Source organism: Ruegeria sp. CF8 (assembly GCF_056537285.1).
The window spans coordinates 224,899-281,596 of record NZ_JBQFRG010000005.1; the positions used below are offsets into that span (position 1 = coordinate 224,899).

Sequence of the window (56,698 nt, forward strand, 5' to 3'; positions counted from 1 at the left end):
CGGATACGGAACCGAAGAAAAGCGCGCGCGCAAACGGTTCCCACTGGCCGCTGCTGCCCTATCACTGCCGGACGGCGTCTATCACATCGCGTCCGGCCTCCCTTCGGATCTGTTGGAGGTTGAGTGTTTTGGCTGGCTGATGTCTGGCTATGCCTTTGATCACTATGCGTCACAATCCGGCGGATCAGCGGCTTTGGTCGCACCGGATGGGGTGGATGCGGCGCGTATCGAAGCAATGGCGCAGGCCGAAGCTTTGACACGCGATCTGGTCAACACACCGGCGTCAGATATGGGACCCGAGCAGTTGCAACACGCGGCAGAGGCATTGGCCGGAGAATTTGGCGCTGCGTGCAACGTTACTCTGGGTGACGCGCTGCTGGATCAGAACTTCCCGATGATCCACACGGTCGGGCGCGCCGCGGAACAGGCCCCGCGACTGATCGAACTGAATTGGGGCAGCAGCGGCCCAAAACTGACGCTCGTGGGCAAGGGCGTGTGTTTTGACACAGGGGGGTTGAACCTGAAACCGGGTGCCTCGATGGGGCTGATGAAAAAAGACATGGGTGGGGCTGCTAATGTACTTGGTTTGGCGCGCATGATCATGGCGCTGAATCTGTCGGTGCAGCTACGTGTCCTGATCCCCGCTGTTGAAAACGCCGTTGCCGGCAACGCCTTCCGTCCCGGCGATATCCTGACCTCACGCAAGGGCCTGACGGTTGAGATCAACAACACCGACGCGGAGGGGCGTTTGGTTCTGGCCGACGCCCTGACACTTGCGGATGAGGGTGAGCCCGATCTGGTGATCTCGATGGCCACGCTGACCGGCGCGGCGCGCGTCGCCGTGGGCCCCGATCTAGCCCCGTTTTATACGGATGACGAGACCTGTGCGTCGGCTCTGTCGCAATCCGCGAAAGCGTCGGCTGATCCGGTTTGGCGTATGCCGTTTCACACACCTTACGAGTCGATGATTGAACCCGGCATCGCCGATCTAGACAATGCACCTTCGGGCGGGTTCGCAGGTTCAATCACCGCTGCGCTTTTTCTACGCAGGTTCGCGGGATCGCGCCGCTATGTCCATTTCGACATCTATGCATGGCAGCCCAGCAAAGAACCCGGGCGTAGCAAGGGTGGTCTGGGTCAAGGACCGCGCGCGATTCTGAACGCTTTGCCCGAGATGTTGGGCCTATGACGCGCCGCCGCATATCCAAGCCTGTGGTTGATCTTTTACGCGACCCTGAAGGGCCTCGCGACAGGCAAGTCCTTTTCGGTGATACGGTTCAGGTCACAGATGAAAAAGATGGCTGGAGCCAGGTCATCGCCGACAAAGACGGGTACACTGGCTGGCTGCAAACGGATCAACTGGGCCAGGACATCCCCGCCACCCATTGGATCAAAGCACCGGCGACGCATGCCTATGAAAGCGCAGACTTCAAAAGCCGCGATCTGGTATCGCTCAGCTTCGGAAGCAAGATCCATGTTTTGGCGGAAACAGATCGCTATCTGGAAACCGAGTTGGGCTTTGTTCCAAAGGTACACACCGCACCAATCTTTGAGACCCTGCAAGACCCTGTCTCAGTGGCCGAGTTATTCCTTGGGACGCCCTATTTGTGGGGCGGAAACAGCCGGTTTGGGATCGATTGTTCCGGGCTTGTCCAAGCTGCGCTCTTGGCCTGCGGCGTGCCTTGCCCCGGCGACAGCGGTGATCAGGAACGTGCTTTGGGCACGACACTCGTCGACGGGTCAGCCGCACAAACGGGCGATTTGATGTTCTGGAAAGGTCATGTGGCCTGGGTATCCGGAGACAACATGATTTTGCATGCCAATGCCAACCATATGGCGGTTGTGTTTGAACCGATGGATCAGGCCATTGAGCGTATTCAGGCGCAGGGTGATGGTCCGGTTACGGCCCGGAAAAGGCTCTAATCCGGCTTTACTGCGCGGATCAGCTTACGCTCCAACACCCGAAGAACCGCGCGCAGATCATGGCCGCGCTTCAGGATACGACCGTCCATGCCAACAACAGAATACATCCCCTGCCGAGACCTAAGCCGCGGATGTTTTTCGACACGATAGATCGGGTGTTCAGCAGTGCGCCGAAAGATCGAGAACACTGCCATGTCACGCAGGTTCGAGATACCGTAGTCCCGCCATTCTCCGGCGGCGACCATCCGGCCATAAACGGACAGGATTTGGGACATCTCATGCCGGTCAAAGGCGACGGGCATCTGCGCTGCACTTGCCGAGAACCGGCTGGGAGGCTGCATATTCATACCTCCAGCCTTGCCGGAAATCGCGTTTGAATCAAGCCTGATGCGTTACGACCCTAGAATTCAGGCAGAAGTGTTACCGCCGACCAACCTGACGGCAAATCAGGATCACCGGCAACAAACCAACGGCCAGAATGACCAATGATGGCACAGCCGCGCCCTCCAACCGCTCATCCGAGGCCAACCTGTAAGCTTGCACCGCCAAGGTATCGAAGTTGAACGGTCGCATGATCAGCGTGGCGGGCAATTCCTTCATCACGTCCACGAATACGATCAACAGCGCGGTCAACAGGGATGGCGTCAGAATAGGCAAATGAACTCGCCGCAAGGTCCCCAGCGGTGACTGACCCAGTGACCGCGCAGCAGCATCCATATTGGCGTGCACCGTGCTTTGACCCCCTTCATAAGCGCTGAGCGCGGCTGCCAGAAACCGCACCATATAGGCAGCGACAAGCAGCCAGATCGAACCTGTGACCAGCAATCCGGTGGACACATCGAAGGTCTTGCGCATCCAGGCATCCAGCGCGTTGTCGAATCCGGCGAAGGGTACGATCAAACCCACCGCAATCACGCCCCCAGGCACGGCATATCCCAAGCGCGCCAGATAGGCCGTTGCAGAGGACGCCCGCCCTGGCCTGAGACGTTGAAAGAACCCGATACTGATCGCTGCAAAGACGGTAATGACCGCTGCTGTCCCGGCCAGAGTCAGCGAGTTCTGGATGAACCCGATATAACGCCGCGACAACAGGTTTTGTTCCGATTCCAGTCCCATCTCAACCAGAATGATCACAGGCAGCAAGAACCCGAACAGAACCGGTATCGCACACAGCAGAAAGGCCCCAAAGGCGCGCAGGCCTGTAAGATCTGCCGCCGGTTGCGCCACATGTTGTTTTCCCGCTTGATAATACTTCGCCTTTCCACGTTGGGTACGTTCAGCCACGGCCATGACCAAGGCAAAGACCAGAAGGCACAGCGCCAATTGCGCCGCCGCCGCACGGTCCGCCATGGAAAACCAACTGGTGTAGATACCGGTCGCAAAGGTCTGCACGCCGAAATACGAAACGGTGCCAAAGTCCGCGATGGTCTCCATCACCGCCAGCAGAACGCCGCCCGCAATCGCCGGCCGCGCCATTGGTAACGAAACGCGCCGAAACGCCAGCCAAGGATTGTTCCCCAGCGCCCGGGCCGCCAGAAACGCCGTTGCGCTTTGCTGCAGAAAGGCCGCCCGTGCCAGCAGATAGACATACGGATACAGCACAAGGATCAGCATCACCGCCGCGCCTTCGGTCGAGCGTATTTCCGGGAACCAGTAGTCGCGCGGACCCCAGCCAGTTACGTCCCGCAATGTGCTTTGTACGATCCCCGGATGGTCCAGAATGAACGTGTAGGCATAAGCCAGAACATAAGCCGGGAATGCCAGTGGCAGAACCAATGCAATCTCAAGAAACCGCACACCGGGAAAACGGGTCATTGTCACCAGCCAGGCCGCCCCGGTGCCGATGCAGAAGGTGCCTGTTGCGACAAGTACCACAAGGATCAGGGTCGTCACCGTATAACTCGGCAGAACGGTTTGCATCAGGTGCGAGATCGTATCGGTCCCACCCGTCACCGCTGCCAGCACCACCGCAACCATGGGCAGCAGGCAAGCTGCCGCCACAAGGTAAGCGATCCCCGCCAACAACCGGGTTCCGCGTACGCCACGATTGCGCGATCCGTTTTGTGAGTATTCGATCTGGGCCATCATCCCGGCTTGTGACTGGCAAAGGCGAAAGGTCTGCCTTTAATCGACCAAAAAGCTCGGAAACACCAGTGCGCCCGGCAACAAATCTGCGGCATTTAACGCCGCAGACGTGTTTTTGGCTGCTATTCGTAGACCCTTTGATCCTCGATGACCAAACCGTCTTTGGGAAGTGATCCAGGGGCCACGACCTCGATCGCGCCTTTCAGCTTCAGCACTTCCGCCACCGACTTGGCATAGGCCGGGTTGTCCCCGCCCGCGCTTTCGATTTGGACGGTCATCGTGTCCATCTCGCCTTGACGCATCGCAATGACGCGGGCTTTGACAATCTCGTCATGCTTGTCGACCAGCGCCGCCACCTGTTCCGGGCGCACGAACATACCTTTGATCTTGGTGGTTTGGTCCGCACGGCCCATCCAGCCCTTGATCCTCGTATTGGTGCGGCCACAAGGTGATACACCCGGCATCACGGCAGACAGGTCGCCTGTCGCAAAACGGATGAGCGGATAATCAGGGTTCAAAGAGGTCACAACAACCTCGCCCACTTCACCCGGTGCGACCGGAATACCAGTACCGGGGGTGACAATCTCGACGATCACATGTTCATCGATGATCATTCCCTCCATCGCTGGGCTTTCATATGCAATGTTGCCCAGATCGGCTGTCGCATAACACTGCAGACACGAAATCCCGCGATCCGCGTATTCCTGACGCAATGACGGAAACAGCGCCCCGCCGCCAACAGCGGCCTTAGAGAAGTTTAGCGAAACGCCCATCTCATCAGCTTTGTCCAGAATAACCTTCAGATAATCCGGCGTACCTGCATAGGCCGTACAACCGACATCCCGCGCCGCTGTAACCTGCAATTCCGTCTGTCCGGTGCCTGCAGGCAAAACGGCTGCGCCAACCGCACGTGCACCGTTTTCAAAGATCATGCCCGCCGGTGTCAGGTGATAGCCAAAGCAGTTCTGCACAATATCACCGGCGCCTACGCCCGCCGCATTCAGGAACCGCCCCATGCGCCACCAGTCGTGATCCGTGCTGCCCGGTTCATAAATTGGGCCCGGCGACTGGAACACGTGGTGAAAATGCCGCGCCGGTTTCACCGTGAACCCTCCAAACGGGGGGCGTTCGGCTTGCGCGCGGGTCAGGTCCGACTTTCGCAACACCGGCAAAAGCGGCAAATCTTCCGTTGAAACCACTTTATTAGTGTCTGAATCCGACAGGTGCGCCGCGAATCCAGGCGCGGATGACACGCGCTTGATCTGTTCGACAAGCGCTGCCGCCTGATCGGAGGCGCGTTGGTCTACCGAACGGGTTTCGAGTGAATCGAAATAGGTCATCGCAATATCCTCCATCCGCTCACAGCCACCTCTTGCGACGGCGGTAAGACCGCACGTCACGGAAGCTTTTGCGGCCTTCATCTGACATGCCGAGGTAGAATTCTTTCACATCTGGGTTCTCGCGCAGCTCGGCAGCTGGGCCATCCATCACCACGCGCCCGGATTCCAAAATGTATCCGTAATGTGCAAACCGCAGGGCGACGTTTGTGTTCTGCTCAGCCAGCAGGAAGGACACGCCCTCTTTCTCATTGAGGTCCTTCACAATGCCGAAAATCTCTTCAACCAGCTGCGGCGCAAGACCCATCGAGGGTTCGTCCAGCAGGATAGTTTCAGGCCGCGACATCAAGGCCCGACCCATGGCAACCATCTGCTGTTCACCACCCGAGGTATAGCCCGCTTGTGACTTGCGACGCTCTTTCAGGCGCGGGAAATAGTTATAGACGAGTTCCAGATCCTGCTGGATCGCTGCGGACCCATCTTTGCGGGTATAGGCGCCCGTCAGCAGGTTTTCTTCAACCGTCAGGTGTTCAAAACAGTGGCGGCCTTCCATCACCTGGATGACGCCCTTCTCCACCAGGTCAGCCGGATCGCTTTCATGCACGCTTACGCCACGATACTTGATCGAGCCTTTGGTGACCTCACCCCGTTCTGAATGCAAAAGGTTCGACACAGCCTTGAGCGTGGTTGTCTTGCCCGCACCATTGCCGCCTAACAAAGCCGTGATACCGCCTTTGGGCACAGTCAGGCTGACGCCTTTCAGCACGAGGATCACGTGGTTGTAGATCACCTCGATATTGTTGACCTCAAGCAGGGTTTCCGCCTGCACGTCAGTGGTATTTGCCGCATCCAGCATCAGCGCGTATCCTCATGCCTTGTTCTGTGGGAGCGGCAGAAAAACCGCCGCTCCGAAAGGGTAACGAGGCCCAGACCTGGGCCTCGGTATTTGCTTACTCGCAGCGCTGCGAGATGTTGTTTTCAGCCGCATAGGCTGCCGAGTCTTCCTCGATCAGCGCGTTGATGACCTCGACGTCAGTTGGCTTGAAGTCCTGAACTGGGTTCCATGTTCCAGCGGCTGCGTCCCACTGGACAACACCAACAAGACCCGGACCACCGTGATTGTCACACGAGACCGCGAATTCAGGGCCAAACCCGGCCATGCCCAGCGCTTCCATCTTGGCGTTGGTGATCTCAAGCGCTTCCATACCATCGCGCATCATCGACGCGTCGATATCTGCGGTGCCGTGCATCTCTTGCGCGGTTTTCACCGCTTCAGCGGCAAGCATCGCAGCATAAAGACCACGGTTATATTGCACCGTGCCCAGCTGATCGCCCGCACCTGCGGCCTTGCCAGAATCGACAACGTATTTCTGCAGATCGTCATAAACCGGGTAATCGTCACCCAGCCCGGTGAAGGTCAGCGCCTTGTAACCGGTGGCCTTTTCACCTGCGGGTTGCACGTCGAATTCAGCGCCGGACCACCATACACCGATGAAGTTTTCCATCGGGAAGCGGATATTGGCAGCTTCCTGAACCGCAACTTGGTTCATCACGCCCCAGCCCCACATGATGACAAAATCTGGCTTTTCACGGCGAATTTGCAGCCACTGCGACTTCTGCTCCTGACCAGGATGGTCGACCGGCAGCAAAGTCAGGTCATAGCCATGCTTTTCGGCCAGCGTTTCCAAGGTGCGGATCGGCTCTTTGCCATAGGCCGAGTTGTGATAGACCAGTGCGATCTTCTTGCCGCTCAGATCTCCGCCATTTGTTTCCAGCAGATAGTTGATCGCTCCTGACGCGCCATTCCAGTAGTTGGCAGGATAGTTGAACACGTGGCTGAACACTTTACCGTTCGCCGCCGAGGTTCGGCCATACCCCATCGTGTGCAGCGGAATGCCATCAGCCGTCACTTTTGGGATCAACTGATAGGTAATGCCGGTCGACAGAGGCTGATAAACCAGCGCGCCTTCGCCCTTGGTGGATTCATAGCATTCCACACCTTTTTCGGTGTTGTACCCGGTTTCGCATTCCAGCACGCGGGCCGGAACGCCACCGATGCCGCCATCGCGTTCGTTCAGCAGGGTGAAATAGTCGGCGTAACCGTCAGCAAACGGGATACCGCCTGCCGCATAAGGGCCAGTCCGGTAGCTGAGCGACGGGAACACAAGGTCGGCCATGACCGGACCTGCGGCCATCACGGCGCCCAGCGCCAGGGTTGCCAGTTTCTTGTTCATCGGGTGTCTCCTCCCTTGATTGATCCGATGTTGTGTTTCAGGCTTTCCGCCTGTCTTTTCCTTGGGCCAGCCCCTTAGTGCGGGAATGGCCAGAGTCTGAGCTTTTCTTTCGCAACGCGCCACAATTGGGCCAGCCCGTGCGGTTCGAGGATCAGGAACATGATAATCAGCGCGCCTACGATCACCAGGTTCAGGTGCGCGACGATGTCCGTCGGCCAACCAAGCAGATCAACGCCGATCAGTTTCAGCACAACCGGCAGCAGCACCAGGAACGCAGCCCCTGCAAAGGATCCGAAAATCGAGCCTAAACCTCCGATAATCACCATGAACAGCACTAGGAATGATTTCTGGATACCGAACACTTCGCCCACTTCTACGGCACCCAGATAAACGGCAAAGAAAAGCGCCCCGGCGATGCCGACAAAGAACGAGCTTACGGCAAAAGCACTGATTTTTGCTTTCAGGGGATTCACGCCGATAATCTCGGCTGCGATGTCCATGTCACGGATCGCCATCCATGTTCGGCCTGTCGTACCGCGGGTCAGGTTTCGCGCAATAATGGCGCTGACTGTCAGGAAGATCAGACAAAACAGATAAGTCGCCCATGCCGGCGCGTTCGGGCCGGTGATGATGATGCCGAACACGTCCCGCTCGGGCGCGTTGATCTGACCCGAAGCCGAGTAGTTGTAGAACCACGGCACCCGGTTGAAGAGCCACACCAGAAAGAACTGAGCCGCCAGCGTGGCCACGGCCAGATAAAACCCTTTTATCCGTAGTGACGGCAGGCCAAACAAGACGCCCACAAAAGCTGTGATGCCCCCGGCGAGGATCACGTGGATGAACATGCTGACATCAGGAAACGCAGTCATCAGCTTGTAGCAGGCATAGGCCCCAACTGCCATGAACCCACCGGTCCCCAGGCTGACCTGCCCGCAGTAGCCCACCAGAATGTTCAGCCCGATCGCAGCGATCGCGTAGATCAGGAACGGCAGCAGCAAGGCGTTCGCCCAATAGTCGTTGATGATGAAGGGAATGATCCCAAAAGCCACCGCCAAGACGACGTAATACCGATACCGGTCGAACTTGATCGGGAAGGTTTGGCTGTCATCAATGTACGAGGTTTTGAAATCCCCGGCCTCACGATAGAACATGTCTTACTTTCCCCATTCTTCCTGCGCCCGGTTCCGGGTCGCGGCGTCCAGTTGGTTGGATCCTTTGGCGTATCCGCTCGCCTCTGAGGCGCGCACCAGCTTCAGATAGGCCAGAACCCCCATGATCAGACCCGCAAAGGCCAGAATCGCGGCGATGGTCAGCTGGCCTTCGGTCAGATCATCCGAGGTCAGGGCGATATAGCCAAAGGCCCAGAACCCTGCCCACGCGATCACGTTTATGATGGCGATCAGCTTGGTCATCATGAACCCCACCAGGTGAACCACATCACCAATACGAACATCGCGGCAGCTGAAATCCCCATGACCGCAATCGTGCCCACTGCATCCAATGCAGGTTCTACGCCGGGCCCGCGATACTTGCCGCCCGAATGAACAGCGAGACCTGACAACATGGCCGCAACACACGATACGGCCACGGCGAACATCAGACGGCTCCTAAACCCTCTCAATGATCTTCTCCCCAAACAGACCCTGCGGTCGGAACACCAGAAAGATCAGCGCCAACACATAGGCAAACCAGTTCTCGGTCGCGCCGCCCAAGGCGGGGCCAAGCGCGAATTCAAAGAGTTTCTCGCCCACACCGATGATCAGCCCGCCCACAATGGCGCCGGGGATCGAAGTGAACCCGCCCAGCATCAGCACCGGCAGTGCCTTGAGCGCGATCAGCGAAAGCGAAAACTGCACCCCAGATTTGGTGCCCCACATGATCCCCGCGACCAGCGCGACAAAGCCCGCGACCGACCAAACCATGATCCAGATAAAGTTCAGAGAAATGCCAACCGACAGCGCCGCCTGATGGTCATCTGCCACCGCGCGCATCGCACGGCCCTGTTTGGTGTATTGGCTGAAAGCGACCAGTGCTGCCACCAGAAGCGCCGCGATGACCGTCGCCACGATGTCCAGATTGTCGATGAAGAAGCCGTAATCGAAGATGTTATACGTCGTCTCGTCGATCCACAGGTTGATCCCCTGCGGCAGCCCCACATCCAGCGTCTTGATCTCGGACCCCCACATAAGGTCCGCCACACCCTCAAGGAAATAGGCCAGACCGATGGTCGCCATGAACAGGATGATCGGCTCTTGCCCGACCAGATGGCGCATCACGAAGCGCTGCACCGCCCAGGCCAACAGCACCATAACCGCCATCGTCAGAATGATCGCCACCAGCGCAGGCACGTTCCAGCCGAAGTAATGAATATGCGTCCCGAAAATCGCGTTGATCAGATGCGCAAACGGCACCTGTCCATTCATGATCCCAACCAGCGTCATCGCCGCAAACAGGGCCATAACCCCTTGCGCATAATTGAATATTCCGGACGCCTTGTAGATCAGCACAAAGCCCAGCGCGACCAGAGCATAGAGCACCCCGGCCATGAGACCGTTGAGGATGACCTCCATCGCAAATACGAGTTGTTCAGGCATCTGCGCCTCCCCAAAAATCTGTCCGGATATCAATCATGGCTGACCCCCAGATAGGCGTCGATGACCTCTTGGTTGTTGCGCACCTCATCGGGTGTGCCGTCCCCGATCTTCTTTCCGTAATCCATCACAACCACGCGGTCGCTCAGGTCCATCACAACACCCATATCGTGCTCGATAAGGGCAATCGTGGTGCCAAATTCATCATTCACGTCAAGGATAAAGCGGCTCATGTCCTCTTTCTCTTCCACGTTCATGCCTGCCATGGGTTCATCCAGCAGCAGCAGTTTGGGTTCCGCCGCCAGCGCTCGCGCCAGTTCGACACGTTTTTTCAAACCATAAGGCAGGCGGGACACCGGCGTTTTGCGGATGTGCTGGATTTCCAGAAAGTCGATAATCTTCTCCACTGCCTCACGGTTCTCCGTCTCTTCCGCCTCGGCCTTGCCTTTCCACCACGCCTGCTGAAACATGTTGGTTTTCATAAAGCTCAGCCGCCCGGTCATGACGTTGTCCAGAACGCTCATGCCTTCAAACAGAGCAATGTTCTGGAACGTCCGCGCGATGCCCTGCTGCGCCACCTCAAAGGGCCGCATTGGCGGGCGCTTTGATCCGTGGAACCAAACCTCACCCTCTTGCGGCACATAAAAGCCCGAGATCACGTTCAGCATCGAGGACTTACCCGCCCCGTTCGGGCCGATGATCGCCCGGATCTCGCCCTCGCGAATGTCGAACGAGATATCCTTGATCGCCACCACACCGCCAAAGCGCAGTGTGATGTTCTTCATCTCCATCACCACGCCGCCGATCTTGCGGCCGTCTTCGGTGATGTATCCTTCGGAATTATCCAGCATCAGTCGCCCACTTCACAACATGGTTTAAGAAAAGACAGCTCAACACACCTGCGCCGAGAAACCCGTAGATCGCACCACCGTCGAAAGCCTTCTCAGGGTAGGCAACGGCACACATGAAACCGACCAATCCACCTATGATCGCGGTGAGAACATATGAAGAAACGCCTGAAACACGCTCAGAAACATAAACGACGGCTCCGACACCGACGCCCATCGATAATGCAACGATCAATACCGGGACCAAAAACATCATTCCGCCGCAACCTTGTGCTGCGCGACCGGCACAACCGGTGCATCGACGATCTCCAGCGTTGCGGAAATCGAGCCTTTGCGGCCATCCTCATAGGTCACTTCGGTGGTGGTCGAAACACTCTCGGACCCGTCATAAAGCGCGGCAATGATGTCGTGGAACTTGTCCTCGACAAAGCCGCGACGCACTTTGCGGGTCCGGGTCATCTCGCCATCATCGGCATCCAGTTCCTTGTGCAGAACCACAAAGCGATGCACCTGGCAGCCCGACAGCATTTCATCCGCTGCGACCGACTTGTTCACCGCTTCCACGTGGCTTCGAATCGTCTCTAACACACGCGGATGCCCCGCCAGTTCCTGATAGGACGCGTAGGCCACGTTGTTACGCTCCGCCCAGTTTCCGACCGCCGTCAGATCGATATTAATGAAGGCCACGCAGCGATCTTTGCCGTTTCCGAACAGAACGACCTCGAGGATATCGGGATAGAACTTCAGCTTGTTCTCGACATATTTCGGCGCAAACATCGACCCATCGGCCATTTTGCCTACATCCTTGGCCCGGTCGATGATCCGCAAGTGGCCCGAGGTCTCTTCAATGAACCCCGCATCTCCGGTGGCCACCCACCCGTCGGCATCTTTGGTCGAGGCTGTGGAGTCTGGGTTGTTGTAGTACTCAACAAAAACACCGGGCGAGCGATAGTGAATCTCACCTTTATCATCGATCTTAAGCTCTACATCCGGTGCGGGCACACCCACCGTGTCGGCGCGTACTTCGCCATCGGGCTGCACGGTGATGAACACGGTCGCTTCGGTCTGGCCGTAAAGCTGTTTCAGGTTGATGCCCAAAGAGCGATAGAAATCAAATATTTCCGGCCCAATCGCCTCACCCGCCGTATAACCCACACGGAAGCGGCCATAACCCAACGTATCCTTGAGCGGGCCGTAAACCAGCATATTGCCCAGCGCGTATTTCAGCTTATCGCCAAAGCCCACCGGCTTGCCGTCCAGCAGTAGACCGCCGACCTTCTTGGCGTGTGCCATGAAGTGATGGAACATGCGCTGCTTCAGCTTGCCCGCATCCTCCATCCGGATCATCACATTGGTCAGCTGAGTCTCAAAAACGCGCGGCGGTGCGAAGAAATAGGTCGGCCCGATCTCGCGCAGGTCCGTCATCATCGTGTCGGCGCTTTCAGGGCAGTTCACGCAGAAACCGCACCAATAGGCCTGACCAATCGAGAAAATGAAATCTCCGACCCAGGCCATCGGCAGATAAGACAGGATATCTTCATTCCGGGTCAGATGATCGAACTCTGCCGAGTTCTTGGCGCTTTCGATGACATTGCGGTTCGACAGCACCACACCCTTGGGTTTGCCCGTGGTGCCCGAGGTATAAAGCATCACGCAGGTATCGTCGTAAGTGATTGCCGCGATACGCTTGTCCAGTTCCGCATCGAACCGCGCGTGACCCGCGCTGCCCTCAGCCATGATGTCCTCAAGCGCGTTCATCTGGGAATGGTCATACTTCCGCATTCCGCGCTTGTCTGTATAGAGGATGTGTTTGACCTGATGCAGGTTTTCCTGAATCTCGATGACCTTATCAACCTGCTCCTGATCGCCGCAGACGACGTATTTCGCACCACAGTGTTCCAGCACATAGGCCATCTCTTCGGCGACCGAGTCCTGATACAGCGGCACCGGCACCGCGCCCACCATCTGCGCAGCCACCATCGACCAGTAATGCGCCGGGCGGTTGCGGCCAATGACGGCGATATGGTCGCCCTTCTCAACGCCCAATTCCAAGAACCCAAGCGCAATCGCGCGGATTTCCTTGGCGGCTTCCGCCCAGGTCCAGCATTGCCAGATCCCGAATTCTTTTTCCCGATAGGCCGGGGCATCCCCGAACTGGGTCACGTTGCGGTGTAACAGCGCCGGAAGGGAGCTTAACCCCTCAGCGCCCGACTGCATCTGAGCCAATCTTTTTCTCCTCCCCATCCGGCCCCTCCTCCGAGCCGGAAACGACAGATCGGGAACGCGCCCCGGGTGTCGATGCCCCGATAAGGGACGCAGGAAAGATCAACGTCAAGTTTTGCCTGATGTTTTCTCAATTCTTACGAATTGTAACAGGGTAGGAAGGAGGAGTTTTGCGAGTTGTGCGAGCTATGCAACCTGCCAGAATTCATTGGCGGTCGGCGATTTTTGGCATGAAAATCAGGTTTGATCTCTTGATCAGCAGGACGCAGTCTCTCCAATCATGCGATCAGCAATAGCTCAATTTGAAGGGATCGACTTATGCATTTTTTCAGACTTTTCTCTGATCACAAAGGTGAAAGCCATTGGGAAGATGTGCTCGTGAATCTGAGCGAACGCAGCTTTGCCCCTCCAGCGCGAGAGATCGAGATTTCGGAGCCAGAGCCAGCAAAACAAACTCTATTTCTCAGGTTAAGGACGGGATGGAACGAGCCAATTCATCCCACACCTGTCAAACAAAAACTCGTCTGCTTGAAGGGCGCAGTGAAAGTTACTGCAAGCGATGGTGAAGCTCGGGAAATCAGGCCAGGTGACGTATGGCACATGGAAGACAAACACGGGAAAGGCCATCACACAGAGGTGATCAGCCGAGACGATTTCGAAGCGGTGATTATTCAATATGAATGATCCTGGTCCGCGCGATCGTCGCGATCAGGACAGATCATAAGCGCCAACACGTTACGTCTCGGTCGAATACGCTTCTTTAGGTAGAAAAAAGCTTCTCGAACCTACAGCCAGTCCCTCAGAATCGGAATCAACGGCACATCCGCCGCCGGCATGGGATAGTTCCGCAGATCATTCGCCCGCACCCATTTCAGCGCCTGACCTTCTTTCGACTGCGGTATCCCCTCCCATTTGCGGCACGCAAACAGAGGCATCAGCAAGTGGAAATCGTCATAGCTGTGGCTGGCGAAGGTCAGCGGTGCGAGGCACGAGGCCCAGGTGTCGATGCCCAGTTCCTCATGCAATTCGCGGATCAGGGCGGCCTCGGGGGTTTCGCCGGGTTCGATTTTGCCGCCGGGAAATTCCCACAGACCGGCCATGGATTTGCCCTCGGGGCGTTGAGCCAGCAGGACGCGGCCCTCAATGTCGATCAGGGCAACGGCAGACACTAACACTGTCTTCATGAACGATAATCCGCGTTGATCTCGATGTAGCCATGGGTCAAGTCGCAAGTCCAAACGGTGGATCTGCCTTCGCCCAGCCCCAGATCGACCGCGATCACAAGGTCCTGACCCTTCATATAGGCGGCCGCATCCTCCTCACGGTAGTCAGGGCTGACCCAACCTTTTTCCGCCACCAGAATGTCGCCGAACGAGATGCTCAGCAGGTCACGATCCGCCGCCGCACCGGATTTGCCAATGGCCATGACGATACGACCCCAGTTGGGGTCCTCGCCCGCGATGGCGGTTTTGACCAGCGGAGAGTTGGCGATGGCCAGCCCGTGGGTTTTGGCGTCGGCGTCCGATGCGGCGCCGGTCACGCGAATTTCCACAAATTTTGTGGCTCCTTCCCCGTCACGCACGACCTGTTGGGCCAGATCCAGCATCACGGTTTCCAAAGCCTCGGCAAAAGCCGCGTTGCCGGTGGCGTCCACGCCAGATGCCCCGGTGGCGCACAGCAACAGGCTGTCCGAGGTCGACGTATCACTGTCCACGGTAATGCAGTTGAAGGTCCGGTCAGTCTGCGCGCTCAGCATGGACTGCAGCACCGATTGCTCGACCTGCGCGTCGGTGAAGATATAGACCAGCATCGTCGCCATATCGGGCGCGATCATGCCGGATCCTTTGGCAATCCCTGCAATAGAGACTGTTTTCCCGTCAATCTCGACCTGAGCAGACGCCCCTTTCGGGAAGGTGTCGGTGGTCATGATGGCACGTGCCGCATCTTCGATGGCATGGCGGCTGAGGCCGGATTTCAACGCCTCAAGCTGCGATACGATCCGGTCATGCGGCAGCGGTTCACCGATCACTCCGGTGGACGAGGTAAAGACGCGTTCCACCGAAACGCCGGTGGCCTTGGACACAGCTTGCGTCACCTCGGCCACCGAGGTTTGACCATAGTGGCCCGTAAAGGCATTGGCATTGCCCGAGTTCACCAGGATCGCTGCAGGGCCATCGCTGGACCCACCGATTTTGTCCTGACAATCCAGCACCGGTGCAGCCCGTGTGGCCGAACGAGTAAAGACCCCGGCGATCGACGTGCCGGGGTCCAGAACCGCCAGCATGACGTCGGTACGGCCCTGATAGCGCACACCGGCCTCGACAGTTGCGAAACGCACACCGTCAATCGCGGGCAAATCAGGGAAAGACGCTGGGGCCAGCGGCGAAACCTTGGTGATCTTGGCCACGGGTCTTTACTCCTGAATCAGATCCAGTTGACGCATGATTTCGGGGCCTGCACCTTCCAATGCGGGACGCTCGATCTGGGCCTGCTGCGTCAGCTCATCGATGCGGGCCTGAATGACCTCTTGCTGGATCGTCTGCACAAGCTCTTCGCGCACCACGTCCAATTCAGGCGCTTCGGTCTTGCGCTTGTCGTTCAGCTTGACCAAATGCCAGCCAAATTGGGTCTGAACCGGATCCGAGATCTGCCCTTTTTCCAGCGCGATCACAGCGCCTTCGAATTCGGGTACCATCTGGCCTTTACCGAACCAGCCCAGCGCACCCCCGTTGGGGCCAGACGGGCCGGTCGAGTTCTCGCGTGCAAGCTCGGCAAAGTCGGCACCGTCATCCAACTGCGCCTTAAGCTCTTTTGCTTTTTCCTCGGTCTCGACCAGAATATGGCTGGCATCGAATTCATCTTCGCCTGCGAAATCATTGAACTGAGCATCATAGGCGGCCTGAATGGCCTCATCCGTGACGGCAGCTTCTGTCAGCGCATTGACGGTTTGTACCGCACGCAAAGAGCGTTTTTCATTTTCCAACCGCAGGGCGTTTTCGGTGGTCAGATCTTCCTGTTGCTGTCCCAGCAATTGTTGCTGAATCATCTGCTCCAGCACAAAGTCATACAGAACATCATCTTCAGCCTGCAGATACTGCGGCGGCAGCGCCGCAACGGTCGCAATCAAGTGACCGAGTGTGATTTCATCGCCATTCACGCGCGCCACAACTGTGGATGCATCGGGCTGGGTTTCGGCGGCCAGCGGCAGCGCCATCATGGCAGTCAGAGCCAGCGATGGCAGAAAAGTGAGGCCTTTGGGCATTGAATCATCCTATTTCCTTGCCGCGACAGGGCGCAGCGTTGACACTCTGGAACCTGCCGCTTACATCGCTTTGAAGCCTTGGACAGGGCCGCCTTTCACCCCCCGTATCTATGGGTTGCGCGCAAGGTGGGCAAGCCTGTCGAAACCAAGACAAGAACAGATCCGCTGGAGTGAACATGCTGGGACTCGGAACGCTCGCCAAAAAGGTGTTCGGAACACCGAACGACCGCAAGATCAAGGCGACCCGCCCCCTGATCGAAAAGATCAACGCATTGGAGCCAGAGTTCGAAAAACTGTCGGATCAGGGCCTGATCGACAAGACCGAAGACCTGCGCAAGCGCGCGCTGGATGGCGAAAGCCTGGATGATTTGCTGCCCGAAGCCTTTGCCAACGTGCGCGAAGGTGCCAAGCGTGCTTTGGGCCTGCGTGCCTTTGACGTGCAATTGATGGGCGGCAGTTTCCTGCATCAGGGCAATATCTCGGAAATGAAAACGGGGGAAGGTAAGACGTTGGTCGCGACCTTCCCTGCCTATCTGAACGCGCTGACCGGCAAGGGCGTGCATGTGGTCACGGTGAACGAATACCTGGCCAAGCGCGACTCGGAGTGGATGGGCAAAGTGTTTGCCGCCGTGGGCATGACCACAGGCGTGATCTGGTCGGGTCAGCCCGATGATGAAAAGATGGCCGCTTACAAGTGCGACATCACCTACGCCACCAACAACGAACTAGGTTTCGATTATCTGCGCGACAACATGAAAGCAGATCTGGAACAGGTTTATCAGAAATACCACAACTTCGCGATTGTGGACGAAGTCGACTCGATTCTGATCGACGAGGCGCGGACGCCGCTGATCATCTCGGGGCCCGCGCAGGACCGTTCGGATCTGTACACCGCGATTGATGCTCTGATCCCAACACTCAGCGATGACCATTTCAGTTTGGATGAAAAGTCGCGCAACGTGACGTTCACGGATGAGGGCAACGAGTTTCTGGAAGCTCAGTTGATTGAAGCCGGGCTGATACCAGAAGGCCATTCCCTGTACGACCCGGAAAGCACAACAGTCGTGCACCACGTGAATCAGGGCCTGCGCGCACACAAGTTGTTCCAACGCGACAAAGACTACATCGTGCGTGACGGCAACGTTGTTCTGATCGACGAGTTCACCGGGCGCATGATGCCGGGCCGCCGTTTGTCTGAAGGTCTGCACCAGGCGATTGAGGCCAAGGAAGGCGTGCAGATCCAACCTGAAAACGTGACGCTGGCCAGCGTAACCTTCCAAAACTATTTCCGCCTGTATGACAAACTGGGCGGCATGACCGGGACCGCCTTGACCGAGGCCGAGGAGTTTCAGGAAATCTATGGGCTTGGCGTGGTTGAGGTTCCGACCAACAAACCAATCGCACGAATTGACGAGGATGATCAGGTCTATCGCACCGCTATGGAAAAGTACGGTGCAATGATCGGCGAAACCCAAAAGGCGCAGGAAAAAGGTCAACCGGTTCTGCTGGGCACCACGTCGATTGAGAAGTCTGAATTGCTGAGCCAAATGCTGACCAAAGAAGGCATCGAGCACAATGTTCTGAACGCCCGTCAGCACGAGCAAGAGGCGCAAATCGTTGCTGATGCAGGCCGTTTGGGTGCGGTGACCATCGCAACCAATATGGCCGGTCGCGGTACCGACATTCAGCTGGGCGGAAACGTCGAGATGAAGGTTCTGAAGGCACTGGCCGAAAACCCCGAGGCTGATCCATCTGAACTGCGGGCTGCAGAAGAAGCACGCCACGCCGAGGAAAAAGAAAAGGTTCTGGCGGCAGGCGGCCTCTACGTCATGGCGTCTGAACGGCACGAAAGCCGCCGCATCGACAACCAGCTGCGCGGTCGTTCAGGCCGTCAGGGCGATCCGGGCCGCACCGTGTTCTACCTGAGCCTCGAAGACGACCTGATGCGCATCTTTGGTTCGGAACGCCTGGACAAGGTACTGACTACGCTGGGCATGAAAGAAGGCGAGGCGATCGTCCACCCTTGGGTGAACAAGTCGCTGGAACGCGCGCAGTCCAAGGTCGAAGGTCGCAACTTTGACATGCGCAAGAATGTTCTCAAGTTCGACGACGTGATGAACGATCAGCGTAAGGTGATCTTTAGCCAGCGCCGCGAAATCATGTCGGCCAATGACCTGTCCGAGATCGTCTCGGATATGCGCGAACAGGTGATCGATGACCTGATCGACGAATATATGCCGCCAAAGTCCTATGCGGACCAGTGGGATACAGACGGGCTGCATGAAGCGATCAAAGACAAGCTGACCGTCGACGCGCCGGTTCAGGACTGGGCCGCTGAGGAAGGCGTGGACGACGAACAGGTTCGCGAGCGACTCATCAAGACCGCGGATGAAATGATGGCGCAAAAGGCCGTCGCCTTTGGTCCGGAAAACATGCGCAACATCGAAAAACAGGTATTGCTGCAAACCATCGACAGCAAATGGCGCGAGCACTTGTTGACGCTGGAACATCTGCGTTCGGTTGTCGGTTTTCGCGGTTACGCCCAGCGCGATCCGCTGAACGAATACAAAAACGAAAGCTTCCAGCTGTTCGAAGGGATGCTGGACAGCTTGCGCGAAACCGTCACGCAGCAATTGTCGCGCGTGCGCCCTCTGACTGAGGAAGAGCAGAAAGAGATGCTTGCCCAGATGGCCGCACAACAGGCACAGGCGCAGCAGGCGGTGGACAAAGCCGCTGGTCAGGCCGAAGCCAAGGCCGAAGCTGCGGCATCTGGCGACGCACTGCCAGGGTTTGATGAGACAGACCCGTCAACTTGGGGCAACCCGTCGCGGAACGACCCCTGTCCCTGCGGGTCCGGCAAGAAGTTCAAACATTGCCATGGCAGATTGACCTGACGTCAACACCAGCTGATCACAATGAGTCCGCCTCGCGGCCACAAATTGGCCGCGATTCGTAGCGAGAGTGCAAGCTGCTCCTTCAACTGGGGAGGGTGTCTTGTTTGTAGTTCGCAACTACGTGACCATGTGCGGAACGGTCGCTTGTGCTTTGGGCATCGGCTACCTGATGCAAAACGGATCGTCTGCGCAGCACAACGCCGCGCAGGATGGTGTCGATGTCGCGTCGGCATCAGAACAGTCTTCGGTTTTGTCCGGGCTGCAGGATATCGTTTTGACTTCGGCCGCACCGTCTGACTCAATTCCTAGCAACGCAGCTCCGACACCTCGCGGGGTTCCCTCCGCCTTCAGACCGACAGACTGCAACATCAGCGCCCGCGCTGCCGCTGTTCCGGGCGCGATGGCCCGTCTGACACTTAAAGCGCCTTGTAACGCGGAAGAGCGGGTTGAGATCCATCATAGCGGCCTGACGGTTAGTCAGATGACTGACGCGTCCGGCGCACTGCAAATGACGATCCCGGCCTTGTCGGAATATGCGATTTTTCTGATTTCATTCGAAGACGAAAGCGGCACTGTCGCCACCACTCACGTTTCTGACATTGCCAAGTACAATCGTGTTGCGCTGCAATGGCAGGGTGAGACCGAATTGCAAATCCACGCTCTCGAGTTTGGCGCCAGCTATGGCGGCGATGGCCACGTGTGGGATGATGCTTCGGCGCAAGGGACGGGTGACATTGTGCGACTTGGTCAACAAGGACTGAGCAAAACGCAGAATATCGAGGTTTATTCCTTCCCGGCCGGCGCGTCAGATCAGTCTGGCACAATCGATCTGACGGTCGAGGCGGAAGTGACCGAGGCAAATTGCGGGCATACCCTGAACGTGCAAGCGTTAGAGCTTTTGTCCGACCGCCGCCTACGGTCCCGCGACATGTCGCTGGACCTGCCCGATTGTTCACACGCAGGTGAGTTTCTAGTGTTGAATAATCTGCTCTCAGACCTGACAATCGCGGCAAAGTAATCCGCAGGCAGGTTTGACTCTCTTATGACATTGTTCCGTGTAGCGGCAGCTGCGCTGATTTCATTTACCACCGGCGCTTTGGCGCAGGACATCACGCTGACGTCGCATGACGGCAAGGTCGAAGTAACCGGCAATCTGCTGGGCTTTGACGGCGAATTTTATCGCGTCGAGACGCAGTTTGGCACACTCACAGTGGATGGGTCTGGCGTCACCTGCGACGGCCCCGCCTGCCCAAACCTGACGGATTTTGTGGCAGAGCTGTGGTTTTCCGGCTCATCCGTTATGGCTGAAACGGTTCTTCCTGCATTGATCATCGGGTTCGCGCAGCAGGAGAACCTGACTGCAACCCCCGCCCGCGTGGATTCAGACAGTTTTGTCTATGAACTCAAACAGACCAACCGTTCTGCACCGCTGGCACGGTTTTATTTTGATGTCGGAACGACTGCACGTGGATTCAGTGATCTTGTTGCAGATCAGACGGACATCGTGATGGCCCAGCGGGAGGTGCGCGAGTCAGAACGAGAGGAAGCCGAAGCCGCAGGTCTGGGTGATCTGAAACTGGCACGGCGCTCGCGCGTCATTGCGTTGGACGCAATGGTCCCGGTGGTTGCTGCCGACAGCATGATGCAGCAAATCTCGATGGCGGACTTGGCCCGCGTTCTATCCGGGGATGTGACCAATTGGATGGATTTGGGCGGCCCGAACGCGCCGATTGCTTTGCATGTCCCGGAAACAGGATCCGGGCTTTCGCAAGCTGTTGAAGACCAGGTTTTGAAAACCGTGGACGCAGAGTTGTCACCGACAGCGATCCCGCACAGCCGAATCCGAGAACTGACAGATGCTGTGGCCAAAGACCCCTTTTCCATTGGGATAGCCAGCAAAGCCACAGCTGATGCCACGCGCGCCCTGCCGTTGACCGGAGGCTGCGGTCATCCGCTTGCCGCCACCCGACAATCAATCAAGACCGAGGATTATCCGTTGACACTGCCGATGTTCCTCTACTTGCCGGATCGGCGGCTGCCGCGGATTGCGCGGCAGTTTCTGGCATATACCCAAAGCCCCGGGGCGCAGATGGCGATACGGGGCGCTGGTTATGTGGACCAATCGCCCGAAACTCTGCCAATTGACATACAGGGTGACCGGCTTGCCAACGCCATTGTCACCGGCGGCGCTGAGGTAGAGCTGGAAGAATTGCAGCGCATGATAGAAACGCTGCGTCCGCTATCGCGCCTGTCCTTATCCGTTCGGTTTGAAACCGGATCCTCGCGGCCCGATGCGCAATCTCGCTCAAACATCCAACACTTGGCGCAAATGCTTGAAACCGGAACGCTGAAGGCTCGTAAGTTGGTGTTTGCTGGCTTCAGCGACGGTGACGGAGGGGCGGCTGCCAATGCCCGCATCGCCTTGCGGCGCGCGCAAACCGTGCGAAATACTGTGCTGGCGGCCGTGGAATCGTCATTTCCCGAGGGTATCGAGATTTCAGCCGAAGGCTTTGGTGAAGCGATGCCAATGGCCTGCGATGACACCGAATGGGGCCGCAAAGTTAACCGTCGTGTCGAAATCTGGGTGCAGTAGGTGTCACAAGTACCCTTCCGACCGAAAGCTCAATTCGGTCGATTTCCCGATGATCAGGTGATCGTGCAAGGTTAGGCCCAACGCCGAGCACGCATCCTGAATACGGTAGGTCATATCTATATCCGACTGCGAAGGCGTCGGGTCACCAGACGGATGGTTATGGACCAAAATCAAAGCCGAAGCATTCAGCTCCAGCGCCCGTTTGGCCACCTCGCGCGGATAGACCGGCACATGATCAACAGTGCCTTTGGCCTGTTCCTCATCCGCGATCAGAACGTTTTTACGATCCAGATAGAACACGCGAAACTGCTCGGTTTCACGATGGGCCATGGTGGTATGACAATAATTCAGTAGCGCATCCCAGCCCGATATCACATGCCGCTGCATCACCCGCGCACGGGCCATCCTGTGGGCGCAAGCCTCAAGGATTTTCAGATCAGTGATCACGGTATCACCCACGCCCTTGATCTGGCGCAGTCGTTCTTCGGGCGCGGTCAACACGCGGTTGAAATCGCCAAACGTATCCATCAACGCACGTGCCAGCGGCTTCACGTCCTGCCGGGGGATGGACCGGAACAGCACCAGTTCCAACAACTCGTAATCCGGCATCGCCGCTGACCCGCCTGCCATGAACCTTTCGCGCAGCCGCTTGCGATGGTCTTTGATGTAGGAGGGTAACCGACCAGAGGGCAGCGGCTGCGCGGGCGCTTCATCCGTGTCAAACAGCATAGGGGCTTCGGCAAAGGCGTTCTGGGTCATAGCTTCACCCTGACGCAGAATCGGTTTCCGATTGGTTAACGCGCCTCGCCTGCCATGCGCGCGGTGGCGCGGCGGACAATCATGTGCAGAAGGATCGAAAACACACCCAGCGTCAGCATCGCGGCAAACATCAGGTCGGTCTTGGCGCGACCATTGGCCAGCAGCATCAGATAGCCCAAACCTTGCGACGAGCCGACCCATTCGCCAATCACCGCCCCGATCGGAGCATACACCGCCGCCAGACGCATCCCCGAAGCCAGCGAAGGCAGCGCCGCCGGAATACGGATGTGCCACAGCACCGACCGTTTGCTGGCCTGCATGGTGCGTGCCAGATCCAGATAGCCCGGAGGCGTGCGCATCAAACCGTCAAAGAAAGACGAGGTGATCGGGAAATAGATGATCAGCACCGCCATCGCGACCTTGGACCACAGACCATAGCCAAGCCACAGGGTCAGCAATGGTGCCAGCGCAAAAACCGGCAGCGCTTGCGTGAAAACCAACATTGGCTGCACCAAGACCCGCGCAGCACGCGAATTCGCCAATTGAAGTGCTGTGATGACGCCCAGAACCGTTCCGACAGCCAAGCCTATGACAACTTCAACTGCGGTGATCCACGCATGTTCGGTGATCACCCATCTGTTTTGCCACCATGTTTCGGCCACCAAAGCGGGGCCGGGCAGGATAAACTTTGGCAACCCGGTCAGGCTTACGATGCCCTGCCAAATCACCAGTGCAAACAGAGTCGCAGCCAATGCGGACAGGTACTTCATACCCGGTCCTCCCGCAGAAGTCGCAGCAAGGCGCCCTGAGTTTCCAGTGTTTCCAAGTCGTCCACGCTGCGCGGGGCCGGAGCATGAGGCGGGTCGCAAGAGGTCAGACCATGTTCGGTCATGACAACAATGGATTGCCCCAAGCGCGCGGCTTCACCTGGGTCATGCGTGACCAGAAGAACGGTTCGCCCCGCCAGCGCCTCGGCGGCCAAATCCTGCATGTCGGCACGGGTCCGGGCGTCGAGCGCTGAAAAGGGCTCGTCCAGCAGAACGATGGGCCGGTCTTCCATCAGCGTACGGGCCAGCGCGACACGCTGCCTTTGTCCCCCCGACAACTCGGCCGGTTTTTTGGTCATATGATCCTGCAGGCGCATCCGTTTGATCAGGCGGTCACGCCGATCCAGATCAGGCTTTTCGCCCCGCAACCGCGCACCAAGAGAGACGTTTTGTGCCACAGTCGCCCAGGGCAACAGTAGGTCGTCCTGTGCCATGTAAGCCACCCGATCCGAGACCGGCAAGCCGTCGCTTGCTGTGATCTGGCCCGAAAACTCGGCCCCGGTTTCCAGTCCGGCAATCAACCGCAATACAGTGGTTTTTCCCACGCCCGATCCGCCCAGCAAACAGGTCCATGCCCCTGCCCCAAGGGTAAGGGTCAACGGAGCGAACAAGGTTGCGCCGTCGATTTTAGCAGACCCGTTTATGGTCAGATCAGGCGCAGGGGTCACGGGGTCAGTCCCATTTGCCAGAAATTCACTTCCAATTCCGTCGCCGTTCGGAAGGTTTGGCACAAACGATCCCAGCGGGGCGCAGATTCAAAATCCACCCCAAGTCGCCTTGTTAGAGCCGAATCCAGCAACTCACCTACCGCTTGGCATGCGCCTTGATACTCTTCACCGGCATAGGTGTTGATCCAGTCGCGATAGGTATCGGACGTCGCTTCCTCCGCCAGCCGCGCACCGATCTCGCCATAGCCCATAACGCAGGGGGCCAACGCTGCCAGCAGGTCCAGCAGATCGCCGCTGTATCCCGCTTCGAGGACGAACCGTGTATATGCAAGATTTTCGGCGCGTTCGGGGGTGGCGAACAATTCATCCTGTGAGATTCCAGCAGCCTCACAGATACCGATGTGCAGTTGCATTTCTTCCGCGACCAAAGCGTTCACGGTGCCAACCGCTGTCAGCATTTCGGAATGCGTTTCCGATTTCACTACTGCCAAAGCCCAGGCACGAGAAAAATGGATCAGAAACACGTAATCCTGTCGCAGATAGTGAAGAAACGCCTCACGCGGCAGCGTGCCGTCTTTCATTCCTTCGACAAAGGCGTGGCGGGTATAGTCCCGCCACGGCCCTTGCGCCGCGTCACGCATCAGTGTGAAGGCTTTGCCATACCCGCTCATTGCGCGGTCACATCGATGGTCAGATCACTGACCGGAAGGATGCTATCGATCATGCCGCTTTCGTTCAGGAACGCCTCGAACCGGGCATAGCGACCGGCATCAAAGCCTGCGGGGCGCAGTGCAAAGCGTGGCAGCGTGTCGACCCAGGCGCGGGCGTTCAACTCATCTTGCAGTTCAGGTGACGTGCTTGCGAAGATCTCCCAGCTTTTTTCCGGGTTGTTGACGATATACTGGGTCGCCTTTTCGGTCGCGGCCAAAAAGCGGGCGATCTTGTCTTTGTCCATCGTCTCGGGGTTGGCGACATAAATCAGTTCGTCGTAGGATGGCACGCCTTCTTCCTCGATGTAAAAACAAGTGCCCGGACGACCTTCGATATCCATCTGGTTGAGTTCAAAGTTGCGGTAAGCCCCGATAACCGCATCGACCTGGCCAGTCATCAGCGAAGGCGAGAGCGAGAAGTTGACGTTGATCAGCTCCACATCGTCCAGAGCAACGTCATATTTGCCCAGAACGGTGCCGAGGATGGCCTCTTCAACTCCAGCAACCGAGAAACCGATCTTCTTGCCCTTGAGGTCGGCGGGCGAATTGATCGGACCGTCTTCCAACACCAGAAGGCAGTTCAAGGGTGTTGCAACCAGTGTGCCAACGCGTTTCAGGGGCAGGCCCTCGTGGATTTGCAGATGCAACTGGGGCTGATACGACACGGCCAGTTCTGCCTGACCAGCAGCTACCAGACGCGGCGGGGCGGACGGGTCCGCAGGTGGGACGATTTCAACCTCAAGCCCTTGCTCGGCGAAATAGCCGTTTTCCTGTGCCACAATAATAGGGCCGTGGTCAGGGTTGATGAACCAATCCAGCAGAACGGTCATCTTGTCTTCGGCCCAAGCTGGCGCGGCGGCCAGAAGGGCAATGGCTGTCATCAGCTTTTTCATGTCTCGCGTTTCCTTTTCGCTCACGAGGTTGAGGCCGCGACAAGGACTATCTCGCCGGGCCAATCTGGTTGTAACTGTTCGGCGGCGCGCCAAGACCGCAGGCCTGTGGCGCAGCAAAGTGCAAGCTTTTTTCCTTTTTTAGGGTCTATTCGATGAAGCTCATCCGGCAATAAGCGAGCGGCGTTTGGATGGGCTGGAATCGGCGCTTCTTCGATGCCGCGCAGCTCAACGATCTGGTCGGCATCCGTCAGTTGACTGGCAGACAGGAACCGAAAGCATGTATTCGGCTCGGGTGCATCGTCAAACCGGAACCCTGTGCTGCGCAGGGTACGCGCGTCATACTGCACCATCTGCCCCAAAGGTGAGGGTTCCAACCCAAGGATCAGGTTCAGCACCATCTGTGCCTGCACCGCCCCGATCACGCCAACCACCGGACCCAGAACGCCCGCAGTCGCGCAGCTGGCCCCACTGTCCGGCGCATCCGGGAACACGGCACGCAGAGATGGCGCACCGCCACAGAACCCGCCAACATAGCCCGAAAGCCCCAGAACCGAGGCGCTGATCAACGGTTTGCCTAGCTCCAGGCACGTGTCCGACAGGATATAGCTGGCCGCGTAACTGTCAGCGCAGTCCAGAACAACATCGGCTTGCGCGACCAGAGAGGCCACATTTTCACTGGTAAGCGCGTGATTGAGAGCGACAACTTCAACCTCGGAATTCAACGCGCGGCACCGGTCGGCAGCCCGCTCTGCTTTGGGCTGTCCGCAATTGGCCTCAGCAAACAAGGTTTGACGATGCAAGTTCGACAAATCCACAGTGTCACCATCGACAATCGTGATCTGCCCCACGCCAGCTCCGGCCAAAAGCGGAAGGACCGGCGCGGCCAACCCGCCCGCGCCCACCACCAGAACATGAGCCGAAGACAGGCGACCCTGCCCTGCGGCACCCACTTCGGGCAGTAGCGTCTGACGGGCATAGCGGCTCATCGCGTCGCCTCGATCCACGCGCGCACCCGCGCTTCGGGGTCGGCGTTCAGGGTGATATCCGTCACGACCGAGACAATATCGGCACCAGCTTCCAGCACGCCTGCCGCACGCTCGACACTCATGCCGCCGATGCCAACCAAGGGAATGTCGCCAACGCGTGCCTTCCATTCCGTCACGCGTGGCAGACCCTGCTGATGCCATTTCATCTTTTTCAGGATGGTTGGATAGACGGGCCCTAACGCCACATAATCGGGATCCATGGCAAGTACACGCTCAAGCTCATCATCGTCATGGGTAGAAACACCCAGTTTTAGACCCGCTTTACGGATAGCTTTCAGGTCAGCCTCATCCAGATCCTCTTGCCCAAGGTGAATCCAGTCGCATCCCAGATCGATGGCATGTTGCCAATAATCGTTGATCACCAAAACCGCCCCATGATCACGACACAAATCGCGCGAGGCCGCTATCTGGTCTCGCACACTTTCATCCGGCTGATCCTTGACGCGCAGCTGCACGAGTTTAACGCCCAGAGGCAACATCCGGCGCAGCCAGTCCGAGTGATCGAAGATCGGATAGAAACGGTCCAGAGTCATGACAGGAATGCCTTTCCAACAACAGGGGTAGAAGGTTCAGCCATATCGCGCGCCTCAATCGGGTCCGCCTGATGGGCCAACTGCCCCGCCAGTGTCGCCTGCGCCATCGCTTTGGCCATCAGCACGGGATCTCCGGCACGGGCCACGGCCGTGTTCAGCAGCACAGCATCATAGCCCAGCTCCATCGCGTGGGCCGCATGGCTGGGCAGGCCGATACCGGCATCGACCACCAGTGGAATATCGGGAAATTCGGCCCGCATCGCTCGCAAGGCGTATTCGTTGTTCAGACCACGCCCAGACCCAATGGGCGCGCCCCAAGGCATCAGCACCTCGCACCCCGCTTCCAGCAGGCGCTCGCCCACGATCAGATCGTCGGTGGTATAGGGAAACACCTGAAATCCGTCTTCGGTCAGGATGCGGGCGGCTTCGACCAATTGGAACACATCCGGTTGCAGGCTGTCGGTGTGTCCTATCAGTTCCAGCTTGATCCACGGGGTCTCAAAAACCTCGCGGGCCATGTGGGCCGTAGTCACGGCCTCTTTCACTGTGTGGCAACCAGCCGTGTTAGGTAGGATCAAGACGCCCAATTCCCGGATCATCTGCCAAAAGGTCTGTCCGGCCCCGGATTCGCGGCGCAGGGAAACCGTTGCAACACCCGCACCACTGTCACGGAAAGCCTGCTCCAAAATGGCAGGGCTGGGGTATTGGGCCGTGCCAAGCATCAAAGGGTTGGTCAGTTCGGTTCCGTAGAAGTTCTTCATGCTCACCCCCCCTGCATCGGTGCAACAACTTCGACCCGGTCGCCATCGGCCAGTTTGTGCGCAATGCGCAGGCTGGATGGCACAAAGTCTTCGTTTACGGCGGTAGCGACGCGGCCAGTGAAGCCGCATTCGTCCAGCAGCTCTGCCAGGGTTTCGGCGCGTACGTCGCGCGCCTCTCCGTTAAGCACGATCTTCATCGACCATCTCCGAATGTGTGTTGTCCAACGCCAGATCCGCCACACCCTGCGCCAAAGCCGGGGCCAGCAGATATCCGTGCCGATAGAGCCCATTGGCATAGATTGTCCGACCCAAGCGACGGATGCGGGGCAAATTGTCGGGAAAGGCGGGGCGCAGATCGACGCCGATTTCCAACACCTCAGCCTCACCAAAGGCCGGGTTCAAGGCATAAGCCGCGCTGAGCAGTTCCAGCATGGACCTGGCCGTGATGCGGCTGCTGTCTTCGCTTTCGATCATGGTCGCGCCCAGCATGTAGATGCCATCGCCCCTCGGCACGATGTAAAGCGGCATTCGGGGATGCAAAAGACGCACGGGACGGGTCAGCGTCACGTCGGGGCAGCGTACAACCAGCATCTCACCCTTCACGCCCCGAAGATCATGCAGGTATTCGCGCGCGTGCAGACCGCGGCAGTCGATTGCGTTCTCAAGCTGCGCGGGTGCCAATTTCCGGTGGAATTTCACCCCTTGCTCTTTCAGACCTCGATAGAGGTCCTGCAACGCCTGACGGGGATCAAGGTGGGCTTCCTGGTCAAAGAACAGACCTTTCCCAAAACCGTGCAGATCAGGCTCTAATTCGGCTATTTTCGCGCGATCAGCATCCAGATACGCCTCGGTCCGGCGCGCGAATCTGCGTAGGTCTGGCAGGTCCCGAGTATTGGCGACAACCAGCGTACCGCACCGCTGTACCTGCGTGCGACCCGCCCACCATTCGATGGCTCTTTGACCAAGCCGCAGCACCGGCTCTTCCGCGTTTTCATATTCGCACCAGGGGGCCAGCATACCCCCGGCCCACCACGAACACCCGTGCGGGCCAGGCGGGCCGCCGGGATCAAACACCTGCACCTTCGCGCCGCGCGACACCAGTTCGCTGGCGACGGCCAGACCGGCAACCCCGGCCCCTATGACGGACCAGAGGGTCACTTGGGCCAGACCTGATGGAAATGATGCACCGGGCCATGCCCGGAACCCACGTTCAGCTCATCTGCCCGCGCAATGGCACCTTGCAAATACTCATGCGCCTGCGCAACGGCATCCTTCATCGTCAAACCCTTTGCCAAACCCGCGGCAATCGAGGACGACAAGGTGCATCCGGTCCCATGTGTGTTTTTAGTGTTCCGACGTGGGGCCTGAAACTCAGCCACGATACCCGTCGGGTCAATCAGCAAATCATGACACATCTCGCCCGCACCGTGACCGCCCTTCATCACCACAGTACGCGCACCCAAAGCGCAAAGGGCCTGACCCTGCGCAGCCATCTCCTCGGGCGTTTCGGCCTCTTGGGCATCCAACAGGCAAGCGGCTTCGGGCAGATTTGGTGTCAAAACCGCCGCCATCGGCAACAGCACATCGCGTAAGGTTTGAATTGCCTCTTGCGCCAGCAAGGCGTCACCGGACTTGGCGATCATCACCGGGTCCAGAACAATGGGGCCTTGAAAGTCAGCCAGCCCCTTGGCAACGGTTTGAATGATCTCGGGTGTAGCCAGCATACCGATCTTGACGGCTTTGACGTCCAGATCGCCCAGCACCGCGTGAATTTGCGCCTTGATCACGTCCAGAGGGATACCATGCACCGCTGTGACGGCCTGCGTGTTCTGCGCGGTGACTGCGGTGATCACGCTGGCCCCAAAAACACCAAGTGCTGACATAGCCTTCAGGTCGGCCTGTATCCCGGCACCACCGCCGCTGTCGGATCCCGCAATGGTCAGGGCAATTGCAGCCATGTCGTCGCTCCATCTTCTTAGGGCAACGATGTAGGAAAACTGTCTGCGTTCATAAGACCGTTCCCTACGCCGGAATTGCCCGGATCAGGTTCGATGGGTTAGCGTAGCTGCGCCTCTCAGCCCTGCAATCAGGGCACCCCAACGGTTGGCGCAGACAATCTCAGCCACCGACGCCAAACGCAAGAGCCAATTGGGCGTAATCGGCCTGTAAACTGGATATATCGCTGACCCGTTTTGTCACATGCATAGCCGGGCGACCGGTACAAAGTGAAAGAGGCGCGGCACCCGGGGACCGGGAATCCGCGCCTCTTGATCGGTCTAAAAGCAAACAGACGCGCGTTGACGTCTGATGCAAATCGATCAGCTTTTACCTTTCCAGGGCACCAGAACACGTTCCGCCCAGCGCATCAGCATGTCGATGCCGAAACCGATGACACCAATCAGGATGATACCCATGATCACGATGTCGGTGTTCTGGAATTTCGAGGCAACCATGATCATCATGCCAGCCCCTTTTTCAGCGGCGACCAGTTCGGCAGCCACAACCGTACCCCAGCAAACGCCCATAGCCACCCGCGCGCCGGTGAAGATCTCGGGCAACGAATTGGGAATGATCACATAGCGCATCACCTGCCACTTTGACGCCCCAAGGGAATAGGCCGCGTGTACCTTCGAGATGTTCACGCCGGACACACCAGATCGGGCTGCAATCGCCATGATCCAAAGCGCCGCCAGGAACAACAGGATGATCTTGCCGCCCTCACCGATCCCGGCCCAGATGATCACCAGCGGGATCAGAGCCAGCGGAGGCACCGGGCGCATGAATTCAACGATCGGGTCGAACCACCCACGGAACCAGTTGGAAAGCCCCATGGCATAACCCAGCGGAACACCCACAAGCGATCCCAGCAAGAAGCCCACGATCACGCGGAACAGCGAGTAACCCAAATGCTCCCATAGGGTGAAGTTCCGGAAGCCTTCACTGGCAATCTCACCCAAGCGTTCGAAAACGTTTTCCGGCGCGGGCAGCCAGATCGGCTCCATCTGCCAGCCTTTATCCGGGTCAATATTGAGCGTGCCGCGCTGCGACATGACCACACGGCCGAAATCGGTGTTCACAACGCCACCCGGTTCAATCGGCTGACCATTCACAGCAACGATCTTGGCCCCTTCGTCGCGACCAACCTCATCATTTCGGTCAAGACGGGCTAGCTTGCTGCGATAAGCCTGCACCACTACGGCATCGTCTTTGGCAAATCCGTCGCCGGGTGCAACCTCGGGTTCGTCCACCGGTGCGTCCGCAGGGTGCACGATCACCGTCACCGTTGCGTCATCGGTCTGACCGTCAGCCGTTTCCACTGTGTAGGTGAATGAGCCCTCTCCGACATATGGCCCGGGCGCGTGCAAGAACGACGGCAACAAGGCCGACCCGGTGAACGCGCCCCAAAGCACGAAGATGGCGATGATCGAGATGATTGACGCCTTACGATCCGAGACAACGGCGCTTTCATCGCCGAAAGTGACCGTCTTAAGTGACGTGAAATCATGGCGGTCTGTGCCAGCGGTGACCAATTTGACCACAAAGAAGGCACCGATGAAAATCGCGATATAGATCAGAATGGGGATCATTGCGCTGCCTCCGTCCGACCCATGATTTCTTCTTCCATATCCCAGATCATGCCCAGGATTTCTTCGCGGTTGGTGGCGAAGTCAGGGTGTTTCTTGACCTCACGCAGATCCTGGTCGACGCCCATATCTGCGAAGGGAAGGCGATATTCCTTGTGAATGCGCCCCGGTCTGGGTGCCATCACCAGCAGACGTTCACCCAGCAAAAGCGCTTCTTCCACTGAGTGGGTGATCAGGATGATGGTCTTGCCGGTCTCTTTCCAAAGCTTCAAAACAAGCGATTGCATTTTTTCACGGGTCAGCGCGTCCAGCGCACCCAGCGGTTCGTCCATCAGGATGACATCGGGGTCATTTGCGAGACACCGCGCCAGCGCCACACGCTGCTGCATCCCGCCAGACAGCTCGTAGATCGCCTTTTCCTTGAAGTCCTGAAGGCCCACGACCTCAAGCAGATGATCGACCTCGGCCGCGTATTGCGCTTCCTTCTGGCCCTTCATCCGGGGACCAAAACTTACATTATCTCGCACGCTCATCCATTCGAACAACGCGCCCTTTTGAAACACCATGCCACGTTCGGCATCAGGGCCAGTGACCGTGTGGCCGTTCATCACAATCTGCCCTTCGGTCGGGGCCAGAAAACCTGCAACGATGTTCAGCAGTGTGGTCTTGCCGCAGCCCGAGGGGCCCAGCACGCTCATCAACTCGCCTTCGTTCAGATGCAAGGTGACATCTTTCAACGCCTGCACTGCCGTTCCATTGGGCAAGTCGAAGCGCATGGAGATGTTTTCGATGGATAAACCTGTCATATCCGTCTCTCTTTAGTAGAGGCGCCCTCACGCGCAGGCGGCGCGCCCAATTGCCGGGTAAGCACCGGCGGGCGCATCGAAATGCGCCACGCCGGACCCTGTTACTTGCCGTCGGCAATCGTCATCGGCTCTGTGTTGACCGAGTTGGCATAGCTGTCCAACGCACCGTCGATGCTGCCGGCTTCGACAAACACGTCGGCCACGCCTTTCATAAAGGTCTGCACGTTGCCGCCCAGCCATTTCTCTGACAGCTGATCATCCATGCTGGGGAAGCCCATTGTCCCGATAGCGGCGCGTGCGCCGTCAAGGTCCATACCGGATTCCTTGGCAACAACCTCAAGCATCGCATCACCGCCTGCACCCGAGTTCCAGCGCTCATTTGCATCTGCAGTTACCTGCAGGAACTGTGCGACCAGTTCGGGGTTTTCCGAGATAAAGCTTTCCGGAGACGAGGTTACGTCGAACACCAGAATGCCCAGTTCTTCCTTCTCGGCACCGGTCAACAAAACGTTCCCGTGTTCTTTCATTCGGGACAGACCGCCGCCATATCCGCAGGCGAAATCAACCGCGCCCTGGCTCAGGGCCGCCGCACCTTCGGGCGGGGCCATGTCGACAACTTCAAGGCTGGCCAGGTCGATTCCGAAATGATCCATCTGGCGCAGGAAGCCATAATGCGCCGCTGTACCCAGCGGAACAGCAACCTTTTTGCCTGCCAGTTCGCTGGCGTTTTCCTTGTCGATCTCCAGCGCTTCTGAAACGACGCAGTTGTCATTCTCGGAATACGTCACCGCGACATCGACCACCTGAATCGCCTGACCCGCGGATGCGGCAACAACGAAAGGCGGGATGCCCTGGCTGACCGCAATCTGTACATCGCCCGACGCCATCGCCGCGCTCATGGCGGTGCCGGTTTCAAAGCTTACCCAGTTGACCTTGAGGCCAAGCGCTTCGTCATAAGTTCCGTTGGCTTTGGCTTCCAGCATGGGCAGGGGCCATTCCAGGAAATATGCGACTGTGATTTCTTCCAGATCCTGCGCAAGCACCGCATGGCTTGTCAGCGCAAGCACACTGGTCGCAGCGAGAGTAGCGAGTGTCTTCTTCATAGTATCCTCCGGTTGGGTCACTTTTTGTTTTCAGCGCAAACCGCCGTTTTATTTTTTGAGGGAGCGTTGGTTGCGTCTTGCGACGCGGTGCCGAGTATTTTGCACACCGCTTACTTTGAACCCCTTCGCTCTATCGTTGTGCAGAACAGCTGTTCTGGAATGAAACACTAGAGAGTGCGCATTCTTTCCGTCAACTGTTTATTGTTCAACTATACATAAACAAGCGCTCAAAAGCTTGAAATGAACAAAAACTCGTCGTAGTTCTGCAATGTAGTAGATATGAGATTAGGTATGGCGAGACCCACAGACAGTTCTATCGTCGCAAAATGCGCAAAGATCATGGACGCTCTTACCCATGCGAAACGGCCGATGGTGTTTTCAGACATCGTTGCACAGACGGGCTTTGTCAAAAGTTCGTGCCACCGCGTCCTTGCCGTTCTGCAAAGCGAAGGTCTGGTCGAGTATGAAAAAATCGGCAGAACCTACAAACCCGGGCCACGGTTTCAGGCATGGGCGCGTGCAGGGTTCCGCCACCCCGATCTTCAGCAAGTTGTCGCCGAACCTGTTGACCGCCTCAGCGAAGTGACCGGTATGAACATTGCGCTGTCCGTTCTGGATGGCGATACCATTCTGTACCTGCGAACGTCCAACCACGTCGCGATTCGATATGCTGCGCGAACAGGTGACCATGCGCCGCTACATTGCACAGCCGCAGGCAAGGTTTTCCTGGCGTTTATGACCGAGAAACAGCGCAATTCTGTTCTGGGGTCATCTGGGTTGGAAAAGTTCACCGAGTTCACCAGAACCAGCCTGCCCGAGCTTGAAGCCGATCTGAATGTTGTTCGAAGCCAAGGCTACGCGATGGTCGTCAAAGAAGAATTCTTGCAGGTCATGGGCATGTCCGCCCCGATCTGGAATGAACAGGGTAAAGTAGCCGCCTGCCTGTCCATGTGGACTTTGACGGCCGAGAACACACCCGACGAATTGCGCGCAAATCTCAACCTGCTGAAACAAACCGCCGCCGAGATCTGCGACCAAATCGGAGGCGAGGCCCCGGAAAACTTCGGCTTGACGACCTGAGTGTTACTATCGAATAATGGAATGAATGTTCCGTAATGCGAGAGTAATATGCTTGCAACGCCGCCTGCCGTGGCGACACGGCCAAATTCGCTTTGGGCTACCACGGCACCAAAGAAACCCGATAGCCCGCAATTGTCCGGCGATCTGCATGCGGATGTGGTCGTCATAGGCGCTGGCTTCACTGGTCTACGCGCAGCACTGGCCTTGGCCGAAGCAGGAACGTCTGTTGTTGTGCTTGATGCCGGTGACGTCGGCTGGGGCGCTTCGGGTCGCACCGGCGGGCAGGTCAATCCGATGCTGCCCTTCAACTCGCCCAAGGATCTGCGCCGCATGCTGGGCGAAACTTATTTTGAGCGCCTGACCGAAGCGTCGCTGAATTCCGCAGACGAATTGTTTACCCTGATCGATACCTATCAAATCCCGTGCCAAGCCCGGCAAAAAGGGTGGTTGCGCGTGCTGCATAATGACCGGGCATTGCGCAAGGCCGAGGCAGATGTGAAAGCCTGGAATGATTTTGGCGCAGGAATGGAGATTTTGCGCAGGGATGACCTGCGAATCACGTCGGGCACTGCTGCCTATTCGAGCGGTGTCGTGACCCCACGCGGCGGCGCGGTTCAGCCAATGATGCTGGCACGCGGCGTGGCAAATGCCGCCCAGCAGCGCGGCGTTTCAATTTTCGGAAACAGCGCTGTTACCTCAATGAACAAGGTCGGCAGCAAGTGGCAACTGCGCACGGGTCGCGGCTCGGTCACGTCCGACACTGTGATTGTTGCAACCAACGGCTATACCGGCCCGCTGGTGCCGAAACTACCCAACAGTATCTTGCCCCTGACCCCGATTCAGATCGCAACAAACCCGTTGCCGGAAGACGTCATCGCTTCGATTCTGCCGCAGGGGCACACAATCTCGGACAGCCGACGTATCATCATGTACGCACGGCGAGAGCCGGACAATCGGTTGGTCTACGGTGGGTTGGGGCGTGTGGATGGCGCAGGCAACCTGGGCGGTTTTGATTGGCTTCAACGAGACGCCGAACGCGTTTTCCCTCAGTTGAAAGGAGCCAATTGGTCCCATCGTTGGGGCGGGCGCATCGCGGTCACCGACGACCACCTGCCCCACCTCCATGAACCTCAGCCAGGTCTTTTAATCGGGCTAGGATACAACGGGCGCGGTGTTGCCATGTCACATGTGATGGGCCGTGTTCTGGCCGAGCGTGCGTTGGGGGCTGACCCTGAGTCGCTGACCTTTCCAACAACCCCGGTGCGAACTATGCCCTATCGCCCGTTCAAGGTTGCAGGTCTGGGAACGGCGATCTGGTCGATGCGTTTGATGGATTGGCTGGAAACCAGATAGCGCCAGACGACGCCATGTCGTTTTGGTTTTTTCAACCGCCAAAACGTAAAAGAGGCGGCAATCGCCGCCTCAGTCTCAGCCTTTCATTCCGTCCCAGAAGGATTTCACGGAAGAGAAGAAGCTTTTTGATTCCGGGTGGTTGTCTTCACCCAGATCCTCAAATTCACGCAGCAGCTCTTTCTGACGGCTCGTCAGATTGACCGGAGTTTCCACCGCCAGTTCGATGAACATATCACCAACGCCACCACCACGCAGAGCGGGCATGCCTTTGCCGCGCAGGCGCATTTGGCGACCTGACTGACTGCCTGCCGGAATCTGGACACGCCCCCGCCCGCCATCGATGGTCGGCACTTCGATCGAACCGCCCAGCGCCGCCTTGGCCATGCTGACCGGAACCCGGCAATAAAGGTTTACGCTGTCGCGTTCGAACAGCTTGTGGTCAGAGACCTCGACAAAGATATAGAGATCGCCCGGAGGACCACCGCGCATCCCAGCTTCACCCTCACCAGCCAGTCGAATCCGTGTTCCGGTTTCAACACCGGCCGGAATGTTGACGGACAGGGCACGGTCCTTTTCGACACGACCTGATCCCTGGCAGGATTTGCAGGGGTTCTTGATGATCTGACCCAGCCCCGAACAGGTCGGGCAGGTGCGCTCGACCGTGAAGAAGCCCTGTTGCGCCCGCACCTTGCCCATGCCGGAACAAGTGGGGCAGGTTGTGGGTTCAACACCGCCTTCAGCGCCGGTTCCATCACAGGACGAACAGGCTACGGCGGTGGGGACGTTAATGGTTTTCTGCAGGCCCGAGAACGCCTCTTCCAGCGTCACACGCAGATTGTAGCGCAGGTCCGATCCGCGCGCGGCACGACGACCGCCGCCGCCACCGCGTTGGCCACCCATGAAATCGCCGAACAGATCGTCGAAAACGTCCGAGAACGCGCTCGAGAAGTCGCCCTGACCAAAGCCGCCGCCGGGACGCCCGCCGCCGCCCATGCCATTTTCAAATGCGGCGTGGCCGAAACGGTCGTAAGCTGCCTTTTTGTCGGCGTCGCGCAGCACGTCATAGGCTTCGTTCGCCTCCTTGAACTGCGCCTCGGCATCCGGGTTGTCTTTGTTGCGGTCGGGATGCAATTCCTTGGCTTTCTTGCGAAAACCCTTTTTGATCTCGTCCGCCGATGCACCTTTGGCTACGCCGAGCACATCGTAATAGTCGCGTTTTGACATCAGTATTTCCTTCTGCCTCAACGTAATCGGGCCGGCCCGGCAACCGGACCGGCCCAAATTGGCCCGGTTACCCGTTACTTACGCTTGTCGTCGTCCAGATCTTCGAACTCGGCGTCGACAATGTCATCGTCGCCCGGTGCGGCATCTGCTGCGGCAGGTTCGTCTTCACCTTCCTCGGACTGCGCCTTGTAGATGGCTTCGCCCAGCTTCATGGCAGCTTCGGTGACATTCTGGATGCCCGACTTGATCTTGTCGGCATTCTCGGTCTCCAACTCGTCCTTCAGTGCGGCAATGGCCAGCTCGATGGCTTCGATGGTGGTCGGGTCGACCTTGTCGGAATGTTCTTCCATCGACTTCTCGGTCGAATGGATGAGGCTTTCCGCCTGGTTCTTGGCGTCGACCAGTTCGCGGCGTTCCTTGTCGGCTTCCGCGTTCTCTTCGGCGTCCTTGACCATCTTTTCGATGTCCTCGTCGGACAGACCGCCCGAAGCCTGGATGGTGATCTTCTGCTCTTTACCGGTGCCTTTGTCCTTGGCCGAAACCGAGACAATACCGTTGGCGTCGATGTCAAACGTCACCTCGATCTGAGGCATACCGCGCGGTGCGGGCGGAATGTCTTCAAGGTTGAACTGACCCAGGATCTTGTTGTCCGCAGCCATTTCACGCTCACCCTGGAACACGCGGATGGTCACGGTGTTCTGGTTGTCCTCGGCAGTCGAAAAGACCTGAGACTTCTTGGTCGGAATGGTCGTGTTGCGGTCGATCAGACGGGTGAACACGCCACCCAGCGTTTCGATGCCCAGCGACAGCGGAGTTACGTCCAGCAGAACAACGTCTTTGACGTCGCCTTGCAGAACACCGGCCTGAATGGCGGCGCCCATGGCAACCACTTCGTCCGGGTTCACACCCTTGTGCGGCTCTTTACCGAAGAATTTGGTGACCTCTTCGATCACTTTCGGCATCCGGGTCATACCACCGACCAGAACAACTTCGTCCACGTCAGCAGCCGACAGGCCAGCGTCTTTCAGAGCGGCGGCGCAAGGCTTCATCGACTTCTTGATCAGGTCCGCAACCAGCGATTCCAGCTTGGCACGGGTCAGCTTCATGACCATGTGCAGCGGCTGACCGTTCGAACCCATCGAGATGAACGGCTGGTTGATTTCGGTCTGCGAGGTCGAGGACAGTTCGATCTTGGCTTTCTCAGCGGCTTCTTTCAGACGCTGCAACGCCATCTTGTCGGCGGACAGATCGACGCCATGCTCTTTTTTGAACTCATCGGCCAGGTAGTTGACGATGCGCATGTCAAAGTCTTCACCACCCAGGAAGGTGTCACCGTTGGTCGATTTGACCTCGAACAGGCCGTCGTCGATTTCCAGGATGGTCACGTCGAAGGTTCCACCACCAAGGTCATAAACCGCGATGGTTTGGGTTTCTTCCTTGTCCAGACCGTAGGCCAGAGCAGCTGCTGTCGGTTCGTTGATGATCCGCAGCACTTCCAGACCGGCGATTTTACCGGCGTCTTTGGTAGCCTGACGCTGTGCGTCGTTGAAGTAGGCCGGTACGGTAATGACCGCTTGTGTGACTTCTTCACCCAGATAGCTTTCAGCCGTTTCCTTCATCTTACCCAGAGTGAAGGCCGAGATCTGGCTTGGGGAGTACTTTTCACCGCGGGCTTCGACCCACGCGTCGCCGTTGCCGCCATCAACGATGGCATACGGCACCATCTTCTTGTCTTTTTCGACTTCTGCATCATCCACACGACGACCGATCAGGCGCTTGACGCCAAAGATCGTGTTGTCGGGGTTGGTGACCGCCTGACGTTTTGCAGGCTGACCGACCAGGCGCTCATCTTCGGTGAAGGCGACGATCGAGGGCGTGGTCCGCGCCCCTTCGGCGTTTTCGATGACCTTCGGCTGCGAGCCGTCCATGATGGCCACACACGAGTTGGTGGTTCCGAGGTCAATCCCGATTACTTTTCCCATTTTTGCAATCCCTTTCTCTTCAAGGCGATGTCTCGAGAACCGGACCCGTTACGGCATCCCGTCCCCGATCTGATGTGCGCGACAGCACTACCATCGCGCGTCCCGGCGTATATAAGGGCCAGACCAAGGGCCTGCAAGCACCGTAAAAGGCAGGTTTTCGGGAATCTGTGGCCTTTTTTGGCAAGGATTTGGAAAGGATTGGGGTTTCCGGAATGGCACGGCTGGTTTTGCGGGGTTTCGATATCAGAAAAGCCTATCTGGATCCTGCGGCACAGGCGCAGATTATCGGTGATTTGCGGTCGATTCTAAAATCCGCGCCGTTGTTTCGTCCGGTAACGCCTTCGGGCAAAGAAATGTCAGTGCGGATGACCTCGGCCGGGGCTTTGGGTTGGGTAACGGACAAAGCGGGCTATCGGTATCAGGATCAGCATCCAAAGGGCGGAGTTTGGCCCGGCATACCCGCAAGTATTCTAGATATTTGGCGAGATCTGGTCAGCACAGAGCGTGAACCGGATTGCTGTTTGGTCAATTACTATGGTGAAGGTGCAAAGATGGGCCTGCATCAGGATAAGGACGAAGCCGATTTTTCCTGGCCTGTTTTATCAATTTCTCTGGGCGATGACGCCCTGTTTCGCATTGGCAACACGACACGGGGCGGCAAGACCGAGTCGATCTGGCTCAGCTCGGGCGATGTGGTCGTGATGGGTGGGCCCGCGCGGCTGGCGTATCACGGGGTGGACCGGATCAGGTTCGGATCGTCGCGCCTGTTGCCCAAGGGTGGGCGGATCAATCTCACATTGCGGGTGGCGCGTTAACGGCGGGCATTCCAGCTTTGCGAAACATGCTGGCGCGTAAAGAACTCACCCATCAATCCGATCATCAACAGGGCGATCCCGACCCAGACCGCGTACTCCCAACTGGTATTGCGGGGGAAATAGTTGCGGAAAATGAAGCCGCGACATTGATCGATGATATGGAAAAGCGGATTCCACGCAAACATCATCAACAACCAACCGCCCATTGTGTTTGCAACGAACATCTTTCCCGAGAACACCATGTTCATCCGACGGTATATGTTCGTCAGCATCGAAACGGTTGTCGGAAACCAAGGTTTGATCGCCATGAACACAAGCCCGATCGCACACCCCGTAAACCACGCCAGCAGCACCATGCCAAAGGCACCACCTGGGTTCTCAATCTCTAAAGGAGCAACCGCGACACTGTATATGAACAGGAGGACGAACATGGCCATCACCTGCTTGTACAACGTGCTGAATGCGGCGGATAAGATCAGGACCATCACGTTCATCGGTGAATGCAGCGTCATCGGATTGTTGGCCGCACCAACCCCCGAGATCGCCCCGATCGACTGAATGTGGATCATGAATGGAAAGACACCGGACAAGATATACATCAGGAATTCACCCCTGATCTTGGCAACGCCGCCCCGACCCAGCAATGTCATGAGCAGGTAAAATACCATGCACATCACCACCAGCTGCACGATGTTGATCAGAATAGCGATAACCGCATTCGGGTGTTGCGAACGCACGTTCCTGACAACCGCGTGGAACACCAGTTCAGCAGTTGTAAACGCGCCGCCCAGCAGCGATTGATTACGCTTGAAGTAATACACTCGAAGGTCTTTCCTGCGTCACTGCCCTCAATCTGGCATGAATATCTTGCCGTTCCGTAACCGCCGCATCATAAGTCGGTCATGAGTTTGGATCAACAAACCAAAGGAACGGAGCATTTTTGTGACTTATGACGCGCTTATCCCGGTCATCCGACGTCTGGCCCTAGAAGCAGGTGACAGGATCATGGAGATCTATGAGGCGGATGATTTCGACGTCAAAGTCAAATCTGACTCCAGCCCGGTGACCGAGGCGGATGAGGCCGCAGACGCGTTGATTTCCGCCGGTCTGCGAGAGGCCTTCCCCGATGTTCTGCTGGTCACAGAAGAGCAGGCCGCGTCACACTCGGAAAAAGGCGATACCTTCCTGATTGTGGATCCGCTGGATGGCACCAAGGAATTCATTAACCGTCGTGGTGATTTTACCGTCAACATTGCGCTGGTCGAAAACGGTATGCCAACGCGAGGCGTGGTTTATGCGCCAGCAAGGGGTCGTATGTTCTATACGCAAGCCGATGGCCGGTCGGTCGAGGAAACAGGCGCGTTTGACAAGGACACTCATGGCGATTTGACGGAAATATCGGTCTCTAAACCGGACAATTCGGCGCTTTTGGTGGTGGCTTCGAAATCCCACAGGGATCAGGCGACCGAGGATTACATCAACAAATACCAAGCCAAAGACAGCAAAAGCGCCGGGTCGTCTCTCAAGTTCTGTCTGGTGGCGACGGGTGAGGCCGATGTCTACCCGCGCGTCGGGCGTACCATGGAATGGGACACCGCTGCGGGCCACGCGGTTTTGGCCGGTGCTGGTGGCCGGGTCGTGCGTTTTGACGACCATTCGCCGCTGCTCTATGGCAAAGAAGGATATGCCAACCCGTTTTTTATCGCCTACTCTCCGGGTGTTGAACTGAAGGAAGCCTGATGTCTGTTCTGATTGCCATCCCAGCCCGATACGCTTCGACCCGCTATCCGGGCAAACCATTGGTGCCGCTATCTGGTGCCACAGGTACGGCTATGACATTGATCGAACGGTCCTGGCGCGCGGCCAAGTCTGTCTCGGGTGTTGATCGCGTGGTGGTTGCAACGGATGACGATCGTATCCGCGAGGTCTCAGAGGGGTTTGGGGCCGAAGTGGTCATGACCTCTGAGAATTGTCAGAACGGTACCGAGCGCTGTGCCGAAGCGCATGAAGTTCTGGGGGGTGGGCATGATATCGTGGTCAACCTGCAAGGCGATGCACCACTGACACCGCACTGGTTTGTCGAAGACCTGATCGCAGGCCTACGCGCCGCGCCGGACGCCGGTGTTGCGACGCCCGTTCTGCGCTGCGACGGCGATGCGCTGAACAGTCTACTGAACGACCGTAAGCATGACCGTGTTGGTGGGACAACGGCCGTGTTTGGGCGCGATCACAGCGCGATGTATTTCTCGAAAGAGGTCGTACCGTTTACCTCGCAATCCTATGCAGGTGACGAGCCCACTCCGGTGTTTCACCATGTGGGGGTTTACGCTTATCGTCCCGACGCGTTGGCGGCATATCCGGGCTGGCCCACCGGCCCGTTGGAGCAACTGGAAGGGCTGGAGCAACTCAGGTTCATGGAGAACGGCCGCAAGGTCCTGTGCGTCGAGGTCGAAGCCAAAGGCCGACAATTCTGGGAGCTAAACAATCCGCAGGACGTGCCCAAGATCGAAGAGATGATGGCGGCGATGGGGCTGGAGTAACAGATTTTCCCCATGACACCCGGCGGCCCCTATATGTTTTGTAAAAGTAATTCGGTTTCAAAGGGCGCATCATGACATCTATCCTCGTAACTGGCGGTGCCGGGTATATCGGCTCGCACGCGTGCAAGGCGCTGGCGAAGGCAGGCTACGTCCCGGTGACTTACGACAATCTGGTCACAGGATGGCAGGATGCAGTGAAATACGGCCCGTTCGAGCAAGGCGACCTGCTGGACCGGGATCGCCTGGATCAGGTGTTCACCAAACACAAGCCTGCCGCAGTGATGCATTTTGCGGCCCTCAGCCAGGTGGGTGACGCAATGCGTCAGCCGGGGCTCTATTGGTCAAACAACGTTACGGGTTCATTGACCTTGATCGAAGCTGCGGTTGCAGCCGGGTGCCTGGATTTCGTGTTCTCATCCACATGCGCCACCTATGGCGAACATGACAACGTGGTTCTGGATGAATCCACCGCGCAGTACCCTCTGAACGCCTATGGTGCCTCAAAACGCGCAATCGAGGACATCCTGAAAGATTTCGAAGCCGCCCATGGCCTGCGCCATGTCATCTTTCGCTATTTCAATGTTGCCGGGGCAGACCCGGAAGGAGAAGTGGGCGAGTTTCACCGGCCCGAAACACACCTGATACCCCTGATGTTGGATGCGATTGACGGAAAACGTGAGGGCCTGACCGTCTTTGGCACCGATTATGACACCCCCGACGGCACATGTATCCGCGACTATGTACATGTCTGCGATCTGGTCGACGCGCATGTGCTGGGGTTGGACTGGCTGGAACAAGGCAAGGAAAGCCGTGTCTTCAACCTGGGCACCGGATCGGGATTTTCCGTGCTCGAGGTGATCGAGCAATCCAAATCTGTCACCAACCGCCCCGTGCCTTATTCAACCGGGCCGCGTCGGGCTGGCGATTGCACCAAGCTGGTCTCTGGCTCTGTGCGGGCTGAAACCGAACTGGGATGGACGCCAAAACGCTCAACGTTAGAGACGATGATAGCGGACGCCTGGCGCTGGCATCAGAACGGCCATTACGAAAAATGAGCCGCCCGTGACCTCCGGTACTGTGCAGAACCTGCCGCAGATCAGTTGGCGGCAAAAGTACCGATTGCGCTGGAAACGTCGACGGCTGCTTTGGCGGTCCTTGCGCAGCCGACACCAGTTGACGTGCCTGAAAGACCAGACCCGCGAAATCCACGCGGGGGATGTGCTGGCCTTTATCACCTTGCGTAACGAGATAACCCGCCTGCCCTGGTTCTTTCGTCACTACCGTCAATTGGGCGTGCGTCGTTTTCTGATCGTCGACAACGGCAGCAACGATGGCTCGACTGAGTTTCTGCTGGATCAACCGGATGTATCTGTCTGGCAAACCTACTCCAGTTATCGGGGATCACGATTTGGCCTGGATTGGCTAACCTGGCTTCAGATGCGGTATGGGCACAATCACTGGTGTCTGATGGTCGATGCGGATGAGCTGTTGATTTATTCCCAGTGCGATACCCGGTCCCTGCAGGATCTGACGGCCTGGTTGGACCAACAAGGCAGGGTGGGTTTTGGCGCGTTGATGCTGGACCTCTATCCCAAAGGTCCGTTGGGCCGCGACGGCTATGATCCGCACACCGACCCAACAGATCTGCTGTGTTGGTTCGATTCAGGTCCATATCGCGCAGAGCGGCAAAGCCCGATGGGCAACCTGTGGGTTCAAGGCGGCGCGAGAGAACGGAATTTCTTCGCTCAAACGCGGCAACGATCCCCCACGCTGAATAAGATCCCGCTTATACGCTGGTCGCGACGGTATGCCTATGTGAACTCATGCCATTCCGCCCTACCGCGCCACTTGAACACCGCTTATGACGGACCGGGCGGGTCGGCGCCTTCAGGGGTGTTGTTGCATACAAAATTCCTGCCGGAGGTGGTTGAAAAGTCCAGATCTGAAAAGCAACGACGCCAGCACTTTCATGATCCGAACCAATTCGGCGCGTATTATGACGGCATCCTTAATCAACCGGACATGTGGACACCACAATCTGTGCAATACACTGGCTGGGCTCAGTTGCAAGAATTGGGGCTGATGTCAGGCCAAGGCTGGGTGCTGCAATGAAAACGCATCAGTCAACGACACGTTTACCTTTATTGGGGTCTAAAGAGTTGCCTCAGAAGATGCAAAAGTGGCATAAACCGGTAATGCCTTGTCTCGCCAACAGCAAAGACGAGGTCGGGGAAAGCTCGCGTTATAAAAAGGTTGGGCAGTCACGTGAGCCTGTTTGAGTCCTACAAGATGAGATTGCGGCGCAAGCGCCGTATTTTGCGCTGCCTCAGGCGGCGTCGTGAACTCAAGCCCGCCAGCGTCAACACATCCGCAATCCGCCGCGACGACATCCTGTTGATGAGCGTTATTCGTAACGAAAAAATCCGTCTGCCATTCTTTCTGGAATACTATCGCAAGCTTGGCATCAACCACTTCCTGTTCATCGACAACAACAGCGATGACGGAAGCTTTGAGTTCCTGAAAGAACAGGCCGACGTATCGGTTTGGCGCACCACAACCAGTTATAAACGCGCGGGGTACGGTCTGGACTGGTCGAACTATATCCTTCGCAAATATGCCCATGGACATTGGGTTCTGACCGTCGATCCGGATGAGTTCTTCATCTACCCCTTTTGCGATACCCGCCCGATCCGCGCCTTGACGGACTGGCTGGATGGCAGCGCTGTGCGCAGTTTTGGAACCATGTTGATCGACATGTACCCCGAAGGTCCTGTCGATGCCGAACCCTACCGAGAAGGTCAGGACCCGTTCGAAATTGCGCGTTGGTTCGATTCCGGGAACTACATGATCACCAAAAACCCGGATTACAAAAATCTTTGGATTCAAGGCGGCCCCAGGGCGCGCGTGTTCTTCCGCGAAAACCCATCCAAGGCTCCGGCATTGAACAAGATTCCCTTGGTGAAATGGGATCGGCGGTATGTTTATGTCAGCTCGACCCACTCACTTTTGCCCCGTGGCCTGAATCAGGTTTATGACGAATGGGGCGGAGAAAAAGCCAGCGGGTCCCTGCTTCATGCCAAATTGATCAACACTCTTGGCGACAAAGCACGCGAGGAATTGGAGCGCGGTCAACACTATCGCGGATCGGGTGAATACAAAGCCTATGCCGCGCAGCTTGAAGAAAAGCCCGTTTTTTGGTGCGAATGGTCCGAGGCTTACATTAACTGGAGACAACTTGAGATTCTGGGCCTGATGTCCAAGGGGAACTGGGCATGAGCGGTCTGGGCATCGTTATGCTGGTCCATACATCGCTGGACCGGGCCGAACAGGTGGCACGACACTGGACGGCCGCAGGATGCCCGGTGGTGATCCATGTCGACCGCAAAGTATCCGATGGTATCTATACGCGCTTTAAAGCGTCTTGCTCGAACGATCCCAGGATTGTGTTTTCTGAGCGCCACAAGTGCGATTGGGGGGGATGGGGTATCGTTGCCGCCTCACAAAGCGCATCCGAGGTGATGCTGGACCAATTCCCTGACGTACGGCATGTGTTTTTGTCCTCTGGGGCCTGCCTGCCGCTGCGACCCGTTCAGGAACTTATCGATTACCTGGCCGACCGACCCCGCGTTGATTTTATCGAAAGCGCGACAACATCCGATGTCAGCTGGACGATCGGAGGGCTGGACCACGAGCGATTTACCCTGAGATTCCCGTTTTCATGGCGCAAACAACGCAAGCTTTTTGACACATATGTCAGGCTGCAACGTGCAGTGGGGTATCGCAGGCGCATTCCAGATGGTTTGGTGCCACATATGGGCAGTCAGTGGTGGTGCCTTACCCGCCAAACACTTTCGGCTATTCTTCAGGATCCCAAGCGCAAGCAGTATGACCTGTATTTCCGCCATGTTTGGATCCCCGATGAAAGCTATTTTCAAACCCTGGCCCGGCAGTATTCCACACATATTGAAAGTCGGTCCTTAACCCTGTCCAAGTTCGACTATCAGGGCCGCCCGCATATTTTCTACGACGATCACCTGCAATTGCTGCGACGCTCGGATTGCTTTGTCGCCCGAAAGATATGGCCTCAGGCAGAGCGGCTTTATCAGGCGTTTCTGACGGACCAGACCAGCGCTATGAAACCGGCAGAACCTAACCCTGGCAAGATTGATCGCATCTTCTCGAAAGCCGTTGAAAGACGGACACGTGGCCGCGACGGGCTGTACATGCAAAGCAGGTTTCCACGACACGGGAGCGAAAACGGCCTGACATCTTCGCCCTATTCGGTGTTTCAGGGCTTTTCTGAACTGTTTGAGGATTTCGAAACCTGGTTGTCGACGGCCACAAGCACAAAGGTCCATGGCCATCTGTTTGGACCCGACCGGGCCGAATTTGCGCAAGGCGAAACCATAACAAACGGCGCCCTCAGTGACTGCGCTTCGTTGCGGGATTATAACCCCACAGCTTTCCTGTCCAATTTGATCTGGAACACACGAGGGGAACGGCAGTGCTTTCAGTTCAGCCCCCGGGACACACAGGAAATTAATTGGTTTCTCGCGCGTGACAAGAACGCCCAGATTTCGGTTATCACCGGGGCATGGGCAATTCCGCTGTTCCGATCAAACCTGAACTTTTCGGAAATCCGATGCGAAGCCGCGCGATTGCAGCAGATTGAAACCAAACAGCTTGAGGTGATGACCTCGGTCTGGACCAAAGCCCGTATGCGGAGCTGGACTTTGGCCGACTTCATAGAATCGCCGATGGACCCGTTGCAAACGATCCTTGACGAGATTGGCGCAAATCAGGCCAGCCACCTGACAGAAGTGCCCACCATGGTTGACTTGTCCGGGTTCGGGAAGTTCCTACAAAACCTCAAGAATCAGGGAATGCATCCCTATCTGATGGGTGATTTCCCGTCTGACGACGTATTTGGCCGGCAAACAAAACCTTTCCGCAAACCCTATCTGGTGCAGTGACGGTCGATGGCAGCCAACTATGATTACTTCGTCGTACTGGCGGCCATGCGCACAGGATCGAATTTGCTGGAGGCAAACCTGAACGCGCTGGATGGCGTGACCTGCCATGGTGAGGCTTTTAACCCGCATTTTGCCGGTAATCTGAAATCTGAAACTCTGCTGGGCCTGTCGCTGGAAGACCGTGACGCGGATCCGTCAAAGTTGCTCAAGGCCATTCGCTCGGCCCCCGGTAACATCAACGGGTTCCGATATTTCCAGGAACATGACCCACGCATCCTGAAACCGGTCCTGAATGACCCTCGCTGCGCCAAGATCATTCTGACGCGCAACCCGCTGGACAGTTACCTTTCGCTGAAAATCGCACGGGCCACCCAGCAATGGCTGCTGAAAAACGTCAAACGACGCGTCGAGGCAGAGATTGCTTTTGATACGCAAGAATTTGCGGACTATCTGGATCAGATCCAAAACCACCAGCACATGCTACGGCGGCATTTGCAAAAGACGGGTCAGAACGCGTTTTTCATCACGTATGACGACCTGACCGAGCTGGACGTTCTGAACGGTCTGGCGGCATGGCTGGGGGTTAAAGCGCGTTTGGCCCGGCTGGATGACACGCTGAAACCGCAAAACCCGGCGCCTGCGGTTTCAAAGGTCACCAACCCCGAAGAAATGACCCAAGCGTTGCAGGATGTAGATCGCTTTGGGTTGCATGAGACCACTGGATTTGAGCCGCAACGCGGGGCCGCCGTACCGCAATACATCGCGGCACCAAAATCCGCCCTGATGTATTTGCCCATTCGTAGCGGGTTAGAGCCTGTTGTCGGCCAATGGTTGGCTGACTTGGATGGCAGCTCGGCTGACGATTTGATCACCGGTCGAAACCGAAAACAAATCCGTACATGGCTGAGGGATCATCCCGGTCATCGAAAGTTCACCGTCCTGCGACACCCGCTGGCACGGGCGCATACGGCTTTTTGCCAACACATCCTGAGCACAGGGCCGGGCAGTTATAAGATGGTGCGAAACTATCTTCGCAACCGGCTCAAGATGCCGATCCCCGGACAGGTACGGGACACGAATTACTCGGTCGAACAGCACCGGGATGCGTTTGCCGCTTTTCTGGGCTTCTTGAGCCTGAACCTGAACGGTCAGACGCCAATCCGCGTTGATGGGACGTGGTGCAGCCAATCACGGGTTTTGGACGGGATTGCCAGTTTCCTCTTGCCCGACCTGATCCTACGAGAGGACGAGTTGGCGACAGCACTTCCCGCATTGGCACAAGAGGCTGGGCATTCACACCCGCCCGTGCCGGGCCCATGTGTACCCGATGTGCCGTTTACGTTGAGCCAGATCTACGACGTGGAGCTTGAGGCGCTGGCAGCCGAGGTCTACCAGCGCGACTATGAAGTGTTTGGGTTTGGTGCCTGGATGCCAACCAGCGCTAAGGGCGCAAGGTGATAAGCGTACCTTTGTTCACCATGGCATAGATCTCTTCCATCTCGTCATTCTTGACCGCGATGCATCCCGCCGTCCAATCCGGTGTTTTGCGCGCGCGCTTAAACTCAGACCGAAGATTGGGCTGGCCGTGGATGAAAATATCGCCCCCCGGATCAACGCCCGCGGCCTTGGCCTGCGCGACATCCTGAGAGTTGGGGTACGAGATGCCCAACGACAGGTGATAACGGCTGCGGGGATTCCGGCGGTCGATCAGATAGGTGCCCTCGGGCGTTCGACCGTCACCTTTCTTGGTCTTTGTTCCGCGTGGCGCAAAGCCCAAATCAACTTCATATTCACGCAAAACCTGCTCATGATGCAGAAGATAGAGTTTTCGCGCGCCCTTGTTGACCACCAAAGAGGTCACTTCGGGCCCATCATAAGTCAAAAATCTTGGGCTGGCTGAGGCACAAGCCGAAAGGCTCAGCGTTGCCATCGCCCCCAATCCGAATGCTCGACGATCCATGTTTCACTGCCTGCTCTGTTTTTTGGGGACTAATATGCCAAAAACCTTAAGAAACGGAAATCACTTTTTGCTGTTCATCTGCTCGGTCAGGCGACGCTCGATGTTTTCCAGCCGTTCCAGCACCTCATCACGATAGGCGTCGGTTTTAACCTCGTCTTCTGCGTGATGGGCATCCTGCATCGAGTTCACGATCAAACCGACCAGCAGGTTCACCACAGCGAAAGTCGTAACCATGATAAATGGGACAAAAAACAGCCAGGCGTAAGGATAAACCTCCATCACGGGGCGGACGATGCCCATGGACCAGCTTTCCAACGTCATAATCTGGAACAAGGTGTACGCCGACAGACCCAGATCACCGAACCATACGGGGAAAGAGTTCGAGAACAGCTTGGTCGAGATCACAGCGCCAATATAGAACAGGATTGCCATTAGCAGGAAAACGCTGGCCATCCCGGGCAGGGCAGAAATGAACCCTTCGACCACGCGACGCAGACGCGGCGCGACGGAAATTACCCGTAACACCCGCAGTATTCGCAGCGCCCGCAATACGGAAAGGCTGCCGGCGCTGGGGACAAGTGCGATGCCCACGATTAGAAAATCAAATATGTTCCAGCCACTTGTGAAGAACCTGCGCCCGGTCGCAAGCAGCTTCATCGTGATCTCAGCCACGAAGATCGCAAGGCACAGCTTGTCCAGTGTGACAATCAGCGGCCCTGCCGCCTCCATCAGGGTGGGCGACGTCTCCATCCCCAAAAGAATCGCATTGAAAATGATGACAGCCGTGATGAAACGCCCGAACGCCGGGGCTTCGATGATGGTCAGCAAGCGCTGTTTGACACCCATGTGTCGCGATCTCCTGTCTGGTCAAGATGCGGCGTTCAGGACAAACCGCGCAGCAAGTTCCGTATGTGACGACCATCGAAATTGGTCAACGACCTGTACCCATTCAAGGGTGTAGCCTGCGTTAACAAGGATTTTTGCATCCCGTGCAAAACTCACCGGGTTGCACGAAACGTAAGCAATCACCGGGCACTTGGCTTGGGCCAGCTCTTCTACCTGCGCCTCGGCTCCGGCACGGGGTGGATCCAACACGATCGCGTCAAATGTCTTCAACTCGTCTGGCATTAACGGACGACGGAACAGGTCGCGGGCCTCAGTCGTTACGCGTTTCAAGCCCTGCGCCCTGCGCCAACCGTGATCCAACGCCTGAACCATGGCGGCCTCGCCTTCCACAGCATGAACTTCAGCAGTTTGGGCCAAAGGAAGGGAAAATGTACCGGTACCTGCAAACAGGTCGACAACGCGCTTGGCACCCTGTGTGGCCTCTGAAACAGCTTGTAATAGAGCCTGTTCTCCGTCCTTCGTCGCCTGCAGGAACGCGCCGGGTGGGGGTGTGACTTCAGCCGTTCCAAAACGTTGAAGCGGCGCTTGTCGCATGGCGATCACTTCATCATCCCAACTCAGCCGCGCCAAACCGTGTTTCTCTGTCGCTTGAGCGAGCGCCAGTTCCAGCGGCCCGTCCAATGGTTTGCCGCCTTTGACGGCTACATCCAACCCCCCTTCGGAGAGTGTAAGTGTAACCGCCAGAACACCCTTACGGCTTCCACCCAAAACGGCCAGCGCTTCAGCCACAGGAATGGCCGCGATCAATTCGGGATTCAGCAACCGGCAGTCGGGGATTTCCGTGATCGTGTCCGACGCGCGACCATGAAACCCGGCCAATGTGCCTTTCTTTGTTCGCCTTACGGCAATCGTCGCACGTCGGCGCGATTGTTCTGGCGACGTGTGGATCGGGCGCATCGGTGCATCCAGACCTTGTGCGGCCAAGGCGTTGTTTACAATTTCAAGCTTCCAATCGGCCACAAAGGCGTCAGACGCATGCTGCAACTGACACCCTCCGCAGGCTTTGTAGTGGCGGCACGGGGCTTTGATCCGGTCTTCAGACGGTGCTTCCACACGAATCTCCGTCAGCACCTGACCTGCCAGAGTTCCGTTGACAACCTCACCCGGCAGGGTGCGCGGGGCATAGACGGGGCCATCGGCAATGCCGTCGCCCTGATGGCCGAGCCGTGTGATTGTAAATTGCTGCGTCATGAGGGGCCTGATAGCCGGGCTTTGACGCCAACAAAACCCCTTAGGGCACTTTGCGTTTGCATTGGATCGCAAAACGCTGCCTCTCCCTCCGGTCGAGCGCGCATTCCGATACGCTTTGGTTAAGAAAACCGCAAAGGTCCTTATTCCGCAGCTTCCGCCTGAATAAATCCGCCTGATTGACGGTGCCAGAACCGCGCATAAAGCCCGCCTTGATCCAGCAGCGCCTCATGCGTTCCGCTTTCGACAATCCGCCCCTGGTCCAGAACGACGATCCGATCCATCTCGCTGAGGGTGGACAGGCGGTGCGCAATGGCCAGAACGGTTTTACCTTCCATGACACGATGCAGCGCGGTCTGAATCGAGGCTTCAACCTCGGAATCCAGCGCCGAGGTTGCTTCGTCCAGAACCAAAATCGGCGCGTCCTTCAAAATGGCGCGGGCCAAAGCGATCCGTTGACGCTGCCCGCCGCTGAGTTTTACACCCCTTTCCCCCAGATGAGCGTCATAGCCTTGGCGACCGTTGGCATCCTCAAGGCTGAGGATGAATTCATGCGCCTCGGCCTTTTTCGCGGCGGTGATCATCTCATCCTCGGACGCATCCGGGCGACCGTACAGGATGTTTTCGCGCGCCGAACGGTTGAACATCGCCGTTTCCTGCGTGACCATACCGATCTGGCGGCGCAAGCTGTCTTGCGTCACCAGCGACACGTCCTGCCCGTCAATAGAAATGGCGCCGCTTTCCCTGTCATAGAGTCGAAGCAGCAAGGACACGAGCGTCGATTTCCCCGCCCCTGAAGCGCCGACGATACCCAGCTTTTCGCCGGGTTTTATGGTCAGGGACAGATCGATGACACCACCAACGTCCCGACCATAAGCAAAACTGACATGCTCGAACGAAATAGATCCATCGCTCACGGCGAGGTCTTTTGCGCCCCCAGCGTCTTCGACCCGGTCCCGCTTTGCCAGCGTCTTCATCCCGTTTTCGATCTCGCCCACATTGGCGTACAGACCCATCAGCGTGAAACTGACCCAGCCGGTCATTTGCGCGATGCGGATCGAGACCGCCCCCGCCGCGACGATATCACCGGCCGTCGCCATCCCGAGTTGCCACAACCAAAGTGTGGCGCCCAACAGCAGCACGGGCAACACCCCAGCTAATGTCATCAGAATGAACCGGAAACTGGCGGACAGTTTTCCAAAATCCAATGAGCGCTCGCGCAGTTCCACCATCGAATCGCGCGCAGCCTGATCTTCGAAAGCCGAATGCGCAAACAGCTTTACGGTTTTGATATTGGTGATCGTATCGACCACTTGTCCCGACACCATTGCCCGCGCCCCGGCCCGTGCGGCTGAACGTTTTCGGATGCGCGGCAGATACCAGCGGACAAGCATAAAATAGACAACCAACCAAGCGGCAAAGGGAAGCATCGCAAGAGGGTGAATCGACCCTAACAAAAGCAAAGATCCCGCCAAAGACGCCAAAGCAAACACAATGGCGCTGATCGTTTCCGACACGACCGACGCCATCGCATTTGACGTTTGCATCTGCTTCTGCGCGATACGCCCGGCAAAATCATCGTCGAAATACGTCACCGACTGGCCCAGCGTCCAACGGTTCAACTTCGCCAACACCAAAGGTGTGATGTTGGGCATGACAATGTAATTGTTCGACAAGGACGACAGGCCAAACAGGATCGGACGCACCAGCATGAAGAAGGCTACTGCGCCGAAGATCATCCACATGTTTTGCGCGCTCAGGAACTGTTCCGGACCGCTGGACGTTGCCACGTCGATCACGCGGCCCAAAATCCAGGCCGTGCCAGCCTCCATCGCACCGGCTGTGGCCGAGAAGAAAGCTGCAACAAACAACATCGGCCAGGCCCCGGACAGGCTCCAGCGAATGAACGCCCCCAACGTCTGTGGTGGGGGCGTTTCAGTGGTTTTGAACGGTTGGATGAGGTCAGCAGCCCTCATTCCGCGGCCTCCGGGTTCATGAAGCCGCCAGATTGACGCGCCCAGAACTGCGCGTAAAGACCGCCTTGCGCCAGAAGGTCGGAATGCGCGCCTTCTTCAACGATACGGCCACCATCCATGACCAGAATACGGTCCATCTGCGCGATCGTGCTGAGCCTGTGCGCAATGGCGATCACGGTTTTACCTTGCATCATGCCGTAAAGGGTTTCCTGAATTGACGCTTCGACCTCGGAATCTAGGGCAGACGTTGCTTCATCCAACAACAAAATCGGCGCGTCTTTCAGGATCACACGCGCCAGCGTCACGCGTTGCCGCTGCCCACCGGACAGCTTCACACCCCGCTCGCCTACATGCGCATCGTACCCCTTGCGTCCCTGCGGGTCTTGCAGGTCAAGAATGAAGTCATGGGCTTCGGCCTGTTTGGCGGCGGCGATCATCTGTGCTTCGGTCGCGTTGGGGCGACCATAAAGGATGTTATCACGCACCGACCGGTGCAGCAGTGCACTATCCTGCTGGACCATGCCGATATATCCACGCAGACTGTCTTGAGTGACATCCGCAATGTTCTGGCCATCAATTAGGATCGCACCACGTTCGACGTCATAAAACCGCAAAAGCAGCTTGACGAGGGTCGATTTACCAGCACCAGACCGCCCAATCAGGCCGATCTTCTCGCCGGGTTGAATGGTCAAATCAATATGATCCAACCCACCCGTCTTGCGGCCATAGTGATGCGAAAGATCACGAATTTCGATCTCGCCTTTGCTCAGCTTCAGAGGCTTGGCATCAGGTGCGTCCAACAATTGGATTGGCTGAGCAATCGTCTCCAGCCCCTCAGCCACAACACCAAGCTGGCGGAACAGGCTGGTCAGCGCCCACATGATCCATCCGGTCATGGCATTCAGGCGAAGGGTCAACGCGGTTGCTGCCGCGACCACGCCAACCGAGGCTTGGCCCTGCATCCAAAGCACAATCGCCCAACCGACCACTCCAACGATCAGGAAACCGTTCAAGGTGACCAGAAACGCGTCCATGATGGTGAAAATCCGCATCTCAACCTGCACGGTTCGGCGCGTTTCTTCGATAGCCTCGCGAGCGTAATTCATCTCTTGATCCGCATGCGCGAACATTTTGACCGAGTGGATGTTCGTATAGCTGTCGACCACACGCCCTGTCACAGTCGACCGTGCATCAGATGCCGCCTTGGACGCCGGACCTACGCGCAGGATCGCCCAACGGACCAACACCGCATATAGCGCAAACCAGATTACCAATGGCAAAAGAAGCCGCGCATCGGCGGCCATCAGCAAGACAGCAGCCCCAATCAGGTAAGCCAGCGAAAAGGAAATCGCGTCAAAGACCTGAAAAACCACCTCACCTGCGGCAGGCGGTGTCTGCATGATCCGGTTGGCAATCCGCCCGGCAAAATCGTTTTCAAACCAGCTGACCGACTGACGCAAAACGTGTTTATGCGCCCGCCAGCGGAACAGCGTGCCGTATTGAGGCAGGATCGCATTGTTGATCACCAGCACATCCAGAATATGCAGAATGGGCCGCAACAGAAGAATAAACGCCGCCATCAGCAGCAGTTCGGTCCCGTGGTTCTGCCAGACTTCGGTGGGAGAGCCGACAAGCAAATCAACGACGCGCCCCATGTAATAGATCAGACCGACCTCAACCCCCGCCACAACAATGGACAGCAGCGTGGCCCAGACAAACACGCGGAAAAACGGCCGGGAATAGTCCAGCATGAACGGCCACAGCTTTGTCGGTGGCGCGTTGGACTCTTTGTAGGCGACAAAAGGGTCAATGAGGTTTTCGAAATAGCGAAACATGGAGAGTGCTCCGATTGAGCAGAAATGTAGACGTGCGAAGAAGAATGGCGCCTGAACACCACCCTTTACGGGGCAAGTGTCCTGGCTTTAGCCGAACCAGATCCCGTAATACATTCGCTGTCCTCCATCCATGTGACAGCCGCACGTAAGCACAAACTTTTTGATTTGTCATCCCCTTTTGAGACTTAGCGCTAACTTGCCAGCAACTCCTCGCGCGACAACGCAAAGCCGGATGCGATCCAGCGGTTCTCAAGTTCGGCCAGTTTCTGGCCCAGCGCTGGTCCTGTGAAGGTGGGGATCAGATCCTTGGCTTGAATTGGGAAACGAGCAGCCGCCCCTGTATGTAAGTCATGCCTCAGGTCTTCGGACCATGGTTGCTCCAAGAAGGCGCAACGCAGAAGGGTCTCATGCAAACCTCCTTCATCGCCATAGCGATAGCCCAACTCGGCCACACTGGTGGTGGCTTGTGCTTCCTCTCGCATCCGGGTCAAACGTTGCAGCTGCGAACGGCTCAGCCGCAATGTCGCAGCGTCTTCGGGCGTAGCAATGGCTGCCAGCCGTCGCACGGGATCGGGATCAGCACCCGCCGCTTGTTCGAGCGCAACAAGCGGCGCAAGGGATCGGTCATTTGCACCCGGCAAAAGCTGAGCCAAGACACCCGTGCTGCGCATTGTTGCAATTGCGGGGGCGGGATCGGGCGCGGCCAGTAGTTTCAGCAATTCCGCCCCGACCCGTTCGCGCGACAGCGATTCCAAACCATCAAGATTGGCACCAATGGCGGCCAGAGCGTCGGGATCAAAGCCAGCCTCCGGATTGCCATACCAGGCATGAAACCGGAAATAGCGAAGCGAGCGCAGATAGTCTTCGCGGATACGATTCTCGGCCGTTCCAATGAACCGAACCCGACGTGCCTGCAGGTCGGGTAATCCACCAAGCGGGTCTAACACTGCGCCATCGGGCCGTGCGTAGATCGCGTTCATGGTGAAATCGCGCCGCGCCGCGTCTTCCTCGACGTGATCAGAGAACGCAACAACAGCGCGCCGCCCGTCGGTTTCCACGTCACGCCGGAAGGTGGTGATCTCGTGCGGAATACCAGAGCTGACGACCGTGATCGTACCGTGGTCGATACCCGTTGGAATTGCCTTTAGCCCTGCAGCCTGCGCCATTTCGACCACCTGCTGGGGTC

At 57.4% G+C, this 56,698-nt stretch carries 54 protein-coding genes and 1 riboswitch (2 of these 55 running past the window's edge); of the genes, 16 read left to right on the plus strand and 38 right to left on the minus strand.

Going from position 1 to position 56,698, the window contains the following annotated elements:
* Together ACR0EV_RS13550 and ACR0EV_RS13555 are read left to right on the plus strand one after the other, a co-directional pair.
* On the plus strand, window positions 1–1,189 hold the 3' portion of the coding sequence (locus ACR0EV_RS13550) for a leucyl aminopeptidase family protein (protein ID WP_480800575.1). The gene continues 194 nt to the left of window position 1, outside the view; 1,189 of the gene's 1,383 nt are visible here — the last part of the coding sequence; the start codon falls outside the window, past its left edge; its stop codon occupies window positions 1,187–1,189.
* Window positions 1,186–1,923 carry a C40 family peptidase gene (locus tag ACR0EV_RS13555; RefSeq protein ID WP_480800576.1) on the plus strand — a complete coding sequence of 246 codons (738 nt, stop codon included), beginning with the start codon at window positions 1,186–1,188 and terminating at the stop codon, window positions 1,921–1,923. The genes ACR0EV_RS13550 and ACR0EV_RS13555 overlap by 4 nt, the downstream gene beginning before the upstream one ends.
* Here ACR0EV_RS13555 and ACR0EV_RS13560 read toward each other — a convergent pair.
* The 12 genes from ACR0EV_RS13560 to ACR0EV_RS13615 form a co-directional block, all read right to left on the minus strand.
* Window positions 1,920–2,270, minus strand: a complete 351-nt coding sequence (locus tag ACR0EV_RS13560; RefSeq protein ID WP_171092942.1) for a DUF2794 domain-containing protein — start codon at window positions 2,268–2,270, stop codon at window positions 1,920–1,922. The genes ACR0EV_RS13555 and ACR0EV_RS13560 overlap by 4 nt on opposite strands.
* A gap of 73 nt (window positions 2,271–2,343) precedes the next feature.
* Window positions 2,344–4,008 carry an ABC transporter permease gene (locus ACR0EV_RS13565; protein ID WP_480800577.1) on the minus strand — a complete coding sequence of 555 codons (1,665 nt, stop codon included), beginning with the start codon at window positions 4,006–4,008 and terminating at the stop codon, window positions 2,344–2,346.
* A gap of 122 nt (window positions 4,009–4,130) precedes the next feature.
* Window positions 4,131–5,348, minus strand: coding sequence for a phenylacetate--CoA ligase family protein (locus ACR0EV_RS13570; protein ID WP_480800578.1), 1,218 nt, complete (start codon window positions 5,346–5,348; stop codon window positions 4,131–4,133).
* Between the two features lie 19 nt (window positions 5,349–5,367).
* Window positions 5,368–6,201, minus strand: a complete 834-nt coding sequence (locus tag ACR0EV_RS13575; protein WP_480800579.1) for an ABC transporter ATP-binding protein — start codon at window positions 6,199–6,201, stop codon at window positions 5,368–5,370.
* Between the two features lie 94 nt (window positions 6,202–6,295).
* Complete coding sequence (locus ACR0EV_RS13580; RefSeq protein WP_480800580.1) at window positions 6,296–7,579, minus strand: ABC transporter substrate-binding protein; 1,284 nt, start codon at window positions 7,577–7,579, stop codon at window positions 6,296–6,298.
* A gap of 74 nt (window positions 7,580–7,653) precedes the next feature.
* Window positions 7,654–8,730: a branched-chain amino acid ABC transporter permease gene (locus tag ACR0EV_RS13585; RefSeq protein WP_480800581.1), complete on the minus strand. Its 1,077-nt coding sequence runs from the start codon at window positions 8,728–8,730 to the stop codon at window positions 7,654–7,656.
* 3 nt (window positions 8,731–8,733) lie between these two features.
* Window positions 8,734–8,991 (minus strand): hypothetical protein, encoded by a 258-nt coding sequence (locus tag ACR0EV_RS13590; protein ID WP_171670162.1) that lies wholly within the window; start codon window positions 8,989–8,991, stop codon window positions 8,734–8,736.
* Entirely contained in the window at window positions 8,991–9,176 is a 186-nt protein-coding gene (locus ACR0EV_RS13595) for a hypothetical protein (RefSeq protein ID WP_480800582.1), read from the minus strand. The genes ACR0EV_RS13590 and ACR0EV_RS13595 overlap by 1 nt, the downstream gene beginning before the upstream one ends.
* Before the next feature lie 10 nt (window positions 9,177–9,186).
* Entirely contained in the window at window positions 9,187–10,173 is a 987-nt protein-coding gene (locus ACR0EV_RS13600) for a branched-chain amino acid ABC transporter permease (protein ID WP_480800583.1), read from the minus strand.
* A gap of 29 nt (window positions 10,174–10,202) precedes the next feature.
* Window positions 10,203–11,021: an ABC transporter ATP-binding protein gene (locus ACR0EV_RS13605; protein WP_480800584.1), complete on the minus strand. Its 819-nt coding sequence runs from the start codon at window positions 11,019–11,021 to the stop codon at window positions 10,203–10,205.
* Complete coding sequence (locus ACR0EV_RS13610; RefSeq protein WP_480800585.1) at window positions 11,011–11,274, minus strand: hypothetical protein; 264 nt, start codon at window positions 11,272–11,274, stop codon at window positions 11,011–11,013. Before ACR0EV_RS13610 ends, ACR0EV_RS13605 begins: the two co-directional genes overlap by 11 nt.
* Window positions 11,271–13,235 carry an AMP-binding protein gene (locus ACR0EV_RS13615; RefSeq protein ID WP_480800711.1) on the minus strand — a complete coding sequence of 655 codons (1,965 nt, stop codon included), beginning with the start codon at window positions 13,233–13,235 and terminating at the stop codon, window positions 11,271–11,273. Before ACR0EV_RS13615 ends, ACR0EV_RS13610 begins: the two co-directional genes overlap by 4 nt.
* Window positions 13,236–13,559: 324 nt before the next feature.
* Between ACR0EV_RS13615 and ACR0EV_RS13620 the strand changes: the two genes are divergently transcribed.
* Window positions 13,560–13,925: a cupin domain-containing protein gene (locus tag ACR0EV_RS13620; protein ID WP_480800586.1), complete on the plus strand. Its 366-nt coding sequence runs from the start codon at window positions 13,560–13,562 to the stop codon at window positions 13,923–13,925.
* Window positions 13,926–14,026: 101 nt separating this feature from the next.
* Here ACR0EV_RS13620 and mutT read toward each other — a convergent pair whose 3' ends face one another.
* From mutT to ACR0EV_RS13635, 3 genes are read right to left on the minus strand one after another with little or no spacing between them, the layout of a single operon-like run.
* Window positions 14,027–14,425, minus strand: coding sequence for an 8-oxo-dGTP diphosphatase MutT (gene mutT / locus ACR0EV_RS13625; protein ID WP_170334201.1), 399 nt, complete (start codon window positions 14,423–14,425; stop codon window positions 14,027–14,029).
* Window positions 14,422–15,648, minus strand: coding sequence for a bifunctional glutamate N-acetyltransferase/amino-acid acetyltransferase ArgJ (gene argJ / locus ACR0EV_RS13630; RefSeq protein WP_480800587.1), 1,227 nt, complete (start codon window positions 15,646–15,648; stop codon window positions 14,422–14,424). The genes mutT and argJ overlap by 4 nt, the downstream gene beginning before the upstream one ends.
* A gap of 6 nt (window positions 15,649–15,654) precedes the next feature.
* Entirely contained in the window at window positions 15,655–16,503 is an 849-nt protein-coding gene (locus ACR0EV_RS13635) for a peptidylprolyl isomerase (protein WP_480800588.1), read from the minus strand.
* A 176-nt stretch (window positions 16,504–16,679) separates the two neighbouring features.
* On the opposite strand from ACR0EV_RS13635, the gene secA reads away from it, so the two are divergent.
* The 3 genes from secA to ACR0EV_RS13650 all read left to right on the plus strand — a co-directional run bounded on the left by secA (window position 16,680) and on the right by ACR0EV_RS13650 (window position 21,990).
* Window positions 16,680–19,397, plus strand: a complete 2,718-nt coding sequence (gene secA, locus ACR0EV_RS13640; RefSeq protein WP_480800589.1) for a preprotein translocase subunit SecA — start codon at window positions 16,680–16,682, stop codon at window positions 19,395–19,397.
* A 100-nt stretch (window positions 19,398–19,497) separates the two neighbouring features.
* Complete coding sequence (locus ACR0EV_RS13645; protein WP_480800590.1) at window positions 19,498–20,415, plus strand: hypothetical protein; 918 nt, start codon at window positions 19,498–19,500, stop codon at window positions 20,413–20,415.
* 24 nt (window positions 20,416–20,439) lie between these two features.
* Complete coding sequence (locus ACR0EV_RS13650) at window positions 20,440–21,990, plus strand: phosphate ABC transporter substrate-binding/OmpA family protein (RefSeq protein WP_480800591.1); 1,551 nt, start codon at window positions 20,440–20,442, stop codon at window positions 21,988–21,990.
* A gap of 3 nt (window positions 21,991–21,993) precedes the next feature.
* On the opposite strand, the gene radC is transcribed toward ACR0EV_RS13650, so the two are convergent.
* The 14 genes from radC to ACR0EV_RS13720 form a co-directional block, all read right to left on the minus strand.
* A complete protein-coding gene (gene radC, locus ACR0EV_RS13655) occupies window positions 21,994–22,749 on the minus strand; it encodes a RadC family protein (RefSeq protein WP_480800592.1) in 756 nt (251 codons plus the stop codon).
* A 35-nt stretch (window positions 22,750–22,784) separates the two neighbouring features.
* On the minus strand, window positions 22,785–23,519 hold the full coding sequence (locus ACR0EV_RS13660; RefSeq protein WP_480800593.1) for an ABC transporter permease: 735 nt from the start codon (window positions 23,517–23,519) through the stop codon (window positions 22,785–22,787).
* A complete protein-coding gene (locus ACR0EV_RS13665) occupies window positions 23,516–24,244 on the minus strand; it encodes an ABC transporter ATP-binding protein (protein WP_480800594.1) in 729 nt (242 codons plus the stop codon). The genes ACR0EV_RS13660 and ACR0EV_RS13665 overlap by 4 nt, the downstream gene beginning before the upstream one ends.
* Window positions 24,241–24,915, minus strand: a complete 675-nt coding sequence (tenA, locus tag ACR0EV_RS13670) for a thiaminase II (RefSeq protein ID WP_480800595.1) — start codon at window positions 24,913–24,915, stop codon at window positions 24,241–24,243. Before tenA ends, ACR0EV_RS13665 begins: the two co-directional genes overlap by 4 nt.
* Window positions 24,912–25,847, minus strand: a complete 936-nt coding sequence (locus ACR0EV_RS13675) for an ABC transporter substrate-binding protein (RefSeq protein ID WP_480800596.1) — start codon at window positions 25,845–25,847, stop codon at window positions 24,912–24,914. Before ACR0EV_RS13675 ends, tenA begins: the two co-directional genes overlap by 4 nt.
* Before the next feature lie 20 nt (window positions 25,848–25,867).
* A complete protein-coding gene (locus tag ACR0EV_RS13680; RefSeq protein ID WP_480800597.1) occupies window positions 25,868–26,833 on the minus strand; it encodes a HesA/MoeB/ThiF family protein in 966 nt (321 codons plus the stop codon).
* On the minus strand, window positions 26,830–27,426 hold the full coding sequence (locus ACR0EV_RS13685) for a thiamine phosphate synthase (RefSeq protein WP_480800598.1): 597 nt from the start codon (window positions 27,424–27,426) through the stop codon (window positions 26,830–26,832). The genes ACR0EV_RS13680 and ACR0EV_RS13685 overlap by 4 nt, the downstream gene beginning before the upstream one ends.
* Window positions 27,423–28,187 carry a thiazole synthase gene (locus ACR0EV_RS13690; protein WP_480800599.1) on the minus strand — a complete coding sequence of 255 codons (765 nt, stop codon included), beginning with the start codon at window positions 28,185–28,187 and terminating at the stop codon, window positions 27,423–27,425. The genes ACR0EV_RS13685 and ACR0EV_RS13690 overlap by 4 nt, the downstream gene beginning before the upstream one ends.
* Before the next feature lie 2 nt (window positions 28,188–28,189).
* Window positions 28,190–28,384 carry a sulfur carrier protein ThiS gene (gene thiS / locus ACR0EV_RS13695; protein WP_171092897.1) on the minus strand — a complete coding sequence of 65 codons (195 nt, stop codon included), beginning with the start codon at window positions 28,382–28,384 and terminating at the stop codon, window positions 28,190–28,192.
* Window positions 28,368–29,345 carry a glycine oxidase ThiO gene (thiO, locus tag ACR0EV_RS13700; protein WP_480800600.1) on the minus strand — a complete coding sequence of 326 codons (978 nt, stop codon included), beginning with the start codon at window positions 29,343–29,345 and terminating at the stop codon, window positions 28,368–28,370. The genes thiS and thiO overlap by 17 nt, the downstream gene beginning before the upstream one ends.
* Window positions 29,342–30,145, minus strand: a complete 804-nt coding sequence (gene thiD, locus ACR0EV_RS13705; RefSeq protein ID WP_480800601.1) for a bifunctional hydroxymethylpyrimidine kinase/phosphomethylpyrimidine kinase — start codon at window positions 30,143–30,145, stop codon at window positions 29,342–29,344. The genes thiO and thiD overlap by 4 nt, the downstream gene beginning before the upstream one ends.
* 44 nt (window positions 30,146–30,189) lie before the next feature.
* Window positions 30,190–30,296, minus strand: a riboswitch (TPP riboswitch).
* A gap of 209 nt (window positions 30,297–30,505) precedes the next feature.
* Window positions 30,506–31,774, minus strand: a complete 1,269-nt coding sequence (locus ACR0EV_RS13710) for an ABC transporter permease subunit (RefSeq protein ID WP_480800602.1) — start codon at window positions 31,772–31,774, stop codon at window positions 30,506–30,508.
* Window positions 31,771–32,577, minus strand: coding sequence for a taurine ABC transporter ATP-binding protein (locus tag ACR0EV_RS13715; RefSeq protein WP_171092888.1), 807 nt, complete (start codon window positions 32,575–32,577; stop codon window positions 31,771–31,773). The genes ACR0EV_RS13710 and ACR0EV_RS13715 overlap by 4 nt, the downstream gene beginning before the upstream one ends.
* A gap of 101 nt (window positions 32,578–32,678) precedes the next feature.
* Entirely contained in the window at window positions 32,679–33,680 is a 1,002-nt protein-coding gene (locus ACR0EV_RS13720) for a taurine ABC transporter substrate-binding protein (RefSeq protein ID WP_171092887.1), read from the minus strand.
* Between the two features lie 291 nt (window positions 33,681–33,971).
* Between ACR0EV_RS13720 and ACR0EV_RS13725 the strand changes: the two genes are divergently transcribed.
* Both ACR0EV_RS13725 and ACR0EV_RS13730 read left to right on the plus strand, forming a co-directional pair.
* Window positions 33,972–34,760, plus strand: a complete 789-nt coding sequence (locus ACR0EV_RS13725; RefSeq protein ID WP_480800603.1) for an IclR family transcriptional regulator — start codon at window positions 33,972–33,974, stop codon at window positions 34,758–34,760.
* A 48-nt stretch (window positions 34,761–34,808) separates the two neighbouring features.
* Window positions 34,809–36,113 (plus strand): NAD(P)/FAD-dependent oxidoreductase, encoded by a 1,305-nt coding sequence (locus tag ACR0EV_RS13730; protein WP_480800604.1) that lies wholly within the window; start codon window positions 34,809–34,811, stop codon window positions 36,111–36,113.
* A gap of 75 nt (window positions 36,114–36,188) precedes the next feature.
* On the opposite strand, the gene dnaJ is transcribed toward ACR0EV_RS13730, so the two are convergent.
* Window positions 36,189–37,337, minus strand: coding sequence for a molecular chaperone DnaJ (gene dnaJ / locus ACR0EV_RS13735; RefSeq protein WP_171234665.1), 1,149 nt, complete (start codon window positions 37,335–37,337; stop codon window positions 36,189–36,191).
* A 74-nt stretch (window positions 37,338–37,411) separates the two neighbouring features.
* Entirely contained in the window at window positions 37,412–39,319 is a 1,908-nt protein-coding gene (gene dnaK / locus ACR0EV_RS13740; RefSeq protein ID WP_480800605.1) for a molecular chaperone DnaK, read from the minus strand.
* A 212-nt stretch (window positions 39,320–39,531) separates the two neighbouring features.
* Here dnaK and ACR0EV_RS13745 point away from each other — a divergent pair, with 212 nt between their 5' ends.
* Window positions 39,532–40,134 (plus strand): alpha-ketoglutarate-dependent dioxygenase AlkB family protein, encoded by a 603-nt coding sequence (locus tag ACR0EV_RS13745; RefSeq protein WP_480800606.1) that lies wholly within the window; start codon window positions 39,532–39,534, stop codon window positions 40,132–40,134.
* On the opposite strand, the gene ACR0EV_RS13750 is transcribed toward ACR0EV_RS13745, so the two are convergent.
* The gene (locus tag ACR0EV_RS13750) at window positions 40,131–40,955 is read right to left on the minus strand and encodes an ABC transporter permease (RefSeq protein WP_480800607.1); all 825 of its coding nucleotides are present in this window, start codon (window positions 40,953–40,955) and stop codon (window positions 40,131–40,133) included. The two genes, ACR0EV_RS13745 and ACR0EV_RS13750, sit on opposite strands and share 4 nt — an antisense overlap.
* 121 nt (window positions 40,956–41,076) lie before the next feature.
* Here ACR0EV_RS13750 and cysQ point away from each other — a divergent pair, with 121 nt between their 5' ends.
* The 7 genes from cysQ (at window position 41,077) to ACR0EV_RS13785 (ending at window position 49,105) form a co-directional block, all read left to right on the plus strand.
* Complete coding sequence (cysQ, locus tag ACR0EV_RS13755; protein ID WP_480800608.1) at window positions 41,077–41,874, plus strand: 3'(2'),5'-bisphosphate nucleotidase CysQ; 798 nt, start codon at window positions 41,077–41,079, stop codon at window positions 41,872–41,874.
* Window positions 41,874–42,674 carry a 3-deoxy-manno-octulosonate cytidylyltransferase family protein gene (locus tag ACR0EV_RS13760; RefSeq protein ID WP_480800609.1) on the plus strand — a complete coding sequence of 267 codons (801 nt, stop codon included), beginning with the start codon at window positions 41,874–41,876 and terminating at the stop codon, window positions 42,672–42,674. Before cysQ ends, ACR0EV_RS13760 begins: the two co-directional genes overlap by 1 nt.
* Before the next feature lie 71 nt (window positions 42,675–42,745).
* Window positions 42,746–43,729: a UDP-glucose 4-epimerase GalE gene (gene galE, locus ACR0EV_RS13765; RefSeq protein WP_480800610.1), complete on the plus strand. Its 984-nt coding sequence runs from the start codon at window positions 42,746–42,748 to the stop codon at window positions 43,727–43,729.
* Between the two features lie 7 nt (window positions 43,730–43,736).
* Entirely contained in the window at window positions 43,737–44,786 is a 1,050-nt protein-coding gene (locus tag ACR0EV_RS13770) for a glycosyltransferase family 2 protein (protein WP_480800611.1), read from the plus strand.
* Between the two features lie 177 nt (window positions 44,787–44,963).
* Complete coding sequence (locus ACR0EV_RS13775; protein WP_480800712.1) at window positions 44,964–45,950, plus strand: glycosyltransferase family 2 protein; 987 nt, start codon at window positions 44,964–44,966, stop codon at window positions 45,948–45,950.
* Window positions 45,947–47,647, plus strand: coding sequence for a DUF5927 domain-containing protein (locus ACR0EV_RS13780; protein ID WP_480800612.1), 1,701 nt, complete (start codon window positions 45,947–45,949; stop codon window positions 47,645–47,647). Before ACR0EV_RS13775 ends, ACR0EV_RS13780 begins: the two co-directional genes overlap by 4 nt.
* Window positions 47,648–47,653: 6 nt before the next feature.
* Window positions 47,654–49,105: a nodulation protein NodH gene (locus ACR0EV_RS13785; RefSeq protein ID WP_480800613.1), complete on the plus strand. Its 1,452-nt coding sequence runs from the start codon at window positions 47,654–47,656 to the stop codon at window positions 49,103–49,105.
* Here ACR0EV_RS13785 and ACR0EV_RS13790 read toward each other — a convergent pair.
* The 6 genes from ACR0EV_RS13790 to ACR0EV_RS13815 all read right to left on the minus strand — a co-directional run.
* Window positions 49,089–49,607, minus strand: coding sequence for a L,D-transpeptidase family protein (locus ACR0EV_RS13790; protein WP_480800614.1), 519 nt, complete (start codon window positions 49,605–49,607; stop codon window positions 49,089–49,091). The genes ACR0EV_RS13785 and ACR0EV_RS13790 overlap by 17 nt on opposite strands.
* Window positions 49,608–49,667: 60 nt before the next feature.
* A complete protein-coding gene (locus ACR0EV_RS13795; RefSeq protein WP_480800615.1) occupies window positions 49,668–50,453 on the minus strand; it encodes an ion transporter in 786 nt (261 codons plus the stop codon).
* Window positions 50,454–50,474: 21 nt separating this feature from the next.
* Complete coding sequence (locus tag ACR0EV_RS13800) at window positions 50,475–51,704, minus strand: class I SAM-dependent RNA methyltransferase (protein WP_480800616.1); 1,230 nt, start codon at window positions 51,702–51,704, stop codon at window positions 50,475–50,477.
* A 140-nt stretch (window positions 51,705–51,844) separates the two neighbouring features.
* Window positions 51,845–53,677 (minus strand): ABC transporter ATP-binding protein, encoded by a 1,833-nt coding sequence (locus tag ACR0EV_RS13805; RefSeq protein WP_480800617.1) that lies wholly within the window; start codon window positions 53,675–53,677, stop codon window positions 51,845–51,847.
* Complete coding sequence (locus tag ACR0EV_RS13810) at window positions 53,674–55,512, minus strand: ABC transporter ATP-binding protein (protein WP_480800618.1); 1,839 nt, start codon at window positions 55,510–55,512, stop codon at window positions 53,674–53,676. The genes ACR0EV_RS13805 and ACR0EV_RS13810 overlap by 4 nt, the downstream gene beginning before the upstream one ends.
* A 191-nt stretch (window positions 55,513–55,703) precedes the next feature.
* Window positions 55,704–56,698 carry the 3' portion of a CCA tRNA nucleotidyltransferase gene (locus ACR0EV_RS13815; protein WP_480800619.1) on the minus strand. It continues 160 nt past the right edge of the window, so only the last 995 of its 1,155 coding nucleotides appear in the window; its start codon lies off the right edge, out of view; the stop codon is at window positions 55,704–55,706.

What these genes read in the sequence shown, in the direction of transcription:
- ACR0EV_RS13690 (WP_480800599.1), bottom strand. Translation starts at nt 28,187, where the DNA reads ATGAAGAACTTCTACGGAACCGAACTGACCAACCCTTTGATGCTTGGC.
- thiS (WP_171092897.1), bottom strand. Translation starts at nt 28,384, where the DNA reads ATGAAGATCGTGCTTAACGGAGAGGCGCGCGACGTACGCGCCGAAACC.
- ACR0EV_RS13745 (WP_480800606.1), top strand. Translation starts at nt 39,532, where the DNA reads ATGGCACGGCTGGTTTTGCGGGGTTTCGATATCAGAAAAGCCTATCTG.
- ACR0EV_RS13800 (WP_480800616.1), bottom strand. Translation starts at nt 51,704, where the DNA reads ATGACGCAGCAATTTACAATCACACGGCTCGGCCATCAGGGCGACGGC.
- dnaJ (WP_171234665.1), bottom strand. Translation starts at nt 37,337, where the DNA reads ATGTCAAAACGCGACTATTACGATGTGCTCGGCGTAGCCAAAGGTGCA.
- ACR0EV_RS13590 (WP_171670162.1), bottom strand. Translation starts at nt 8,991, where the DNA reads ATGACCAAGCTGATCGCCATCATAAACGTGATCGCGTGGGCAGGGTTC.
- radC (WP_480800592.1), bottom strand. Translation starts at nt 22,749, where the DNA reads ATGACCCAGAACGCCTTTGCCGAAGCCCCTATGCTGTTTGACACGGAT.
- ACR0EV_RS13715 (WP_171092888.1), bottom strand. Translation starts at nt 32,577, where the DNA reads ATGACAGGTTTATCCATCGAAAACATCTCCATGCGCTTCGACTTGCCC.
- ACR0EV_RS13685 (WP_480800598.1), bottom strand. Translation starts at nt 27,426, where the DNA reads ATGACTCTGGACCGTTTCTATCCGATCTTCGATCACTCGGACTGGCTG.
- ACR0EV_RS13810 (WP_480800618.1), bottom strand. Translation starts at nt 55,512, where the DNA reads ATGTTTCGCTATTTCGAAAACCTCATTGACCCTTTTGTCGCCTACAAA.
- ACR0EV_RS13805 (WP_480800617.1), bottom strand. Translation starts at nt 53,677, where the DNA reads ATGAGGGCTGCTGACCTCATCCAACCGTTCAAAACCACTGAAACGCCC.
- ACR0EV_RS13615 (WP_480800711.1), bottom strand. Translation starts at nt 13,235, where the DNA reads ATGCAGTCGGGCGCTGAGGGGTTAAGCTCCCTTCCGGCGCTGTTACAC.
- ACR0EV_RS13595 (WP_480800582.1), bottom strand. Translation starts at nt 9,176, where the DNA reads ATGTTCGCCGTGGCCGTATCGTGTGTTGCGGCCATGTTGTCAGGTCTC.
- ACR0EV_RS13730 (WP_480800604.1), top strand. Translation starts at nt 34,809, where the DNA reads ATGCTTGCAACGCCGCCTGCCGTGGCGACACGGCCAAATTCGCTTTGG.
- ACR0EV_RS13760 (WP_480800609.1), top strand. Translation starts at nt 41,874, where the DNA reads ATGTCTGTTCTGATTGCCATCCCAGCCCGATACGCTTCGACCCGCTAT.
- ACR0EV_RS13620 (WP_480800586.1), top strand. Translation starts at nt 13,560, where the DNA reads ATGCATTTTTTCAGACTTTTCTCTGATCACAAAGGTGAAAGCCATTGG.
- ACR0EV_RS13785 (WP_480800613.1), top strand. Translation starts at nt 47,654, where the DNA reads ATGGCAGCCAACTATGATTACTTCGTCGTACTGGCGGCCATGCGCACA.
- ACR0EV_RS13585 (WP_480800581.1), bottom strand. Translation starts at nt 8,730, where the DNA reads ATGTTCTATCGTGAGGCCGGGGATTTCAAAACCTCGTACATTGATGAC.
- dnaK (WP_480800605.1), bottom strand. Translation starts at nt 39,319, where the DNA reads ATGGGAAAAGTAATCGGGATTGACCTCGGAACCACCAACTCGTGTGTG.
- ACR0EV_RS13565 (WP_480800577.1), bottom strand. Translation starts at nt 4,008, where the DNA reads ATGGCCCAGATCGAATACTCACAAAACGGATCGCGCAATCGTGGCGTA.
- thiD (WP_480800601.1), bottom strand. Translation starts at nt 30,145, where the DNA reads ATGGCTGCAATTGCCCTGACCATTGCGGGATCCGACAGCGGCGGTGGT.
- ACR0EV_RS13780 (WP_480800612.1), top strand. Translation starts at nt 45,947, where the DNA reads ATGAGCGGTCTGGGCATCGTTATGCTGGTCCATACATCGCTGGACCGG.
- ACR0EV_RS13650 (WP_480800591.1), top strand. Translation starts at nt 20,440, where the DNA reads ATGACATTGTTCCGTGTAGCGGCAGCTGCGCTGATTTCATTTACCACC.
- ACR0EV_RS13600 (WP_480800583.1), bottom strand. Translation starts at nt 10,173, where the DNA reads ATGCCTGAACAACTCGTATTTGCGATGGAGGTCATCCTCAACGGTCTC.
- ACR0EV_RS13720 (WP_171092887.1), bottom strand. Translation starts at nt 33,680, where the DNA reads ATGAAGAAGACACTCGCTACTCTCGCTGCGACCAGTGTGCTTGCGCTG.
- galE (WP_480800610.1), top strand. Translation starts at nt 42,746, where the DNA reads ATGACATCTATCCTCGTAACTGGCGGTGCCGGGTATATCGGCTCGCAC.
- ACR0EV_RS13610 (WP_480800585.1), bottom strand. Translation starts at nt 11,274, where the DNA reads ATGATGTTTTTGGTCCCGGTATTGATCGTTGCATTATCGATGGGCGTC.
- ACR0EV_RS13635 (WP_480800588.1), bottom strand. Translation starts at nt 16,503, where the DNA reads ATGCCCAAAGGCCTCACTTTTCTGCCATCGCTGGCTCTGACTGCCATG.
- ACR0EV_RS13555 (WP_480800576.1), top strand. Translation starts at nt 1,186, where the DNA reads ATGACGCGCCGCCGCATATCCAAGCCTGTGGTTGATCTTTTACGCGAC.
- ACR0EV_RS13725 (WP_480800603.1), top strand. Translation starts at nt 33,972, where the DNA reads ATGGCGAGACCCACAGACAGTTCTATCGTCGCAAAATGCGCAAAGATC.
- mutT (WP_170334201.1), bottom strand. Translation starts at nt 14,425, where the DNA reads ATGAAGACAGTGTTAGTGTCTGCCGTTGCCCTGATCGACATTGAGGGC.
- ACR0EV_RS13790 (WP_480800614.1), bottom strand. Translation starts at nt 49,607, where the DNA reads ATGGATCGTCGAGCATTCGGATTGGGGGCGATGGCAACGCTGAGCCTT.
- ACR0EV_RS13795 (WP_480800615.1), bottom strand. Translation starts at nt 50,453, where the DNA reads ATGGGTGTCAAACAGCGCTTGCTGACCATCATCGAAGCCCCGGCGTTC.
- ACR0EV_RS13575 (WP_480800579.1), bottom strand. Translation starts at nt 6,201, where the DNA reads ATGCTGGATGCGGCAAATACCACTGACGTGCAGGCGGAAACCCTGCTT.
- ACR0EV_RS13710 (WP_480800602.1), bottom strand. Translation starts at nt 31,774, where the DNA reads ATGATCCCCATTCTGATCTATATCGCGATTTTCATCGGTGCCTTCTTT.
- ACR0EV_RS13775 (WP_480800712.1), top strand. Translation starts at nt 44,964, where the DNA reads ATGAGATTGCGGCGCAAGCGCCGTATTTTGCGCTGCCTCAGGCGGCGT.
- ACR0EV_RS13580 (WP_480800580.1), bottom strand. Translation starts at nt 7,579, where the DNA reads ATGAACAAGAAACTGGCAACCCTGGCGCTGGGCGCCGTGATGGCCGCA.
- tenA (WP_480800595.1), bottom strand. Translation starts at nt 24,915, where the DNA reads ATGAGCGGGTATGGCAAAGCCTTCACACTGATGCGTGACGCGGCGCAA.
- ACR0EV_RS13675 (WP_480800596.1), bottom strand. Translation starts at nt 25,847, where the DNA reads ATGAAAAAGCTGATGACAGCCATTGCCCTTCTGGCCGCCGCGCCAGCT.
- secA (WP_480800589.1), top strand. Translation starts at nt 16,680, where the DNA reads ATGCTGGGACTCGGAACGCTCGCCAAAAAGGTGTTCGGAACACCGAAC.
- ACR0EV_RS13660 (WP_480800593.1), bottom strand. Translation starts at nt 23,519, where the DNA reads ATGAAGTACCTGTCCGCATTGGCTGCGACTCTGTTTGCACTGGTGATT.
- ACR0EV_RS13560 (WP_171092942.1), bottom strand. Translation starts at nt 2,270, where the DNA reads ATGAATATGCAGCCTCCCAGCCGGTTCTCGGCAAGTGCAGCGCAGATG.
- ACR0EV_RS13605 (WP_480800584.1), bottom strand. Translation starts at nt 11,021, where the DNA reads ATGCTGGATAATTCCGAAGGATACATCACCGAAGACGGCCGCAAGATC.
- ACR0EV_RS13680 (WP_480800597.1), bottom strand. Translation starts at nt 26,833, where the DNA reads ATGAGCCGCTATGCCCGTCAGACGCTACTGCCCGAAGTGGGTGCCGCA.
- ACR0EV_RS13570 (WP_480800578.1), bottom strand. Translation starts at nt 5,348, where the DNA reads ATGACCTATTTCGATTCACTCGAAACCCGTTCGGTAGACCAACGCGCC.